This window comes from Flavihumibacter solisilvae, from assembly GCF_000814475.1.
Classification (GTDB): domain Bacteria; phylum Bacteroidota; class Bacteroidia; order Chitinophagales; family Chitinophagaceae; genus Flavihumibacter; species Flavihumibacter solisilvae.
On sequence record NZ_JSVC01000023.1, the window covers coordinates 1 to 56,787 of the forward strand.

The following is a 56,787-nucleotide window of genomic DNA, read 5'->3' on the forward strand; positions in this document are numbered from 1 at the left end:
AATATTTCAATTGACCTAAATATAAATTTAGGCAAATCTAAAAAATTTAATCGGTTCAAAAAAGGCAACAAAATGTAAAAGATTTATTTTAGCGATTCACGGAAAACACCGGATATGTCCCGACTGAGTTGGATCACTGCTTTTATATTGACTATCTTTTTATTTGCCTGCAAGGAAAAGAAAAAACAATTGCTCGATAATGAACCGGTTGAAGTGTCTGATTTCATCGAATTTTTCCCGGAAATAAAGCTTCCTCTCCAGTTGGCAGACACCAGCCTTATGAAGCGTTCGCCCGACTCACTGCGAATCGGTAATAAGATTTTTTCACAGTTTATTCCGGACAGTGTATTGCGGCCTTTCTTTGGCAAGACAGGCAAGCCGCTGTTATATCCCATCGGCCGTAATGAAGTGGAAAAAAATGAAACTTACCTCTTCATTAAGGCAGTACAGGGTAATAAGCGCGCTGCTTATATCGCGGTGTTCGATGATGAGAAATTTGTTACAGCCATGCCTTTGCTCTCTGTCACAGGCACACCCAAACAAAGTGATCAGACTGTCGCGAATATGGATAGCCGCTATACCATAACAATCCTGCGGCAACAAACTACCAGTGATGGAATGGTCGTTTACAATAAAAAAGTGTTTGTATACAATACGGAAGGCGTATTTACGCTAATACTTACCGAGTCGAATGACCAGACTGCCGCCTCGGCCAGCATTATCAACCCGATAGACACGCTGGCTGCGACACACAAACTGTCAGGCGACTACCGGCAAAACAATAAGAATTTTATCTCGGTACGTGATGGGAGAAGTCCCGCCCACCTGCTCTTCTTCATACATTTTGAAAAGAATAACGGCGAATGTAAAGGAGAATTGAAAGGAGAGGCGAAGATGACCGGTACCAGTACCGCAAGGTTTAATGATAATAATGGTTCCTGCGCGATCGATTTCAGCTTCTCCGGGAATACGGTGCGTATTAAAGAAGTGGAAGGTTGCGGGTCATACCGTGACATCAAATGCTTCTTTGAAGGCGCATATACCAGGAAGAAAAAAACGCCGCCTGCAAAGAAGAAAAAGACAGGAAAGAGCTAATCCAAATTATCAACTATATTGCGTACCCGATACACGTTTGAAATATTATAACAACTATGAGTTTCAGAAATTACAAGGTGCCATACAGTAGCGAAGACAGGTATTCCCGGAAGGTGGCTTATTTCTCCATGGAGTTTGCTGTACACCAGCCATTGAAAATCTATAGCGGTGGTTTGGGTTTTTTATCCGGATCACATCTTCGCAGTGCATACGAGTTGCGGCAGAACCTTGTTGGTATCGGCCTCTTATGGAAGTACGGGTACTACGACCAGGCAAGGAACCAGGACCAGACCCTGCAGGTGAACTGGATGGAAAAGCAATATAGCTTCCTCGAAGACACCGGTATTAAATTCCAGATCTCAATTCATGATCACCCGGTGTGGGTCAAAGCATTTTATCTTAACCCGGAGACCTTCCATTCTGCCCCGTTGTTCCTGCTTAGTACAGATTTACCGGAAAATGATTACGTTTCGCAAACAATTACCCACCGCCTGTATGATGCAAACGTTGCTACCAAAGTGGCACAGTTCATTTTGCTGGGAGTTGGCGGAGCGAAGCTGCTCGACGAACTCGGGTTTTCACCGGAAGTGTATCACCTGAACGAGGCACACGGCATCAGTGCAGGCTTTTACCTGTACCGCAAGTTTGGTAACAACCTGGCCGAGGTGAAAAAGCGACTGGTATTCACAACGCATACTCCCGAGGAGGCCGGCAATGAAAAACATGATATTTACCTCTGCCATAAAATGAGTTATTTCTGCGGACTGACTCTCGACGAAGTGCGCAACCTGACCGGGATCCAGGACGATCAGTTCAATCATTCACTGGTAGCGCTGCGGTTCGCACGTATTGCTAATGGTGTTTCCCAGCTGCATGGCCATGTCTCAAGGTCGATGTGGGAAAAGTACAGCGGCATTTGCCCCATACTATCGATCACGAATGCCCAGAACTGGAGGTATTGGGCTGATAAGCAGTTGTATCGTTATATGGAAGAAGGAAATGACGTAATGTGGGATGACCGCAAGCAATACCTGAAACGCAGGGCCTTTGAGCTGGTTGCGGACCAGACAGGCAAGTTATATGATCCCAAAGTGTTCACTATAGTATGGGCAAGGAGGTTTGCTGGTTACAAACGTGCTGACCTGATCACCCGTGACAACGCCAGGTTTTCCGCGTTAATGGCAAGTAAAAAATACCCCGTGCAGATCATTTGGGCAGGAAAGCCTTACCCGATGGACTACCCGGCGATCAATGACTTTAATCACCTTGTACATATGAGCAAGGGATATAAAAATATGGCAGTACTTATCGGGTACGAACTCGGCCTCTCAAAACGCCTTAAGCAGTCAGCCGACCTTTGGCTGAACAACCCCCGGGTACCCCGGGAGGCATCAGGCACCAGCGGTATGACCGCTGCCATGAACGGCGCAGCCAATTTCAGCACGGATGATGGCTGGGTACCCGAGTTTGTCAATCACGGTAACAATGGTTTTGTGATTGAGAAGGCAGATTACGCCCGGATGAATACACAGGAGCAGGATGAATATGACCTGAACATGCTGTATAAACTCCTTGAAGAACAGGTATTGCCATTGTACTACGACAATCATGATACATGGCGCCAGGTAGTTAAAAACGGGATGCGTGACGTACGGTACCAGTTCGAAAGTAACCGGATGGCACACGAGTATTACGACCTCTTGTATAACGCTTCGTGATAGCATATCTTTAGTAAAAATCTGCCGTTGCAAACCAGGGCCTGGGAATTGCTTCAACCTTTCTTACTGCTGTTGGCGGTTGCAACTGTCGGCGTTACCGGTTATATGCTGGTGGAGAATTTCCGCTTTGTCGAGGCGCTGTATATGACGGTGATCACCATCACGACAGCCGGCTTCACAGAAGTGCGGCCCTTAACTGACAATGGCAGAATTTTCACGATCTGTATGCTGGTGCTGAGCTGGATTTCCCTTGCCTGGGCGATCACCCGCATCATACAGTACATTATCAACGGAGAAATAAACAAGTACTTTAAAGCCCGACGAATCATGACAGGCATTGACCAGTTGGATAAGCACGTGATCATCTGTGGTTTCGGAAGAAATGGACAGCAGGCTGCCCAGACCCTCAGGTATCACAATAAGTCTTATGTCGTTATTGAAAACCGGCCGGAAGTCCTGGAGAAAGTGATACGCGAACAGCCGGGGCTGTTGTACCTGGAAGGAAATGCAACTGATGATGATATACTCAGGAAGGCAGGCATCCAACGTGCCCATGCGCTCATCAGCAGCCTGCCGGCAGATGCGGACAATGTCTTTATCGTATTATCCGCCCGGTCGTTGAACAGTAGTATCCGGATCATCAGCAGGGCTTCCGAAAGCAGTGCTGCACCGAAGCTCAAGAAAGCCGGCGCCGACCATGTGATCATGCCCGACAGGATCGGTGGAACCCATATGGCTACATTAGTATCCAAACCGGATGTAATTGAATTCATCGATTTCCTGAGTGGCGAGGAAGGGGAGGCGATCCATATGGAATCCGTTGACTATCTCCAGATCCCGGAGCAGATCCGCGATCACAGCCTTAAAGAGATCATGGAGTGGAAAAAAACGGGAGTTAACTGTATTGGCGTCCGTAACAAGGAGGGAAAATTCCTGATTAATCCTCCCGAAGATACATTCATCCGGCTGGGAATGAAGGTGTTTGTCCTGGGTACCCGGGCACAGATTGAAGCCATGAAAGGGAATATTGGGAAATAATTTATTTATTCTGGCATAATAATAGTGAAGAGGTGGGCGTTGTGTTAATGAATAAAAATCCATCTATGAAAGCAATCCTTTTGGTAGCGTATGTGATGACCTCGTTTGCATTTGCCCAGCAACAGGATCCGGTGAAGGGAGTAAAGAATCTGCCACCCCAGGCAAATGCCGGAACCGATTTAGTTTTTTCTTCCACTGATATAGTACAATTGGATGGTACCGCTTCACGTGAACCGGATGGAATTATTTCCCGGTATCATTGGCTGCAGCTTTCCGGTACTCCCGTTAGCATCGCAAACCAGAATGCGGCGATATCAGGTGTTAGTAATATCAAGCCGGGAGAATATAAATTTTTGTTAACCGTTACTGATGAAAAAGGCAGCATTGCCACAGACGAGTTGAAAGTAACTATCCGGGAATAATGTTGATCGTACCCCCGTATCGGGAAAAACAAAATGCAACCTGTGAAGGTTGCATTTTTATTTTCAGTAATCGGTTCTTTATTGCGAAACGATTTCCAGTAACTCTACATCAAACACAAGCGTTGAGCCCGGAGTGATATGTGCGCCGGCCTGCTGATCACCGTACGCGAGATCTGCCGGAATAAATAACTTCCATTTGCTTCCCACGGGCATAAGCTGCAGTGCTTCTATCCATCCTTTGATCACTCCGTTTACGGGGAAGTCAATAGGCTGGCCCCTGTCGACCGAGCTGTCGAAAATTGTACCATCGATCAGGGTTCCATGGTAATGGCATTTTACCTTATCGGTAAGTTTAGGTGTCGGACCTGAACCTTCTTTAACGATTAGGTACTGCAAACCGCTGGGCAGTGTTACCACCCCTGGTTTTGTTTTATTGGCTGCCAGAAATGCTTCGCCCGCCTGGCGTGCTGCGGCAGCTTTTTCTTTCTTCAATTGCTGGAGGTAATTTGTAATACTCATATTCATCTGTTCTTCGGTGAGCAATGTTTTCTTTCCCTTCATGGCATCGTTCAATGCCCGTGATACGAGAGCCGTATTGATATTTGTTATGCCTTGTTCGCGGTAAAATGTGGCAAGGCTCATGCCAACTGCATAACTAACCGAGTCAATAGTGTTTTTAAGGGCTGGAGCCGTGCCGGTTTGTTTCGCAGCAGGTTTCGCAGCAGGTTTTACGGCAGGCTTTGCAGCCGCTTTAACCTGCGCATTTCCGGTTGTGGCCGCCAGGAATAGTACGGAAGTTATCAGGGGTTTGTACATAGAGTAGTTTTGTTCGGCCGAAATTAATACAATCCGCCAATTAAACCATTTAAAGCTTTGGTAGTCAAACTGCAAACGATTTTAACACAAAAACTCATTTTATAACTATCGGGCAATGAATGGAATACTATTATTTTGCCTTTGATCGTTTCACCTTTAAACAAATATTCCCTATGCTAAAACTATTGATCACTGCGGGTTCGATCTTCATGATAACCGGGTGTACTGCTCAATCAGAAAATTCCGGTTCGCTGATCAAAAAAGCCGGAAGTATACTTGGCCAGGCTAAAAGTGGCTCCCAGGGTTCCCTCAGTAACGAAGATATCATTGCCGGTCTTAAAGAAGCGCTCGTTGTAGGAACCAATAAGAGTGCAGAAAAATTATCCGCCGCTGATGGATTTTTTAAAGATGCAGCAGTGAAAGTGCTGATGCCGGAGGAAGCAAAGAAAGTGGAGCAAAAGCTTCGTCAGCTCGGTATGGGGAAACTCGTTGATGATGCCATCCTGAGTATGAACCGTGCAGCAGAAGACGCTTCCAAATCAGCTGCACCGATCTTTGTCAATGCCGTAAAGCAAATGTCAGTTCAGGACGCGCTGGGTATCCTGAAAGGCGCAGATACTGCTGCCACTGGTTACCTGAGAAAATCAACATCACCGCAACTGGTGGCTTCGTTTCGCCCTGTAATTGAAGAAGCATTACAAAAAACAGGTGCGACCCGTTACTGGAAAGAAATTTTCGACACCTACAATAAGTTTACACTGAAACCCGTAAACCCTGATCTTTCAGGATTTGTAACCGGCAAAGCGATCGATGGGATCTTCTATTATGTAGCTGATGAAGAAAAGAAGATCAGGTCCAATCCCGCAGCCAGGGTAACAGACATACTTAAGAAAGTATTTGGTGGTTCATAAACCGTTAAATTTTTTGAACGGTTCTTAACACGATGCGGCACAGATTAGATTTGTGCCGCATTATGTTTACAAAGACTTTATCTGCTTACCGGGATGCCTATTCGGGCTTATCAAGAGAGACGTGGTTACTGTCATTGATCATGCTGATCAACAGGAGTGGTACCATGGTCGTTCCTTTTCTTACGCTGTATATGACAAGTCCCGGTATGGGATATTCGATCGGCCAGGCTGGCTTTGTATTTGGCTGCTTTGGAGCTGGTGCGTTTACCGGAGCATATTTCGGTGGAAAACTAACAGACAGGATCGGATTCTTCAAGGTACAGATGATCACATTGCTTGGCGGGGCAATCTTATTCTGGATCCTTGGACAAATGAAAAGCCTTCCGCTCATTTGTATATTCACATTCCTTCTCAGTTTTGTGAACGAAGCATTCCGTCCCGCCAATTCAACTGCGATTGCCTATTATGGTACACCGGAGAACCGGACGAGATCCTATTCATTGAACAGGCTTGCTGTAAACCTGGGCTGGGCTGTCGGTAGCGGATTGGGTGGACTCATCGCACGCGTTAGCTACGAATGGTTATTCTGGATCGACGGATTCTCGAACCTGTTCGCTGCAATACTCATGTGGAAGTTTTTGCGGGATGCCGGGGCGAAAGCAAATGGACACTCAAAAGAAAAACAAGTTGCCGGCAAAGAACATTCGGCTTACCGCGACGGCACATATCTTTTTTTCATTTTGTTGGTTACCCTTTTTGCCGCCTGTTTCTTTCAGTTGTTTACTAACGTCTCTGTTTATATGAGACAGGTACTTAATTTTTCCGAGCCGCTGATTGGAATGCTGATGGCCCTGAACGGACTTTTGATTGTAATGATTGAGATGGTCGTCATCTACAGGATTGAAAGCAAGGGGAACCAGATGGCCTACATAGCAGCCGGGGTTGCACTGGTTGCATTATTTTACCTGTTCCTTGGACTGGGGCCCGTGGGGCCGGGCATAGCTGTGCTGTTAATCACGCTCATTACCTTCGGTGAAATTCTTGCGATGCCATTCATGAATAGTTTCTGGATCGCAAGAAGCCGTGAACACAACAGGGGCCAGTACGCGGCATTGTATACCATGGCCTGGTCAGCGGCTCAAACCCTGGGTCCAATGTTATCTGCCCAACTTGCACAAAGCGAAGGCTTTCGATTCACCTGGTTCGTAGTTGGAAGTGCATGTATGCTTGCAGCATTTGTTTTCTGGCAAATGAAAATAAGAACAGAATCATCAGCAGGGCGATCAGCCGGCGAGTTCACTTAATTCGAGCCAGCGCATTTCCTTTAATTCGAGCTCTTCGGATACCCTGCCGATTCTTTCAGAAACCAATTGGAGCCGTGCATAGTCGAGTTGTCCTGCAGCCAGTTCATTATTCAGTTCAGTCTTTTCTTTTTCAAGCGCAGCAATATCTGTTTCCAGTCCTTCGAACTCCCGCTTTTCCTTGAAAGACATTTTCTTTTTAGGCGCATTGTCCGTAGTCCTTATCTCAGATTCCCTTACCTGCACTTCAACTGCCGGTTTTATTTCGTCGATTGCTTCCTGGTCTTTTTGCCAGGTCCGGTACTGGCTGTAATTCCCTGGGAAATCACGAACGAACCCATTGCCTTCAAAGACAAATAAGTGATCCACCAGCCTGTCCATAAAATACCGGTCATGTGATACGATCAAAAGGCATCCCTGGTATTCACTGAGAAAATTTTCGAGTACGGAAAGCGTAGGCAGATCGAGGTCATTGGTAGGTTCATCCAATATGAGAAAATTGGGATTACGGAATAACATCGTAAGCAACAGCAACCTTTTCTTTTCACCTCCACTTAGCTTGCTGATGTAACTGTACTGCTGGTCCGGACTGAAAAGAAACAATTGGAGAAATTGCGCCGCGCTCAGGCTTCCACCGCCCGCAAGGGGAAAACTTTCCGCAAATTGTTTCACATATTCGATCACCCGCATGTCTTCCTTCCACTGCAGACCCTGTTGCGAGTAATAACCAAATACTATCGTCTCCCCAATATTTACTTTGCCACTGTCAGGCATTTCAATACCCTGCAACATGTTCAGGAAGGTCGATTTACCCACGCCGTTTTTGCCGATCACTCCAATCCTTTCTCCCTTCTTGAAAGTGTAATCGAATCCCCTGAGAATGATCTTTTCTTCATATTGTTTATTCAGCTTTTTCAGCTCGATGACTTTTCCCCCGAGACGGCTCATTTTCATCTGTAACTGAAGCTGCTGTTCTTCAAGCCGCTGTTTGGCCTTGGCTTCTACTTCATAAAAGTTATCAATCCGGCTTTTCGATTTTGTAGTGCGTGCTTTAGGTTGTTTGCGCATCCATTCCAGCTCCTTGCGATACAGGTTCCTGGCTTTGTCAATTGTTGAGGATTGCTGTTCAGCCCTTGCTGCTTTTCTTTCCATAAAGGATTCGTAATCTCCCTTATAAGCAAAAAGATCATTGCCATCGAGTTCCCAGATCTCTTCGCAAACTGCGTCCAGGAAATAACGATCGTGTGTAACCAGTAACAGGGTTACCTTTTCCTGGTTCAGGTAATGCTCAAGCCATTCAACAGTCTGGACATCCAGGTGGTTAGTTGGCTCATCCATAATTAAAAGGGTATGCTTATGTTCAAACCCGATATCGATCAGGGTCCGGGCAAGCGCTACTCTTTTTCGCTGGCCGCCAGATAAAGTGCCGACAGGCTGCGAAAGCTGGTGAATATTCAGTTTACCAAGGATCTGCTTCACCTTTGCATCGAAATCCCAACCGCCGGTCTCATCCATTCTCACAATGGCATTACTCAGCTCGGTTTCGTCTTCCGACTCGCTGGCAGCCTCAAACGCCTTGATCGCATTCAATATGGGATGATCATGATGAAAGATGTTATTGAGAACCGAAAGTTCGTCTACAAATCGGGGTTCCTGGTCAAACAAAGCAACTGTGACTTCCTTATTGATCCATACTTTGCCTTCGTCAGGCGTTTCCTGTCCGGAGAGAATTTTCAACAGTGTGGATTTACCTGAACCATTTCTTGCCACAAGTGCGATCTTGTCGCCTTCCTCAATATGAAATGAGATTCCGGAAAATAGTGGTTTAACGCCATAGCTCTTGGCCAGTCCTTCAACAGAAACGTAATGCATTCCGCAAAGATAGGTACGGTATTTACATATAATTCCTGCAAATTTGTGCCTCTGCATGACATTTATCCGCCATATATCTCTTCATTGTTACCTGGCATTACTGGGAACAATGTTCTCATACGTACTGGCAGCCCAGGAAGGTAACCTCGCAAAAGCGTTAACTGAAGTTGATTCCAACTACATTCATACAGCTGATGATTTTATTACGGGCCGATTTTATTTTTCGCAGAAGTACACTTCAATAGTTCTTGAAGGCAGGAAAGAAATCCAGGACCTGAGATACCGTCCGAACACAACCCTGAACATGGGCATCGGTATTACTTACCGGGCATTCAGTCTTAACCTGGCATATGGATTCCAGTTTCTCAACCGTGACAAGGAAAAAGGTAAGACGCGTTATCTCGACCTTCAAACCCATTTGTATCCGCGCAACTGGACAATTGATTTTTTCGGCCAGTTGTATAAAGGATATTTTCTTTTTCCCAAAGGCCTGGGGAATAACGATCCTAAAAATTATTACCTGCGACCGGACGTCGGAGTGTCATTATTTGGAATAGCACTTTATAATCTTATCAACGGCTCCAGGTTTTCGTACCGCGCCGCGATGCTGCAGAGTGAGTGGCAAAAAAAATCTGCCGGTACCTGGCTTGTCGGCGGGGAAATCTATGCCGGCTCTTTTTCCGGCGACAGCGTCCTCGTTCCGTCATTGCTGAAAGAAAAATATGAACAGGTTGATGTACAAAAGGTCAGGTTCCTGGAAGTGGGACCTGGTGGCGGTTACGCATATACACTGGTATTTAAGGAGAATTTTTTTATTATGGGTTCCGCAACCCTGAATCTCGATATCGGCTTGTCACGCGAGTTTATTCATGGTGAAACCCACGACAAGATCAGCGTCAGCCCAAATCTTATTTACCGTGCAGTGATCGGTTATAACAGCAAGGTCTGGAACCTGAATGTGTCGCTGGTCGGGAACAGGATTGCGGTCAGGGGTGCCAGCACAAACCAGGACTATCTTTTCAATACCGGCAACTACAGGCTTACGTTTGCACGGAAATTCCTTGTCGGACCGGCACTGAAGAAGAAATTAAGATGGATAGAAAAATTCTGATCATATGAGCCCCGTGAATTTCAGGCTGATCAAAAGGATCACTTATCTTTTACTTCTTGCCCTGCTCGCTTTTGGAGTCCGCTATGCGTGGCTATCCCTCCCCATAATCACAGGATACAGTGCAAAGATGGCCTGCTCCTGTATGTACCTCAGTGGTCGCCCGATTGATGCCGTCGAAAAGCAGGAGCTGGGCAGCTTTCCACTAAGGCTCGCGTCCCTAACTGCAGATCCGGGCGACAGTTCAGTAACGGCAACGGTCGCAGGACTCGCCCGGAAAAAGGCCATTTACCGCCAGGGCCTGGGTTGCACTTTGATAAATGGGACAAGTGAAGCCGAGGTCAGGAAACAGAAGGGCGCACCCGGTCAAATGTTGTTACAGGATCCGGACACAATTCCCTGGCCCAATGGTGATCTCCTGCCACTGGAACCTGTGAAAGGCATCAACCAGGCCTTGCTGCATCATGCCATGCAGGTGGCCTTCCGTGAAACAGATCCTGACAGGCCATTGCGGACAAGGGCAGTAGTGGTGCTCTATGAAGGACAGCTCATCGCAGAACAATATGCACCCGGGTTTGACCGCCATACCCCAATGCTGAGCTGGTCAATGGCAAAAAGTGTAACATCTGCCCTTACAGGCATACTCGTGGGGAAACACAAACTTGACCCGAAAGCTTCACCGCCGGTGCAAGCCTGGATTTCTGCTACTGATGGTCATCAGCACATCCACCTTGAACACCTTCTGCAGCAAACAACAGGTCTCGACTTTGAAGAAAATTATTCCAGGTCCACAGATGCCACCAATATGCTTTTCAAACAGGGAGATATGGGAAATTTTGCAGCAGCCAGGCCAATGAAAGACGAACCTGGAAGGGTGTTTTACTATACCAGCGGTAATACTAATATCCTTTCAAGGGTTATCCGCACAGCTGTGGGTGATTCTGCTTACCTGGCATTTCCTGCAAAGGAGCTGTTCCAGCCACTGGGAATGCACAGTGCCGTGCTGGAAGCCGATGCTTCAGGGACTTTTGTCGGATCATCTTACATGTTTGCAGATGCACGGGACTGGGCCCGTTTTGGTTTGTTGTACGCAAATGACGGAGTTTGGAACGGCCAGCGGATCCTTCCTGAAGGATGGGTGAACGCCACCATAAAACCCGCACCAGCGGCGCCATTGGGAGAATATGGTTACCAGTTCTGGCTGAATGCGGGACAGGCTGGCAATCCGGCAAACCGGAAATTTCCGGCACTGCCTCCCGACATGTATTATGCTGATGGTTATGAAGGACAATATGTGTTTATCATTCCCTCAAAAAAACTTGTGGTGGTCAGACTGGGACAGACTCCCGGACCCTGGTTCGACGTAACTGCGTTTCTGCAGGGGATCATTGAATCACTGCCGGCAGATTAACTATTAACGAACAGGATACAATTGCAGGCAGACCGGGTTGCCAACATGAATTATGTTCTCTGTGTTGGCAAGCTTACCTGTCTCGGGGTTCTTGCGGAAGATCCTGATGTCATCAGTTTCCTGGTTTGCCACCAGAAGATATTTCCCTTCAGGGCTCAGGGTAAAGTTTCTCGGCTTTTTGCCAATTACATCCTGGGAACCTTCATATTTAAGATTTCCATTTTTCTGATCTATTGAGAAAATGGCTATGTCATTTGCCGCGTAACGGTTTGAAGCATAAAGGAACCTGCCATCAGCTGATACGTGAATGTCTGCGCTTCCCCTGTCGCCCTTATAACCGGGAGCATGTGCGTCTATACTGTTAGTACGTTTCAGGGTTCCGTTCTTATATTGCCAGCTGCTGACATTGCCGGACATTTCTTCAATAAGATACAACCACCTGCCATTGGGATGAAAGGAGAGGTGCCGTGGACCGCTACCGGGTACAGCCTCTGCAAACGACTGCTTCGCAGCTTTCAACGGCTTTTCCTTCGCTGATTCATCGAATGAATAAATCATAATACGGTCTAATCCCAGGTCGGATACGAGCAGGAATTTATTATCCGGGGTGAAAACAGTTGAATGCACATGCGGACCTTCCTGGCGGGAACGATCTTTTCCTGAGCCGGCATGCCTGATCTCCTGGTAATTGTCACTGAGACTTCCATCACTGTTAATGGCGTACGCTACAAAGTTTCCGGAACCATAATTTCCTGCTATTACCCATTTGCGGTTTGGAGATACTGTGATATAACAGGGATAATCACCAAAAGAAGTGCGGGTGTTGAGCAGCGTCAGTTTTCCAGATTGTTTATCAAATGAAAATGCGCTGATTGAGCCGGGAGTGTTGCCGCCGGTTTCGGAAACAGCATACACAAAATTTCCATCGTGTGAAACAGCGAGATAGGAGGGTTGGCTGATACGCGCTGAATCCAGCGGAGTGGCTGAACCATCTGCTGCATTAAATCGGAAGACATAAATTCCTTCACTACTGCCTGTGGTATAGGTGCCGGTGAAAAGGAAATATTCCTGTGCTGAAGCTGTCATTGTGATGACGATTAGCGTGAATAAACAGAATAGTCGCTGCATTCTCCAGGTATTAAGCGGATGTATAAATAAAATAACAGATCAATAAAGCTATCAAAAGCATCACTATTCCTTTGTATTTATCCCATAAATATTGCTGCTTTTTTTTCCGGATGGCATTGTGGATGGACAGAATGAGCTGGTTATCGGTGCCGGCTATGCGAACAAGCTTGGCTGCCAAAGCAGAAAGAAAATTGTAAGGCAGGGGCTGGATGCTTGTCAACACAGATGTCACAATCTCCCGGTTAACCTCAAATTGCCCTTTGTCTGAAAGCATGTTTACATGGTGTTCATTCAGCAACTGGTGTATTTGCCTTTCCAGTGCATCATGATTCATTCTGAATACATCAAGTGAGGCTACATATTTTTCAACATGGCGGGCTTGTTGCAACAACAGCTCCGGGGTCGCTTCCCGGAATGCGCCTACGGGCGCGGAGGAAAAGCCGTGTTGCCAGCGTTTGTGGTTGTATTCGCTGCGCCTTACGGGGTTGCTCAGCACTTCGTATGCCTCCTTTATCTCGCGGAAATGATGGATCGCAAATGGATTTCCGGTATTACGATCGGGGTGGTATCGCATGGCAAGTTTTCTGAATGCCTTCTTGATGGCAGCGTCTGTTGCTCCAGGTGTGATCTCAAGAATTTCATAGTAGTCTTTCAATGCCATACTGCCACGCGAAGGTAAACAGGGAAGAGTAATTTCTTAAACCGGATAACAAAACCGAGATTGCGTCGTTGTTATAAAGTAAAACATCCAGTATCTGTCTGACTATGAAAAACTGCTTAAATTTCAGTATCCGTACCGCGGCCTTCGGGCTGTTAATAGGTTCCCTGGTATCCTGTGAATGGAAAGAGCCTGCCGCCCAGGCCAGTGTATTAAAACCAGGACCTGCACCTGCAAAAACAGAAGCGTCCGCAAACACTGCTGCAAACCATGCATCCCCGGCAGAAGCTGCACCTCCCGCAGGCACAGTAAAAATCGAACCAGCATCAACGCCCGCAGCGGAAATTATGGCCAGGAAACAAGTGCCCATCCTGTGTTATCACCAGGTACGGGATTACCGGCCCACGGATTCAAAGTCAGCCCGCGACTATATTGTTCCAACTGCAGATTTTAAAGCGCAGATGAAGGGCCTGGCAGACAGCGGTTATACCACGATCCTGCCTGAACAATTATACCAGTACCTCAGCTCCGGCACGCAATTGCCTGAAAAGTCCGTAATGATCACGTTCGACGACGGCTGTGATGAGCAGTTCGATATTACCCGCGACATTTTGAAACCCCTTGATTTCAAGGCTGCCTTTTTCATTATGACAGTATCGGTAAACCGGCCAAACTTCATGCGTGCAGAACAGTTGAAGCAACTTTCTGATGAAGGTCATTCTATCGGTTTACATACGTGGGACCACCATAACGTGAAACAATACCAGGGCGATGATTGGGTAAAGCAGATCGAAAAGCCTAAAGCACAACTGGAAAAAATCACCGGCCGTCCTGTTCAGTTCTTCGCATATCCATTCGGGCTATGGAACCAGGCTGCCATTCCTGAGTTGAAGTCACGCGGTATGGTTGCTGCCTTTCAACTTTCAACCCCTAGGCTGGCCGAATCTCCGCTCTATACAATCAGGAGAATTATTGTGCCTGGTGGCTGGACTGGAGCGCAGTTAGTCAACAGGATGAAATCCGGATTTAAAGGCTGACCATGATACTCCTTCAAATTCAGCATTAGTTACGCCCATAAAAGACAAAAGGTCAATGAATTATTTCATTGACCTTTTTCTATTCACTTATTCACCTATTCACTTACCGATAAACCGTAGTTCAACTAACGGCTTCTTCGTAAGCGCTTACAGGTTCACAGGTACAGATCAGGTTTCTGTCACCCACAGTATTATTCACCCTTCCAACTGATGGCCAGAATTTGTTTTCCTTTACATAGTCGAGCGGGAAAGCAGCCTGCTGACGGCTATATGGACGTTGCCACTCATCGGCAGTGATCACAAACTGTGTATGTGGGGCGTTTTTCAAAACGTTGTTTGTTTTGTCCGCCGTACCATTTTCAACCGCCGCAATTTCCTCACGGATAGCCAGCAGCGCATCACAGAACCTGTCGAGCTCCGCTTTGTCCTCGCTTTCTGTCGGTTCGATCATGATGGTTCCGGGAACAGGGAAACTCATTGTCGGAGCGTGAAAGCCATAGTCCATCAGTCGTTTTGCAATGTCTTCCGCTTCAATGCCGGCACTGGTCTTGAACGGTCTCAGGTCCACAATAAATTCGTGTGCACAGGTTCCGTTATGGCTGGTATAAAGGATCGGGTAAGCCGATTCCAGCCTCGCCTTCATATAGTTTGCATTCAGAATTGCATATTCAGTTGAAGCTTTCAGTCCACTTGCTCCCAACATCCTGCAGTATGCGTAGCTGATCAGTAAAATGGAAGCAGATCCATAGGGCGCTGCTGATACAGCAGATTTTCCGTCACCGAGTGACCAGTGACCGGGAAGGTGAGGAGCGAGGTGAGACTTCACGCAGATGGGCCCCATTCCAGGTCCACCACCACCGTGAGGAATCGCAAATGTCTTGTGCAGGTTCAGGTGGCACACATCTGCCCCGATCAGTCCGGGTGAAGTGAGTCCTACCTGTGCATTCATATTGGCGCCATCAAGGTATACCTGTCCGCCGTGCTGGTGCACCACATCACAGATATCTTTAACACCTTCTTCGAAAATGCCATACGTGCTCGGGTAAGTGATCATCGTACCCGCGAGGTTTGCACTATGTTGTTCAGCTTTCGCTTTAAAGTCGTCAACATCTATATAACCATTTTCCAGTGCCTTTACCACCACTACTTTCATTCCGGCCATTACGGCTGACGCCGGGTTGGTACCATGTGCCGAAATCGGGATGAGGATCACGTTGCGGTGACCATGGCCAGTAGCAATATGGTAATTCCTGATGGCAAGCAGTCCGGCATATTCACCCTGTGCGCCACTGTTTGGCTGCATGCTGCAGGCATCGAGGCCGGTGATATTGCAAAGGAATGCCGACAGTTCGGAGATCACCTGCTGGTATCCTGCTGCCTGGTCAACCGGGGCAAAGGGATGGATGCGGCTGAAGTGGCTCCAGCTCAATGGAATCATTTCAGTTGCTGCATTCAGCTTCATAGTACAGCTTCCCAGGGAGATCATGGAAGTATTCAGCGAAAGATCCTTGTTTTCCAGCGATTTGATATACCGCATCATCTGGCTTTCACTGCGGTGCGAGTTGAACACCGGGTGGGTCAGGTAGAGTGAAGTACGGGTAAGAGAGGATGGGATGTTATCCAGTGACGCCTCGTTATCAAATATAACGCTGCTGGTATCTTCACCAATTGAAGCCGCAAAAACGGAAACAATATCCAGTACATCAGACTGTGTGGTTGTTTCATCCAGGGAGATTCCAATTGTATTTTCTGAATAATAAAAGTTGATCTGCTGGTTGAGGGCATTTTCCCTTACTGCATCAACATTGTTAGTGCTTACGTGGATGGTGTCAAAGAAATTCTGATTAATAACTTCGAAACCGAGGTTGCCGAGTTCAATGGCCAGGGTCCGCGTAAGTAATGCTGTGCGCTTCGCTATGTTACGCAGGCCGGCGGGGCCGTGATAAACAGCGTACATCGCCGCCATGTTGGCAAGCAGTGCCTGGGCAGTGCAGATGTTTGAAGTTGCTTTCTCGCGTTTAATGTGCTGCTCGCGGGTTTGAAGGGCCATGCGGAGTGCACGGTTGCCGGCAGCATCAACGCTAACACCAATTATCCTTCCCGGTATGGATCGCTTGAAATCATCTTTCGCACTAAAGAAAGCGGCATGCGGTCCACCATATCCAAGTGGAACACCGAAACGCTGCGCAGAACCAAAGGCCACGTCGGCACCCAGTTCACCCGGCGGGGTAAGCAGTGTGAGCGCGAGCAGGTCGGTTGCCATAGCAACATAGCCGCCCACAGAATGAATTGTATTAATGAATGAACGGAAGTCTTCAATGCTGCCGTCTTCACCAGGGTACTGGATGAGTGCACCGAAATAACTGTTATCAATAGCCGCATTCCGGTAGTCGCCAAATACCACTTCTATTCCAATTGGATTAGCCCGGGTGATCAGCAGGTCCTTGGTCTGGCGGAAAACATTGTTGTCAACGAAAAACCGGGGCTGGTTGATCTGCTCCGTCCTGTTTACATGGTGAAAGAACATGTTCATAGCCTCAGCAGCTGCCGTAGCTTCGTCAAGAAGGGAAGCGTTGGCCAGCGGCAAACCGGTAAGATCACTGATCATGGTCTGGTAGTTAAGCAGACTTTCCAGCCTTCCCTGGGAGATCTCCGCCTGGTACGGTGTGTATTGGGTATACCATCCCGGGTTCTCAAAAATATTCCGGAGAATCACACTAGGGGTGATGGTATCATAATATCCCTGGCCAATGTAGTTCCTGAAAACCTTGTTTTTAAGTGAAATTTCTTTCAGCTCTTTCAACAGCTGTGCTTCACTGACAGCATCAGGTACGGAAAGCTCATCTTTTTTACGGATCGAAGCCGGGATGGTGCGGTCGATCAATTCTTCCAGGCGTTTGTATCCTGTAACAGCAAGCAGTTCCTTAGTCGAGGACAAAGTGCCTATGTGACGGGCAGGAAATTCATTCGATTGTGATTGGAATAAATTCATATTAGTAACGGGTTGACCTTTTTTCGATGCGCAAAGGTACAATTGTAGTTGGATCTTTAAGAAGTGGTTGAGAATTCAATCAGATATGTGAATTTAACAGTATATTAAAAGCTGGGTAAAATCGGTTCATTGTGCAGCTTCGGGATTCCGTTCCGGCCGTTTACGTGTAAATTGCAGGCTTAAATGTCGAAAAACATGTCACATCCGCTCCTGCAGAACTGGCAAAAAAAGAGCAAAGAGCGGCAAAAACACTATAAACAGCTGCTCCAGACCGTAAACAGGCAGAAAACATATGAGCAGTTGCCCGAACTTCATGAAGAGGCATTCAGTCACATTAACTGCCTCGATTGCGCTGCCTGTTGTAAGAATTATTCGCCCCGTTTTAAAACAACGGATATCAAAAGGATCAGCCGCCACCTGAAAATGAAGGAAAGTGTTTTTATTGATACTTATCTTCGGTTGGACGAGGATGGCGATTACGTTACAAAATCAAAACCCTGTCCCTTTTTAGGTGCTGATAATGCGTGCAGTATATATGATGAACGTCCTTCCGATTGCGCCAGGTTTCCATACACCGATGAAGATGTGCTGCTGAAAAGGCCAGCCATCACCCTGATGAACAGTAGTTTTTGTCCGGCCGTTTATTATGTGCTGGAAAAGATTTCACAGATTAAATAATATTAACCAATCGTCTGCCTATGGCCCACCTGCCCAAACTCATTGAAGACCTGGCATTGATTCTCGGAGCTGCCGCTGTAACAACCTTAATATTCAAACGGCTCAGGCAGCCGCTCGTACTCGGATATATAATCGCTGGCCTGCTGGTAGGGCCGAACATCTCAATAGTTCCCACTGTCGTTGATACAAAAAATATTAATATCCTGGCTGAAATCGGGGTGGTGTTCCTGTTGTTCAGCCTTGGACTTGAGTTCAGCTTCAAAAAGCTTGCACGTGTCGGTGGCACCGCCTCAATTACTGCGATCGTGGAGATTGTCGGCATGTTGCTTATCGGTTACCTCACTGGCCAGGTAATGGGCTGGTCGGTGATGGACTCAGTCTTTTTAGGCGGCATCCTTTCCATTTCATCCACAACCATCATTATACGCGCATTTGAAGAACTTGGTGTCAAGAACAAGCAATTTGCACGGATTGTGTTCGGGGTGCTGATAGTTGAAGACCTTGTTGCAATTCTATTACTGGTTTTACTTTCGACACTTGCTGTAAGCATACAGTTCGCTGGCTCTGAAATGCTCTTTTCCGTCTTGAAACTGCTGTTCTTTCTTTCCCTGTGGTTCCTGGCAGGAATCTTTTTGCTGCCGACACTGTTGAGGCTGGCAAAGCCACTGCTTAGTGATGAAACTCTCCTGATACTATCACTGGGCTTGTGTCTCGGTATGGTTGTACTGGCAACCCAGGTTGGCTTTTCTCCGGCACTTGGTGCCTTTGTGATGGGTTCCATTCTTGCAGAAACAACAATGGCTGAAAAGATTGAGCACCTGGTGATGCCGGTGAAAGACCTGTTCGCTGCCGTTTTCTTTGTATCCGTCGGTATTCTCATAGATCCCAATACCATTATTGAATATGGTGTACCCGTGTTGATCATTACCCTGCTCACGATCTTTGGTAAGTTCTTTACTTCCACACTGGGTGCGGTATTAAGCGGACAACCACTCAAACAGTCTGTCCAGACCGGGATGAGCCTTGCACAGATCGGTGAATTTTCTTTCATTATCGCAACACTGGGCGTTTCGCTTAAAGTGACAAGTGATTTCCTGTACCCAATTGCCGTTGCGGTGTCAGCAATAACTACATTCACTACTCCGTACCTGATTCGCTTCTCCGGACCGTTTTATGATTTTCTGAACCGTATTGTGCCGGCACGCACCATGACCGCAATTAATAAGTATGCATCAGGCACCCGGCAGATCCAGGCTGAAAGTGACTGGAAGATCGTGCTGAAGTCGTACCTGACCATCATACTTAGCAATGGGGTAATTATTATTGCCATCATTCTCCTGTCCACAACTTTCCTGGCGCCTTTTCTCGCATCGCGTTTCCAGAATGCCTGGGTGGCACATATCTCCGCGGTTGTCCTGACACTTGTTGCCACAGCACCTTTCCTGTGGGCACTGATGGTACGTAAACCGAATTCGCTGGCCTTTGCAAATCTGTGGCTGGATAAAAAGTATAACCGGGGTCCGCTGCTGATCATTGAGATCTCAAGAAATATCCTGGCGGTTCTGCTTTTCGGGTTCCTGGTAGACAGGCTGTTTTCAGGTTTGATAGCTTTTGTAGTAGCCATCTTAGTTTTTGCAATCGTGATGTTCATCTTCTCAAAAAGGCTGCAGTCCTTTTATGCCCGCATAGAGCACCGCTTCCTGAAGAACCTGAATGCCCGGGAACTGGCCGCCTCTGACAAGGATTCTCCTCTTTCTCCATGGGACGCACACCTGGCAACGCTGACCGTGAGCCCCGATGTTTCCGGTCTCGGTAAAACTTTGGAAGAATTGGGCTGGCGCGAAAAGTACGGTATCAATATCGCGAATATTGAACGGGGACAAAGAAACATCGAGATTCCCTCGAGGTATGAACGCATCTTTCCCCATGATCGGTTATCCGTGATCGGTACCGACCAGCAATTGCAGCTGTTCAGGGAAGAAGTGGAAACCGACAGGGAGTTGACTGAGACACCAACCGATAGCGCCGATATTGCACTGGTAAGTATTATCGTGGATGAACATAACCACCTGCGTGGACAAACCATCCGCGATTCCGGGATCCGCGAAAAAACAAATGGCCTTGTAGTGGGTATCGAAAGAGGTGAACACCGGATGCTGAATCCTGCGTCCAATACCATTTTTGAATGGGATGACGTGGTGTGGATCGTAGGTGACCGGAAGAAGATCGCGAGACTGTCGCAGGATGAAGAAACGATCCGCAAAGCCATTCGTTGAGACTTTGGCCTTAATATTCCATTTTGCGCAGCGCCGGTGATTTGAACCAGGTGGTGGTCACTATCAAAATTGTCATACAGCCCCCGAACACCACGGAAGGTACAAGTCCCATCAGTCTTGCTGCAACGCCGCTTTCAAACTGGCCGATCTCATTACTGCTGTTGATGAACATGCTGTTGACACTCATTACGCGTCCACGCATATCATCGGGTGTTTTCAGCTGGAGGATAGTACCGCGCACGACCACGCTTACTCCATCGAGCATGCCGCTCAGTAACAATGCAATGAAGGAAAGATAGAATGTGCGTGAAAGCGCGAACACAACAATGCATGCGCCAAATCCGCCAACGGCATAGAATAATTTTTTACCCTGCGCTTTCTTCATGGGAAAAAATGTCAGCAGTAACACAATGCAGATGGCGCCAATATCGGCTGCCGCATTCAGCCACCCGAACCCGATAGGACCTACCTTCAGCACTTCTTTCGCAAATACCGGTACCATAGCAACAGCACCACCGAATAGTACGGCGAAAAGATCGAGGGTAAGCGCACCGAGGACTTCTTTAGTTTTAAATACGAAATTCAACCCTTCCTGCACGCTTTCCCAGGTCTTTTGCTTTCCTGCAATTGTGGCTGGCGGCTTGGGCAGAAGCCGGGTCAGCAGGATCAGTCCTATGAATATCAGGCTGCAGATGACGATCAGCGTGCCTGTTGTCTGAAAGCCCGCAATCAGGAAACCGGCTGTCGCATGCCCGGTAACAGAAGCGGTAAGCCATGTTCCCTGGTTCCAGGTTGTGGCATTCGCCAGCATTTCTCGGGGTACAATCTGTGCAAGGATCGCAGAAAAGGAGGGACCGGTGAAGGAACGGACTATGCCTGTAATAAAAATAACTGAGTAGATTCCGGATACGATGATCACTTTCGCTGATCCGTGTGTAAATGAATAGGAGAGTACAAGCAGAATAAAGGCACAGGACAAATAAGAAAATACCCCGCGCAGCAATAGCTTTCGCTTGTCGGAGAGGTCAATGACGTGGCCTGCATATAAAGCGAGCCCTATAGCTGGTATTGCTTCGGCAAGTCCTACAAGTCCCATTGCCAACGGATCACTGGTCAGTTCGTAAAGCCACCACCCTACAAGTGTTCCCATCATGCGAAGGGCCATAATGAAAACAAATCTTCCCATCAACAGGAACCTGAATTCAGGAAGCCGCATACTCGCAAAAGGATCAGACTGAAGTTGCCGGGTGGTTTTTATTTCGCTCATTGGTCACAGTTAGGGCAGCGCAATAAAGTGCTGGCCGTATTCATAATCTTTTTCCAGCGCATCCAATATCACTTTAAGATGATTCTCGTTGCCAAGGAAATCAGCATTCCCCGCATCCACAAACAGGGTCTTGATGTTATGCTGTTTGATGTAATGGGTATAAGTCTCCTGGATACTGAACAGGTAGTCATCCGGAATTGCCTGTTCATAAGGCCTGTTTCGTTTGCGGATATTTTCCTGCAACTTCTGCACCGGGGCATGCAGGTAGATCAGGATCTCCGGCTGTACAAGTTGCTGGTGAATTATGTCGAACAGCCGCTGGTATAACCTGAATTCTTCTTCAGGAAGATTCACTTTCGCAAACAGGAGACATTTGGTAAAAAGGTAATCGGAAACTGTCACACTTTGGAACAGGTCTTTGGTATGGATGAGTTCTTTAAGCTGTTTATAACGTTCCGCCATAAAGAACAGTTCCAGCGGAAAGGCGAACTGGGAAGGGTTCTCATAAAATTTAGGCAGAAAAGGATTGTCTGCAAACGCTTCCAGTACCAGCCTGGCGTTATAATGCCGCGATAACAGGTGAGCAAGAGTCGTTTTGCCTGCACCAATATTTCCCTCAATCGTGATAAAGTGATAGTTCATCTGGAATGCACAAAGAAAATGGAAACATTTTGATGAGCAGTCAGATTTTTTTCACCGGCAGTGTATCGTTGCATTCTTCCAGCAGCCGGGTAATTGTTTTGCCTGTCACAGGATGAACCAGGTCTGGTGCGATCTCTGCCAGTGGCACAAGGGCAAACCGCCGGTTCTGCATCTCCGGATGCGGGATATGGATGTGACCGCTATTGTGAATCTCCTGGTCAAAGAGCAGGATATCTATATCTATGATCCTCGGGCCATATTTTTCGGCCCTTTTCCTGCCGATCTTTTCTTCCACGAGAAGCAATGTTGTCATCAGGTCCGCTGCTGAAAGCGGTGTATTAACCTGCAATACCTGGTTAAGGAAGCTGGCCTGGTCGGTAACACCCCATGCTGCGGTTTCATAAATACCGGAGACCGCTGTAATTCTACCTGCCAGGATCCGGATAAGGTCTGCTGCCTGGGTGAGGTAACCAATACGGTTTCCCATGTTCCCGCCAATAAGCAGGTAAGCAATATGCATAGTTTGTGTACTTTACAGTTCCAAATATCCGGTAATCCGGACTTTAATCGAGTTATCATATGGCACAATTCTTTAAATACTTTTTCGCTGCATTGCTTGCCCTGGTCGTTTTTTGCGTGCTTGCTGTTTTCCTGTTAGTCGGTATCGCGAGTTCAATTGCTTCAAAGGAACAGGTTGTTCTGAATGATCACTCCGTACTTTTCGTTGATCTTGGAAGGCCGATTGCCGAACAGGGAGAAGAGAACCCGTTGGCACCACTCACCGGCGACGACGAAGTTGAGCAACCGGGAGTATTCGATATTGTCCGCATGATAAATTTCGCAAAATCGGATGACCAGGTTGATGGACTTTATCTCAAGTGCGGATCAAATGCAAATGGTTTCGGAACCAATGAAGAAATCAGGAACGCCCTTAAGGATTTCCGATCATCAGGAAAATTCGTGATCGCTTTTGGTGAGGTGTTGACACAACAAGCCTATCATGTGGCAAATGTGGCTGATAAAGTGTATGCACATCCTAAAGGTGGGGTTGACTGGAAAGGCTTTGGACTGCAATACGTCTTTTTTAAGAAGGCTCTTGACCGGCTGGAAATTGAACCACAGATTTTCTATGCGGGTAAATTCAAAAGTGCGACTGAGCCATTCCGTGAGGAGGAAATGACAGCCGCGAACGAGCTGCAGTCGAAGGTTTTGCTGGAAGATCTTTACAGCCATTTCCTCTCGCAGGCGGCTTCAGCCAGGAAACTCGATACCGCAAGACTCCGGTCCCTGGCCGACAGTAATCTCCTGCGGTCAACACAAGATGCGGTCCATGCCGGACTCTTGGATGGTGCAAAATATGAAGACGAAGTAAAGGAGGAAATAAGAAGGAAGACAAGCGACAAAACCATTGACCAGATCAACTTTGTTTCCCTCGCCAAATATTCCCAGGCTGTCAATTATAAGGCCGGTAAAGGAACTGAACGTATTGCTATCATTTATGCGCAGGGAAATATTGTTGATGGCAACGGTGATGATAATGAAATTGGTGGTGACAGGTTCCGTCGGTATATCAGGAAAGCAAGGTTGGATGAAAAGATAAAAGCTATCGTAGTGCGGATCAACTCCGGCGGCGGAAGTGCCATGGCAAGTGAAAATATGTGGCGGGAAATCAGTCTTGCCAGGAAAGACAAGCCGGTCGTGGTTAGTTATGGAGATGTCGCAGCTTCCGGTGGCTATTATATGGCCTGTAATGCAGACAGTATTTTTGCATTACCTAATACGATCACCGGCTCCATCGGGGTGTTTGCTATCATTCCAAACATGCAGGGTTTTTTCCGTGATAAGATCGGTGTCACATTCGACGGGGTGGAAACAAGTCCGCATGCCAATGCACCATCAGTATCTGAGCCACTTACAGAAACGGAAAGAAGGTTTTTCCAGGCTGATGTGGACAGCATTTACCAGACATTTCTTTCCAGGGTTGCCGAGGGTCGGAATATGAAGGTTGCTGATGTTGACAGTGTTGGCCAGGGCCGGGTATGGACAGGTAACAGAGCTATTACCATTGGGTTGGTGGACCGTATCGGCGGAATGTCGGATGCTATGGCAGCCGCCGCAAAACTGGCAAAACTGAAAGAATACCGGATCCGGGAATATCCTGAAAAGGTCAACCTGCTGGAAAGGCTGACAGGTTCTCAAAAGCACACGGTTGAATCCCGTTTGATCCGCAGGGAACTGGGGGAGGAACTGACTAAAATCTTCGAAGAATGGAAGCAGATAAAATCATCTATCGGTAAAGTGCAGGCCAGGATGCCCTTCAATATTATTTTTAAGTGATCCTGCACACCCTAATCCATTCATATGTCCCAGCCGTATAGCCAGTTCAGGGCCTTACTTGCCATTACCCGGGCAAGCCTGAAGGCTGTTCTGAGAAGTCCGTCTGCCGTTATTTTCAGCATTTTCTTTCCGCTGATCTTTATCCTCGTATTCGGGTTCATCGGCGGCAGCAGTGGTCCCACCTACAGGATAGCGCTTGCGCATGGCAGTGATACTTCCAATATAATACTCGATAGCCTTAAGAAATTCAGCAATATCAGGTTCGTTAACGCAGACGATAGTGTGGCACTGGATGCTGATCTCCGGAAAGGCAGGATCACGGGCGTGCTCGATATTACCCGGATAATCGAAACATCGGATCAAGCGCGCTACCAGGTTCATTTTTATGCTACAACAGCCAGCGCAGATAAATTCTCTACTTTTCTTCCGTTGCTGGAAAACACGATAACCCGGATCGACAGGGCCCGGATGCAGGGCGCATCCACCACCGGCAACGTGATCCCGGTTATCCGGCAGGTAAGGAAATACCGGACAATTGATTTCATCCTGCCGGGCCAATTGGGTTTCTCGTTATTAAGTGCCGGCGTTTTTGGCGTGGCATTTCTTTTTTTCAATCTAAGGCAACAGCTTGTCATCAAACGATTTTTTGCCACACCGGTAAGTAAAACGGCGATCGTTCTTGGTGAAGGATTAAGCCGGGTCATTTTCCAGTTGCTGACAGCTATAATAATTATTGGGATCGGGCATTTTGCCTTCCAGTTTACTCTGGTTCATGGCTGGATGACTTTCCTGGAAATTATGGTGCTCAGTTTTATTGCATTACTGGTTTTCATGGGATTCGGGTTTATTGTAAGCGGTCTCGCCAAAACGGAAGGCAGTATTCCGCCGTTCGCAAACATCATTACGTTGCCGCAGTTCCTGCTGGCCGGCACGTTCTTCTCCGTAGATGCATTCCCGGCATGGCTGCAACCGCTTTGCCGGATGCTGCCCCTGACTTACTTCAATGATGCAATGCGAAAGATTGCATTTGAAGGTGCCCATTTAACAGACTGCTGGCCGCAGATAGGAGTGCTGCTGCTTTGGGGGGCAATCGTGTATATTGCAGCCATTAAAATTTTCAAGTGGGAATAAAACTATCGTCATGCGGGTAATTAAACTAATGCTGATCAGTGCAGTGATTTTGTTTGGACTGATGACGCTGATCTCCCTCATGATCCCTTCACATGTCCGGATCTCGAGGGCTATTGATATCAATGCGGCAAAGCCTCAGCTGATGCCGCTAATACAACAGCGCGATGAATGGCCGCGTTGGAATGCATACGCGAAGGAACCCGGCAGGTTCGATATCAGTATAGTTGAAAGCAACGATTCTCTGGTAGTCAGCCGTTGGAAGGCAGGTGGCAAAGATTTTACCAGCGGGATGGCGGTATATGAACCACGCCAGGGAATTCTTACGGTCCAATGGTATTTTGACTTCCGCTTAAAATGGTACCCCTGGGAAAAATTTGGCAGTATAATGTTTGACAGGCAACTTGGTTCCCCCATGGAAGAAAGCCTGGTAAACCTGAAACAACTTGCAGAAGCAGATCGTTAAAATGAAATATAAACACAGAAATATGAAACACCTGTCGGTTGCAGTGCTGGCTCTTCTCTTTTTGCTGCTCTCCTGCATGCAGGAAAGGAAAAGTCCTCACGAAACCATTACCAATGGCAATGTGAGTGTCACCTATGGCAGGCCGTCAATGAAAGGCCGGAATATCTTCGGTACACTCGTACCTTATGGTGAGGTCTGGCGCGCAGGTGCAGACGAAGCAACGGAGATCAAATTCAGTAGCGATGGAACATTCGGTGGAAAGCCGGTGAGCGCGGGTACCTATACGTTGTTCGTGATCCCGTCGGAGAAAGAATGGAACGTAATCCTAAACAGCGAGCTGAAACAGTGGGGTGCATATGAATATGACAAGTTTAAAGACAAGAACGTTGTGGAAGTGTCTGCACCAGTAGAAACAATGCAAGCCCCGGTGGAGATGTTTACCGTCCGCTTTACCGATAAACAAATGATAATGGAGTGGGAGAGGTCAAGGGTTTCTCTACCCGTCACCCCCTGATATAACCGTCCAGATAAAAAAGCTGCTGCCAAGCAGCTTTTTTTTGTTCACGATTGCCAGTTATTGCGGGGAATCTAAAAATTAGATGCAGCTTTATGCGGTTTTAACCGGATTTTCCATATATTCAGTTGACGATTGCATCTAATGCGTTTATACCTGACCGTTCCCAGGTATTCGTAACCCGTAAGTGTTTCCTTCATCATTGAATAATTCAAAACTAGCTGTATGAAAAATGGATCCCTTCATTTATTTTTTCTCAGGCGATTGTGGTTACCGGTTTTATGCTGCTGCCTGGGCTTTGCTGCTTCGGCGCAGGTCCGGATAAGTGGCAAGGTGACTACTGCAAAAGGGCAACCGGCCACGGGGATAACGGTGGTGGTTAAGAATACAACAAGTGGCACGTCAACCGGTGCAGATGGCAATTATGAAATAAGTGCGCCATTGAAGCCGGGAAGTTACCAGCTCGAATTTTCCGGCATTGGTTTCAAGACGCAGCTGTCGCAGGTCACAGTGGGTGATGCAACGACTTATGATGTAAATGTTCAGCTGGTCGAAGATGCCATGGGGCTCGATGAAGTAATTGTAACCGGTACTTCAGCAGGTACAACCAAGAAACAGCTTGGAAGTTATATCAGCACAGTAAAAGCAGAAGATCTGAATAAAGGAGCTTCATCGAATGTGCTGGCTTCATTGCAGGGTAAGACAGCGGGAGCGCAGATAACCCAGAACTCAGGTGATCCTGCCGGTGGCATGTCTGTTCGCCTGAGGGGCATTAGCTCCATCAACAGTTCATCAGAACCCCTCTACATTGTAGACGGTATTATCATTAACAATTCAACTAACCGGGTAACCAATACGCAGGGTAACTACGATGGTCAGAACTTTGTCGGTTCGATCGGAACCAATCGCCTTGCGGACATAAACCCCGCTGATATTGAAAGGGTAGAAGTTTTGAATGGCGCCGCGGCTGCCGCAATTTATGGAAGCCGGGCAAATGCCGGTGTGGTACAGATCTTTACTAAAAGGGGATCTACAGGAGCGCCGGTTGTAAGTTTCAGTACCAGCGTAATGGTAAGTGAACTGAGGAATAAAGTTCCGGTTAGTAATGCGCCTACGAAATTTGGCGGCACTCCCGATGAATTCACGCAGGATATTATTACCTCCGTTGGAACTCCGCCGGCACTGTTGACCAATACTACTGCCGTGCAGCGTTATGACTATAACGATTATATTTTCAGGACTGGCGTCGGAACCGACAATAACGTTTCGGTTACTGGTGGCCGTGATAAAACGAAATATTACCTCTCGGGTTCTTATTTCTACAACCAGGGAATTATTAAAAACACGGATTTCCAGCGTTACAGTTTCCGGTCAAATATTGACCAGGCAATAGGTGAAAAACTGAATGTCTCACTTAACCTTAATTATATCAACAGTAAAGGAGATGAGAAGCCGGATGGAAACTCCTTTTATTCGCCAATGAACTCCATCAACATCATTGGAAACTTTCATGATATCTGGACGCGCGACGCACTTGGAAACATTAAAGCAGTTGGTGAAAGGGGCCGTGTGAACCCGGTTTCCATCATAGAGGATATTAAACAGAAGCAGGAAACCAGCAGGATCCTTGCAGGCGTAAGCCTGAAGTACAGGCCGATTAAGAACCTGACTTTCGACTATACTTTAGGTATTGATAATTATGCACAAAACGGAACTACTTATATTCCTCCTTTTGCATACAACGTTAACCCGGCATTCTTTGGCGGCGGTATCGGCCTGGATCCTGCACAGAATGGTTATGCGAGCCATGCTACCTACAACTTCTTCCAGATAAACCATGAAGTAAACGGTACATATAATATTGACATAACCAGCAATTTGCAGTCCACCACCCAGGTCGGCTACTCACTGCAGTATGAGAAAAGTGATTATGTGCTTGCGCAGGGAAGGGGATTGCCACCTTATGTGCAAACGGTAACAGGAGCAAGTACACAATTGCCGGGAAACGATTTCAGGGGTGAACTGGCGGTGCAGGGTGCTTATCTCCAGCAGAACTTTAAATTCAATAACCAGCTCTTTGTAACAGGAGCGGTAAGGATGGATGGTTCATCTGTGTTCGGGAAGGACCAGCGTAACCAGGTTTACCTGAAAGCGAGCGGAAGCTATGTACTTTCTTCTGCAGAGTTCTGGGAAAATCTTGGCGTGTCAGGCTGGTGGGATCTGTTCAAGATCCGCGCTGCTTATGGGGAATCAGGTAACCTTACAGGTATAGGTCCATACGACCGGTTTAATGGTTATACCGGTGTGGGTTTTATCGGGCGTAGTTCCTTCACATCATCTGCAACGCTCGCCAATGAAAACATGAAACCGGAGAGGCAGACAGAATTCGAAATAGGTACTGACCTGTCGTTTATGAATAACAGGATCGGACTTCAGTTTAACTGGTACACCAAGAAAGTAAAAGATCTGCTTATCAACAGGGTTATTGCACCCACCACGGGGTATTCCAGCAGGCTCGACAATTTCGGTTCGCTCGAAAATAAAGGAATTGAGCTTGTCCTGAACGCTGCTCCGGTAAGGGGCAAGGACTGGAGATGGGATATAACAGCCATTTACAACCGAAACAGGAATAAAGCGGTGGAAATCGGCCAGGCACTCACACTGCTGAGTACCAACTCCGGTGCTCCTGTTGCCATACTTGAAGGACAACCGGTTGGCGTGTTTTATGGTACTTTCTTTGCCCGTGACGGAAACGGTGCAGAGATCAAAAACACGAACGGAATTCCACTTACCGAAAGGGGAGTGCAGAATGCACCACTGGATTATGACGTGCAGCGCGATCCTACCAGCGGACTTCCTTCGGGCGCAGTATTGCGCAGGATAATCGGAGATCCGAATCCTGACTGGACAGGTTCTCTGGTTAACGAGGTCGGCTATAAAAAATTCGGGCTGAGGGTTCAGATCGATGCAGTGCAGGGCGTAGACGTATTTAATGCCGACTGGCGTACACGGCAGGGCGTAGGGAATGGAAAGGTTGCTGAGCAGGAACATAAAGGTGAAATTCCCCGCGGTTATATCATCGGCGTTTACAACATTGAAGAATGGCGTATTGATGATGGTTCCTTTGTAAAACTTCGTGAAGTTGCCCTCACTTACAATCTGGGCAAAGTTGGAAAAACATTCAGCAATGTAACCTTCCAGCTCGCAGGCAGGAACCTTCATTCATGGGATGATTACAAAGGTTACGATCCTGAAGTAAATGCCGGTGGTCAGAGCACTATTCTCAGAGGTATCGATTTTGGCGCTGTGCCTATTCCCAGGACTTACAGTTTCGGCATCCAGGCTAAATTCTAACCGCAAAAAAATCAAGTATGAAAAATATTATTCTCAAGTATAGCACAGTTGCCCTGCTCGCTCTGGCATTATTATCAATGCCATCATGCAAAATGGAATATACCGACCCGGCACGGCCCCCATTGGAACAGGTTTTCAACACGCCAGCCGGGTTAACGGGTGTATGTGTGGGTTTGCAAAGAACCTATTCTTACAGCCGGGCAAGTAATCTTTATAACATAGTTACGACTACAGGATTAGTGACCCGGGAACTGAGGCTCCTTAACGCAGGTAACCTTCCCGAGGATCAACTGTCTAAAGGAGGCATCTCGGTTGATGGTACCAATACAATGCTTTTGGGCTTATGGACTACAAGCAACAAGATCATTTTTGATGCGGATAATGTGATAGCCAATGCCCCGAAAATTTCAGACCAGGGTTATGCCGCGGGGCTGATTGCCTATGCAAGCCTGTTCAAGGCATTATCGCTCGGTGCAATGTCGATGTATTGGCAGTATATCCCGGATGGTATCGGCGTGAATGTCAACTTTGTTACAAGGGAAGACGGCTTCAGGAAAGCGATCCAGGTTGTGGATAATGCACTGGCAGCACTGGCAGCCAATCCTCCGCCATCTAACTTTTTTTCCAGTATTCCGCCGGGACTAGATATACTGAACGCCCTGCAGGCCGTGAAAGCACGCTATTCTCTTTTTATAGGCGACTATGCCAATGCAATTTCAGCTGCAAATGCGGTGGACCTTACAAAAAAATCCACCTTCAATTTTGCCGCAGCAACGCCTAATCCGATTTTTGAAATCCACGGATCCGGGTTTAACGTGTGTCAGCCTATTGACTCAACTATGGGACTACCACCTTCCCTGGCGCCATCACTATCAGACAAGCGTGTTCCCTTTTATATGAAGCTCAGTACGTCTCCCGCTTCCAGGTGGCAGATGACAGGTTTCGCTACTGCAAGTGAAACGCCGTTTCCCATTTATTTACCGGGAGAAGTAGTGCTGATCAGGGCAGAAGCCCTTGCACGGCAATCAGACCCGGACGGAGCCCTGGCAGAGCTGAATAAAGTGGTAACGAAAACCAATGACATCTATGGGGTAAATGCTGCACTTCCAGCTATTGCAGGACCGCTTACACCGGAGGAGCTCTTAAATGAGATCTATCGCAATCGCTGTATTGAACTGTATATGAGCGGGCTGAAGATGGAAGACATGCGAAGGTTTAACCGGCCGGATGCGGAAATGAGTCGGAAATTTATGCCATACCCATTCAGGGAAAGGGATAATAATTCCAACACTCCTGACGATCCGTTATTCTGATCAGGCTAATTGTTCAGTTTGGTTTATAGTTAGAGGCCGCCCCAGGGGCGGCCTTATTTTATTTCCGTAACCTCTTTTGCCTCTTGCGCCTTTTTATAGAAGTCGCGGACAAGTGCCCTGTATAACCTGTTCCGGGTAACATTCAGCCTAACCTGTTCCGCATCCCTGAGCGCCGGATCCGCAATAATCTCCCTTGCCGCATAGTTGGCCTCGGCCATAAGCAGGTTGTTTTCCTGCTGTTTTGGGCTGAGTGTGCGATTACTCATGTCCGGGTACTTACTGATTACGGTCTTATCTCCGTATTGCTTAATCACGATCTCTTTGCCAATGCCGCCGGAAAAATTTTTCAGAATGGTTGAAGAACTTCTTGCCATAAAAGGAAATATTATTCTTTTCTGAAAGATAACTAATCATATTTAATTATACCATATATCTCAGGTAATTTTTCCGGTAAACTTAGGGTCATCTTAGGCTTTTAACCCAAAGATTACCCTAGGATAACCCTAGGATGACCCCAGGATGCTTGGCACCTTTATGAAGATTCAGGCTCCTGGAAGACATATGGCAGAAATTACCTGCTTTTCAGAATGTCAAGGGTTACCGACGAAAGTTTGTCGTATTCGTCATCACTGATACAATAGGGGGGCATGAAATAAACGGTGTTCCCGAGCGGGCGCAGGTATACATTCCTGTCCATCGATTTTGTCATTACTTCCAACCCGACCTGGTTCAGGTACACGTTCTCGCCCTGGCTGATCTCAAAAGCGAGTATAGTACCAAGTGAGCGGGCGGCAGCGATCTGGTTTCCGGGAAAACTGTTTTGCAGTGTCCGGGCGAACTCCTGGTTGGCAGCTGAAATTTCCCTTACGCGCTGCATCGTGTTTTCCATTTCCATCAGGTCAAGGCTTGCCAAAGCAGCGGTACAGGCAAGCGGGTTTGCCGTAAAGGAGTGACCATGGAAAAAGGTTTTCCTTTTATCTTCTGTTACATAAGCCTGGTAGATCCTGTCGGTACAGGCTGTAACCCCAAGAGGCATTGTACCACCGGTAAGACCTTTTGAAAGGCAGATAATGTCAGGCTTCAACGAAATGTATTCACTGGCAAACAACCTGCCTGTTCTGCCGAATCCCGTCATCACTTCGTCGGCGATACAAATGATCTCCTGCTGTTGAGCTGCCTGCAGAAGCTCGTTCATGAGAACAGCGTCATACATTTTCATTCCACCGGCTCCCTGTACAAGGGGTTCATAAATGAAAGCAGCCAACTGGTCTCCATTATCCCGGATCGTGCGGATGAGTGAATCTATATTTTCTGCGGTTGGTGTGTCAATAAAAATGACCTCAAACAACAGGTCATGGAATGCCATGGTGAAAACGCTCCGGTCGCTTACAGACATTGCGCCAAAAGTGTCACCATGATAGGAATTGTTGAAGGCAAGGATCTTATTGCGTACGGCCTTGCCGTTGCCCCTGTTATCTGCCGGAGAAAGATTCCACCAGTATTGCAATGCCATTTTCAATGCCACTTCAGTTGATGTAGATCCATTATCCGAATAAAAGATCTTTGAAAATTTACCAGGCAACAGCGGCAGCAGCCGTTCTGCCAGTTCAATCGCCGGCCGGTGGGTAAACCCGGCAAAAATGATGTGTTCAAGCGTTAGCGCCTGCTGATATATTTTTTCTGCAATATATGGATGGGAGTGACCGTGGATGTTCACCCACCAGCTGCTGATGGCATCGAGGTACCTGTTGCCTCGGTCGTCGTAGAGCCAGGAACCCCGTGCTTTCTCAATAAATACGGGCCAGGGCGACTCCTTCTGGGGTGTAAAGGGATGCCAGATGTATTGCTTGTCCTTTGATAACCAGTTCATCCGCGCAAAACTATATCATGTTTATCCACCATTGGCCTTTTTTTAACTTATATGCAACGGTTAGTCATCCTACCTTGTCAGCTTATTCTGATATATGATCAATGAACACCAACTGGTGAAGGACTGCCTGAAAGGGAAGCCATCGGCACAAAAGGCGCTCTATGAGCATTTTGCTGCGCCGATGCTGGGTGTTTGTTACCGGTATACGAAGTCGATGACAGACGCGGAAGATGTACTACAGGAAGGATTTGTAAAAGTGTTTCATTACCTGGGACAGTTTCGCGGCGACGGCGACCTGGGGGCGTGGATAAGGCGGATAATGGTTACCACCGCCATCAACTACCTCAAAAAGAACAGCCGGTACCAATACGACCTGTCTTTCAGCGCCGAACAGCAGGGTTACCTGCATCCAGTATCTCCTGAAAATCCCGAAGTTAACCTCGACGCTAAACAGCTCGCAGACCTGGTTCGCCAACTACCGCCTGGTTACCAGGCCATCTTCAACCTGCATGCGATCGAAGGTTATACTCATGTAGAAATAAGTGCCATGCTTGGAATCCATGAAGGAACTTCCCGGTCACAGTACGCACGCGCCCGCAACCTGCTGATAACATGGTTGCAAAAAGAATCCGAATCAATAAAAATGTCCCACTATGCCCGGTCGTGATTTTGAAAAAGCCATGCAGGAAAAGGCGCAGCAATTGCGCCTTGACCCTTCCCCAGCCGTCTGGCAGGGAGTGGCTGAACAATTGAAGCAGCGCCGCAGAAAAAGAGGTGTCGCATGGCTGTTACTTGCAGCAGCCATTATTTCCGGTATTGCCGTTGTCTGGCTCGCACCGGAAAACATGATCCATTCCCGTGATCAGCAGAATACAATTGCCGCCGGGAAAGAAAAACAAAACCAGACCAGTCCAAACAAATTGCCTATTGAAGCCAATTCTACTCTTACCGATAAAAAAGATTCTCAAACAGAACAACCAGCTACGCCGGAAAACAATTTGAATAATGACGCAGTCACGTCCGCACCGGCACCAGCTTCTTCATTACCCAAACAGGGCTTCGCTGATAATAAATCAGCCGATAATAAATCGTCAGTAAACAAAGCTTCAGCTAACAAACCTGCCGCAACCAAACCCGTTGTGACCAGGGCGGCTGGAAAGAAAGTTACGGTAGATGAACTCACTGCGGTTACCGCTGAAGTCGCTTCCCTAAAAGCAGCCGGTAAACAGGCAGCTGGCAAAAATGTACCGGTAATAGCGAGTGACAGTTATTCTGACGCTGCAGTTGCCGTGGCACCTGGTGCTGCACAACGGGGTATCGACCCGGCTGATATCAACGGCATTGATCCATTTCACCGGCAGATTGCAGTATTACGGCCTGAAGCGAATACTGGTGACCGTCAAATCAAGGCCGGTATCGTTAAGCTTGATCCCGCCCGTAAAAAGGGCTGGTATCCATCACTTCACCTGGTACTGGGTGCAAGTTCCCTGCAGGAAGATGTGCTGAAACAATACAACACGTTTGCCAACGAATATCAGAATACCACCATGATCCCAACCGGACTGGCAGCGCCTCAGCGTCGTCCTTCCGACGTAAAGACAGGTCCGGCATTCGCGGTGGGAATGAATATCAACCGGTATTTCGGGAGTAAAATAAGCGTAGGGGCCGGCTTCCATTATGTATACATGTCGAACAGGATCGAGATCGGTTCACCGGTAGACAGTGCGTATTACGACAACCGTCAGCAACAGATGGTGACGCGTACTGCATACAATGGTTCCGGTAACAATGGAGAATCATTCCATAACCGCTATCATCTTTTGCAGGTGCCAGTAGAGTTTAACTGGAATATCGACAGGAAGGAAAAAATCAGCTGGAATGCAGGTGTTGCCATAGGTTACCTCGTAGGCAGTGATGCAATGCAGTACAACAAACAGGCAGGTGTTTATTACCGGGATAATGACGCACTCAGAAAATGGCAGGCAGGAATCTTCTCCGGTGTTCAATACAACTTCCGGGAAGTAAAAGGCATCCGTTATTCTGCAGGTCCTTTTATCCAGTATCAGCTTACTTCTCTTGAAGTGGAACATACCAATAAACACCAGTTATTGGTAGGTATTGGCGGCAGGATGCACCTGAAGAAGATCAGGTAGATTCCGGTCTCAGGAATCGCAGGTTGCGAAGGATTCCCTGGTATTTAGCCCGCTTTAAAGGGGAGTGACGGAAAATTTCCCTGAACCTGTCTTCACCCATGGCTTCCCAGTCTTCAGGGTTAAGTTCAAGGATCTCCGGAATAGGAGTAAAGGCCGGTTCATTATGTGGACGTGAGAACCGGTTCCAGGGACAAACATCCTGGCAGATATCGCATCCAAACATCCAGTCATTGAACCTTCCCTTCATTTCCCCGGGAATCAGCATCTCCTTCAGTTCGATCGTGAAGTAAGAAATACACTTGCTGCCATTGATCGTTTTATTATCCATGATTGCATCGGTAGGACAGGCATCAATGCACCTGGTACAGGTGCCGCAATAATCGCCGGCAAAAGCATCATCATATTGCAGTTCCAGGTCAGTGATCAGTGTTGCAATAAAGAAAAATGATCCTGCCTGTTTGTTGATGAGGTTGCCATTCTTGCCGATCCAGCCCAGGCCGCTTTCCCTGGCCCAGGCACGTTCAAGAACAGGCGCCGAATCCACAAAACCACGGCCATTCACGTCACCGGCAATTTCCCTGATCCGGAACAACAACTGCCTGAGTTTTTCGCGGATCACTTCATGATAATCATTCCCATACGCATATTTAGAAATATGAGGTGCTTTTTGAGACTGTTCTGTATCCGGATAGTAGTTGATCAGAAGGGTAATGACAGACTTTGCACCCGGTACAAGTCTGGACGGGTCCACCCGCAGGTCAAAGTGGTTCGCCATATACGCCATTGAACCGTGATAGTTTTTGTTCAGCCATTGTTCAAGCCGGCGCGCATCCTCATCAAGCCGCTTACTTTGCGAAATTCCGCAATGCATAAACCCCAGTTCAGCAGCCATCTGGCGGATTCGGTTAGATATATGCGTAAGTTCTTTCAATATCAGTTAGGTATTTAACAGAATATTATTATTTTGGCGGCCAATAACCTTAAACCTATGATTCGTATTGTCCAATTGCCGGCAGTACCTGTATCTTTTTCAACCGGCAGCCCTTTATGGGCGCAAGATACCACCTCTTTTACTTTTCATAAGACAAGCATTGCTGATTCTGGCCGACAGGCTCCGTCACCTGGTGCCGGCGCGGTTGCGATAGATCAACAGCAATAATTCCTCTGTAGAATAATACAATCAACCTTAAACTGGAAACAAAATGCGGTTAGGCATCAGACTGTTCTTGTTTTTTCTGGCTTGTTGCGGAGCAGTACCCTCAATGGCACAGGAAAAAGCATCATTTAAATTTGGTAAGGTCAGCGAAGCTGACTTTAATATGAAAGCGCCGGCCTTTGATACCGGGGCACATGCGGTAATAGTTGGCGATATCGGGTATTCGGCAGTTGTTCCCAATAGCGACGGTGGTTTCGGTTACGAATACACGCGTAAAATGCGGATCAAGATCCTCGATAAGACGGGCGTTGAGGCGGGCAAATTGGATATCCCATTGTACAATGCCGATGGATCAGATGGCAAGGAGGAACTGAACTCATTGAAGGCTGTTACCTATAATCTCGAAGGAGGGAAAATAGTTGGCACCGAACTTGAAAAAAAGGATGTGTTCACTGAAAAGCTCACCAAGAACTGGCAATTGAAAAAGTTTTCAATGCCGGCCATGAAAGAGGGTTCCATTGTTGAGATAAGTTTCAGTATCAAATCCGACTTTCTCTTTGAATTCCGTTCATGGGCATTCCAGGGAGGATACCCGGTATTGTGGAGCGAGTATGAAATTGAAGTCCCGGACTTTTATGATTATGTGTACCTCATGCAGGGGTATTTGCCTTTCCACATTTCAACCACTAAGGAAGTCTCCCGTACCTATCACATAAGGGGGGCAAGCCGGAGCGATGTATTGGCCGGCCAGTCGCAGGGTTTTACAGTTTCAGGAATGGCCCTTCAAAAGAGGTGGGTGGTAAAGGAGTCTCCTTCACTGAAAATGGAAAGCTTTACTACAACCCTCAATAACCATATCTCCAAAATTGAATTCCAGCTTTCTTCTTTCCGGCCACCAAACAGTGCCCCGCAAATGATCATGGAGAACTGGGCAAAAGTTTACGAGAAGCTTATGGAAAATGAGGATTTCGGTCTTCAGATACAAAAGGTTTCCGGCTCATTGGATGATCTTGTGAAACCCGTGGTAGCAAAGGCAGGCACGCCTTTGGATCGGGCAAAGCAGATCTTTGCGTATGTGCGTGATAATTACAGCTGTGTTGCCAGGCAGGGCCGGTACACCATGACGGGACTTCGTCAACTGTTGAAGACAAAAAGCGGAAACGTTGTAGATATCAACCTGTTGCTGACTGCGATGTTGAAGGCACAAAATATCGAAGTGTATCCTGTACTTCTGAGCACCCGTGACCATGGGGTAACACACCAGATCTATCCTTTGATGGGACGATTCAACTACGTGATCTGCCTGGCGGTTGTAGACGGTATGGAATTCCTGCTGGATGCAAGCTTACCGGAACTTGGATTCGGCAAACTCGATGTAAGCTGTTATAACGGTCATGCACGGGTGCTTACAAAGGATCCGGAACCAATTAACCTTGCCACCGACTCACTTTTGGAAAGAAGAGTTTCTATGGCAATACTTTCCGGAAGTGAAAAAGCTATTACAGGAACAGTGCAATCCAATTATGGCTATTTCCAGTCCATTGATGAGCGTGCACGCATCCGCAACAAAGGTGAAAAGGCAATTTTCGATGAACTCAAAACGAATTTCGGATCCGATTACGCCATTTCAAACACGCGCATAGATTCTTTAAAGTTGCTTGATGAGCCCATCAAAATAACTTATGACCTTTCTTTTAACATGGGTGAAGAAGACATTATCTACTTTAATCCCGTGCTCCAGAGATTCTATAATGAGAACCCGTTCAAATCTGCCGTGCGTCGCTACCCGGTTGAAATGCCTTACCGTCGGGATGAAACCTATATCCTGAATTTTGATCTGCCCAAGGGTTACGAGGTCGAAGAGCTTCCGAAATCAGCCAAAGTAGCGTTCAATGAAAATGAGGGCTTTTTTGAATATCTCATTACTGTACAGGAAGGAAAGTTGCAACTCCGGACGAGAGTTGTACTTAACCAGGCCAATTTCCCGGCCGAAGATTATGATTCGCTGAGGGAGTTTTTCGGTTTTGTTATCAAGAAACAGGAAGAACAGGTTGTACTCAGGAAAAAATCCGGAAAATGAAAAAGCTGATATTTTATATCCTCGCGGTAATTGCCGCAGCCGATATGGAAGCCAACGCCGCAGAATATCCTGTTGCTTCTATTTCGAAACCACTCCTGGCAAACGCAAATGTTGTTGTGCGCCTGGAAGAACAGACTGTGGAACTATACAACATAAATAAGGTAGTGGTCAGGAACCACATTGTAATGACAATCCTGAATGAAGGAGGCGACAGGCATGCTCGCTGGAGTGATTACTACTCCCGCCTGCGATCTGTTGATCACATCGACGGAACGCTCTACGATGAATATGGAAAGAAGATCAGGAGTCTTAAAAAAAGTGAGATCGTTGATCAGTCAGCAACATCGGATATCAGCCTTGCTGACGATTACCGTACCAAGTCCCACAACTTCTTTCACCGGGAGTATCCTTATACTGTGGAATATGAATGGAACACCACGAGCATCCAGACAATGTTCCTTCCCGAATGGTGGCCGGTGCCGGACCGGTCTGTGGCGGTAGAAAGCAGCATCTTTACTGTGATAGCTGACAAGGATGTTGATTACAGGGCGAAGTCCGGGAACCTATCCACGGCGGCGCAGGTGGAAGAGAACAGCAAAAAAAAGATCACCAGGTGGCAGGTCAAAAATGTTCCCGCATTAGTGCCGGAATACGCGAGTCCTAAACTGCACGACATTGCACCTTACGTGATCCTGGCACCAAATAAATTCAGGCTGGGTGAATTTGAAGGTTCCATGAATACCTGGGATGATTTCGGGAAATTCATGGTTAAGGTAAACGCAGGCAGGGATGTGCTTCCCGATGCGATTAAGCAGAAGGTGAGAAGTATTGTGCAGGGCGCTGCTGACGATCGCGAAAAGGTTGTGCGTTTATACAGGTACCTGCAAAAGAACTCACATTATATCAGTATTCAGCTGGGAATCGGTGGCTGGCAGCCTTTACCGGCCAGCTTCGTGGCGGAAAAAGGTTATGGTGATTGTAAGGCCCTTTCAAATTATATGATCGCCATGCTGAAAGAAGTTGGCATTAAAGCGAATTATGTGATCATCAGGGCGGGTGAAAATGAAATGGACCTGTCAATTGATTTTCCATATAAGAATTCAAATCATGCTATATGTGCCGTGCCGCTGGCGAAGGATACGATGTGGCTGGAATGTACCAGCCAGATCACTGACCCTGGCTATATGGGAAGTTTTACCGGCAACCGGCACGCATTAATGGTTACAGACCAGGGTGGCAGGGTAGTACGCACGCCTTACTATTCTAAATGGGAAAATACCATCGGCAGCAATGTGAATGCCGTTATGGACGTGAATGGAAGTCTTGCAATAAGCGCAGTAAACCGATACCAGGCTTGTGCATCTGATGACAAGAAGTACTTCATGCACAGTTATTCCCGCGAAGAGCAATTGAAAGTGCTGAAAAAATACATAGATATTCCCCATTACGACGTCACTGATTTCAGCTATGAAGACTCTTACGGAAAACTACCTGTTATAACTGAGAAAATTTCAATCTCCGCACCCGGATATGCACAACTCACAGGCAAGCGTTTATTTGTAGTTCCCAATATCATGAACAAATGGGACACTAAACTACATGTTGATACTGCCAGGGTTTATGATATTGACCTGAGCGAAGAAAAGGTAGAATCTGATTCTGTGATTATTGAGATACCAGCAGGATACAGGCCGGAAAGCTTGCCGAAGCCTGCCGATTTTAAAACGCCATATGGATCGTATCAATCCATAGCCACCTGTGCCGGAAACAAGATCACCTACGTCCGTAAATTAGAAATCAATAAAGGACGTTTTCCTGCAAAGGACTATCAGTCACTCGTAAAGTTCTACGAAGACATTTATAAGGCAGACCGCGCGAAAGTGGTATTGGTAAAGTCAGAATAAGTTATGGAATGTTTTGCTCGATCAGGGTGCGGATTTCTTCAAACATCACGCGCTTCTGATCGGGCATTTCTCCTTTTGTAAACACAATGGCTGAATAACCTTTTGCCAGGTTAATCCATGGCCAGGTGCCGCTGATACCGGGACAGTTTACCAATGCTGCATTTCCGGCATTGTCCTTCTCCTGGATCCAGCAACCGAGTCCATACGAATTGCCCTGCGACAACGGAGAGGTATAGGTGATCTTTGCGGTGCCGGTCTGCATTTTCATCATTTCAGCAACGGCCTGCTCACTTAATATTTGCTTACCGTTGTACATTCCCTTGTTCTGCAGCATCACCAGGAACTTGATATAATCTTCGGACGTTGATAAGGCACCGGATGATGGATTTTCACCGGTAAGCCCATCGCCGGCAAAGGAAGTGCGGCGTAAACCAAGCGGCCTGGCAATTCTTTCCCTCATGAGCCGGTCGAAATTTCTTTTACTTACCACTTCCGCAACTCTGCCGGCAATATTAGGCCCCATGTTGCCATAATAAAACTGCGTACCCTGTTTGCCCATCATATTCCTGTCTTTCGCGAAGCTGTTCACTTCCTCTTCCAGTGTCCCGAATTTCTTCTTTTTGAGTACAGTGCGGAAAGTGGGCGGGTCGGCTTCAATAGATGTGGTATGGGCAAGACATTGCCGCAGCGTAATATATCCTTTGCTGTAACTTTGGTAAATGGGAAGGTAATCGCCCAGCTTATCGTCCAGTGCAAGTTTACCTTCATCGACAAACGTCATGAGCAGGGCAGCTGTGAGCCACTGGCTGGCGGCACCGATAGGTTCCTGGCTCATTACTTTCATTTCCCCGAACTCCTGCCGGTAAACTTCTTTACCGTCCTTATGAACAATTACGACAAAATCATTACCCAGGTCTTTTTTGTATCGCTGTAAGCCATCGGTGATGGCGGGGATATCGATCCCCTTTTGTTTTTTAACCTGGGAAAAGGCGGGAATAAACAGGATGACAAGTAACAGGGTACTAACGGTGTTCATCAGGTTACGCATAAGCTTGGCTTTACTGCCTAAATTTAATGTCCTCATGTTGTATGTACTGCAAATATTTCATAAAAACTGTTGGCGCACTGCATTTGAGTCATGAATTCTAATTAAAAGATGACATTATTGCCGGAAAACCGGGGCTGGTTTATGGTTTGATGTCTATTAGAAACCTTTTTATATCCAATTATGAACCTGAATAATTTTACAGTTAAGGCTGCAGAGGTCGTTCAGCAATCACAACAGATTGCTTTCAACCAGCAGCACCAGAATATAGAGACCGAGCACCTCCTGAAAGCATTGCTCGATCAGCAGGATTCTCCAGTAGAATACCTGCTTAAAAAGAATGCAGTAAACGTATCCCAGCTGGAATCCCAGCTGGAGCCTTTGTTGCAGAAATTGCCCAAAGCCCAGGGCGGGGAGCCTGCCCAATCCATCAGCCGCGACGCCAACAATACGGTTCTGCGGGCAGGTGCTGTACTCAAGACTTTCGGGGATGAATTTGTGACCCCCGAACACCTGCTGCTTGCCCTGGAGCAGGGTAACGACAGCACCGCAAAATTGCTGAAGGACGCCGGCCTTACCGAAAAGGGCCTGGTCACTGCGATCAAGGACCTGCGAAAGGGTAGCTCAATAACCTCGCAGACCCAGGAAACCCAGTTCAATGTATTGAGTAAATATGCACGCAACCTCAACGAAGCAGCCCGCGACGGAAAACTGGATCCGGTAATCGGGCGGGATGAGGAGATCAGGCGCACCTTGCATATCCTTTCCCGGCGCAGTAAGAACAACCCGATACTCGTGGGTGAACCGGGCGTAGGTAAAACTGCGATTGCAGAAGGCCTGGCCATGAGAATCGTGAACGGGGATGTTCCTGAAAACCTGAAGAGTAAGATCATCTTCGCGCTCGATATGGGGCAATTGATTGCAGGTGCCAAGTATAAGGGTGAGTTTGAAGAGAGGTTGAAGGGCGTGGTTACTGAAGTAAGTAAAAGCGAAGGCGAAATCATTCTCTTTATCGATGAGATACACACACTTATTGGTGCCGGTGGCGGTGAAGGAGCGATGGATGCGGCCAACATCCTTAAGCCTGCACTCGCCCGCGGTGAACTGCGCGCAATCGGCGCAACCACACTGAATGAATACCAGAAGTACTTTGAAAAAGATAAGGCACTCGAACGCCGTTTCCAGAAAGTAATGATTGACGAACCCTCGGTTGAAGATGCGATTTCTATCCTCCGGGGAATAAAAGACCGGTATGAAACCCACCACCATGTCCGGATCAAGGATGAAGCCATCATTGCAGCCGTTGAGTTATCGCACCGGTATATTACCGACAGGTTCCTTCCGGATAAAGCGATTGACCTGATCGATGAGAGTGCGGCAAAACTCCGGCTGGAAATGAACTCGATGCCTGAAGAACTTGACAGGCTGGAAAGGCAGATCCGCCAGCTGGAAATTGAACGCGAAGCGATCAAGCGCGAAAACGATGAACAACGGCTTCGCGACCTGAACATCGACATCAGTAACCTTAGTGTTGAACGCGACACTTTGAAAGCAAAATGGCAGCAGGAAAAAGATCTTGTTGAAAGATTGCAATCAGCCAAGGCAAACATTGAAGAACTGAAACTCGAGGCTGAAAGAGCGGAAAGAAACGGTGACTACGGACGCGTGGCGGAGATCAGGTACGGAAAAGTACAGGAGCAGGAAAAACTGCTTGCTGAATACACTGCCGAGCTGCAGGCATTCAGTGCACAGGGAAGCAGGTTGATGAAGGAGGAAGTGGATGCGGAAGACATTGCCGAAGCCATTGCGAAGGCAACCGGTATTCCCGTATCGAGGATGCTGCAGAGTGAGAAAGAAAAATTGCTTCACCTGGAACAACACCTGCATGAAAGGGTAATCGGGCAGGATGAAGCCATAACCGCTGTTGCCGATGCCATCCGCCGGAGCAGGGCTGGATTGAGCGATCCGCGCCGGCCTATCGGTTCATTTATTTTCCTGGGCACTACCGGAGTAGGTAAAACCGAACTTGCCAAAGCATTGGCAGAATACCTGTTCGATGATGACCATATGATGACAAGGATCGACATGAGCGAATACCAGGAAAAACATACCGTTTCACGCCTGGTTGGTGCGCCTCCCGGCTATGTCGGCTATGATGAAGGCGGCCAGCTTACTGAAGCAGTGAGGAGAAAGCCTTATAGTGTTGTGCTCCTCGACGAGATCGAAAAAGCACACCCTGATGTGTGGAATATCATGCTGCAGGTGCTTGATGACGGTAGACTTACCGATAACAAAGGGAGGGTAGTGGATTTTAAGAATACGATCATCATAATGACCAGCAACATCGGAAGCCATATAATCCAGGCAAACTTTGAAGATGTTACGGAAAAGAACAAGGAAGAAGTTGTTGATAAAACGAGGGTCGAAGTAATGGAGCTGCTGAAGCAGACCATCAGGCCGGAATTCCTCAACCGTGTGGATGAGATCATCATGTTCCAGCCATTGTTGCGGAACGATATCAAGAGCATTGTTACGATCCAGCTGAAGCACCTCGAAGACCTTGTTGAAAAGAACGGGATCAATCTCGATTTTACGGATTATGCCATCGATTACCTTGCGGAGAACGGTTTTGATCCTGTGTTCGGTGCGCGGCCATTGAAACGCCTGATCCAGAAAGAGATTGTAAATACATTGAGTAAGCGCATACTCATGGGCGATGTGGATAAGAACAAACCAGTATTGGTAGATGTGTTTGATGGCGTGGTAGTATTCAGAAATGAATAATTACATTTAGGCATGTGTTATTTTAACCGGCTTATTGTTCCAGTCAGCCATGCTTTCGACATTGGCGACTACCGCCTTCACCTCCCGGACCAGCTTGCGTGGGAGAACCCGATGAGAAGTGGTTTTGAATATGGCGACTGGCCGATCATTGTCTGGTCGGCCATGGACCGCCGGCCTGTGATGCAGATAGCACATTGGGAGTTCCTGTCACCCTGGTCGAGAACAAGGCAGGCGCTGGAAGCATCGCGCGAAAAGTACAACACCCTGAACGCCGTAGGTGAGAACATGCTTGAATCGAGGTTGTACAAGGATGCAGCCTTGAAAAGAAGGTGCCTCGTGCCCTCATCCGGGTTTTTTGAATGGAGGCATTGGAAGCCGAAGGGCGCAAAAAAAGACCTGGCCTTTCCTTACTTCATTTACCTTCCGGACCGACCGGTTTTTTATATCGCTGGCATCTGGCAGTCGTGGACCGACCAGGAGACCGGCGAAATGCTGACCGGTTTTGCCATCGTTACAACAGCCGCCAATGAATTGATGGAACAGGTGCATAATAAAAAAAAGCGGATGCCACTGATCCTCGATGAAAGACTGGCCCTGGAATGGATCAGTCCCGGTGCGTCACCCGATCGGATAAACGAAATGGTAAGAACAGGATACGAAGCGCAGAAAATGAAAGCATATACTATTCAGAAAGATTTCCGCACGGCCCTGGATCCTGTACTTGCACAGGAATACCCGGACCTCCCGGAACTGGTCAATTTATGTTCATGATCAGGTATACTACCATTATAAAGAAGTTTGACGAGCAGGGGGAGAAAACAGGATGGACCTATATCGAAGTACCGGAAGCCATCGCAGGAGAACTGAACCCCGGTGTCAGGAAATCGTACCGGGTAAAGGGCAGGCTGGATGAAACCCCGATTGAGGGAATGGCACTGATACCAATGGGAGAGGGCAATTTTATTCTTCCCCTTAAGGCTGACATCCGCAGAAAGTTGCATAAAAAGAAGGGTGATCAGTTGAAAATCAGCCTGTTATTGGATAAAAAAGAATATGAAATCAATGCTGACCTGGTTGCATGCCTCGAAGACGACCCCGACGCTTATACGACTTTTCATAAACTCGCACCGTCGCACCAGCGCTATTTCAGCAAGTGGATAGAATCAGCCAAAACGCAGCCGACCCGGGAAAAGAGAATTGCGCTCGCTGTTGCAGCCCTCGCAAAAGGCTGGGGTTTCGGGGAAATGATCAGGGCCCAGGCCGGGTGAACAATCAAATGGGCATTTTGTTATTAATTGCCACGACCAGAACAACTATACAAAAAAAAGGAGTAAAGTATGGCCAACCCCAACAAACTGGAAATCATTGAACCACGAACCGTTTGGATTGGTGAGGAAAAAGCGCCGGTGACCATTGTCATGTACGGCGACTATGAAAGTGAGGCCTGTGCCAGGGCGCAGGAAGTTATTGATCAGGTGTTAAAACAGCAGGGAACGGCCGTGAGGTTCCAGTTCCGGCATTTTCCACTGACCAGGATCCACCAGTTTGCCCATAAGGCAGCAGAGGCAGCCGTAGCAGCTGTTCAGGAAGGTAAGTTCTGGGAGATGCACCACCTGTTGTTCGCAAACCGGAAAAGACTGGGATCCATAAGCCTGAAAAGTTATGCGATCGAAGCCGGGGTGAAAGACAAGAATTTCATTCCGAAACTTGTGGATTCGGTATATGGCTGGACCGTAAGGGCAGATTTGCTCGAAGGGGTTGATAAAGGGGTACGGGACGTGCCTGCGATCTTTATCAATGACCAGTTGTACAGCGGTAAAATAACGCTGCCTTCGCTGACAAAGGCGATCCAGGAATTAATTCCTGTAAAGCGGAAAAGGGCCTGAAAATTCCCTTAAATTAAGGGTATGAAAACCCCAGCGCTTCTCATACTATTTTGCATATCCTGCCTGCACTCCCGCGGGCAGGTAGTTGTCCAGAATAATTTAAACAGCAGTTCGGTAATAGAGGCCTATGACCTTAAGGGAAGGCCTATAGCAAACAGGGCTGCTGAAATTGAAGGAACGCCCTACTGCACCGAAAACTGGGGAAGGGGAACAGTAATATTTGCCACTGGTGAGCGGGCAGATGCGATCGAACTGAATTTCAACCAGCTTGACAATACCCCCTTGTTTAAAAAAGGCGGCGAAATCTTCAGTTTTGTTCACCCGGTAAAGGAGATTCGTTTCCGGGTCGAGGAAAACGGCAGGCAAAAAGATTTTATGTTTCGCAACAGTTATCCAGAAGCGGGTTCCAAATCTACACCCGCCACTTATTACCAGGTTTTGACCGAAGGGAATAAATACCATTTGCTTTCACTGGTATCAAAGCGCGTGGGAGAGGTGTTTGTTCATCCGGGTAAATCGGATAAGGTATACCAGCAGGAAAAAAGCTGGTTTATTTACGATGTAGCCCGGAACCAGATGCTGCATGTGCCGGCTGGAAAAAGGGGTATGGAGGAGTTCCTTGCTGTTTCGCCAAATGAAATTAAATCCTATCTTAATGGCCACAAAGGGTTCAATGTAAAAGAGGAAAATGACCTTGTGAGTATGGTGTCTGCCTTGAATCTTTGATTAACAGTTTCACCAACCAACAAATTTTACTCCTTGAAAAAAGTCTTTGTTTTCCTCGCATTCTCAGCCATTACCAGTGCTCTTCATTCCCAGGTGTATCATACCAACATCAACGGCAGCAAACTAGTGGAAGCCTACGACCGCGAAGGCAGGGGCCTGATCTGGAAGGGGAATGACATAATTGGATCTCCTTTCGTCAGTGAATCCTGGGGTAACGGTACAATCACGTTTGCTGATGGCCAGGTAGCCGAGATCTCTGAACTGAATTTTGATATGTATATCAATAAGCCACTGTTCAGGAAGCTGAATGAAGAACAGGTATTTATGGATCCGGTAAAAGAGATCAGGTTTGCCGGCAAATTGAATGGTCATGACAGGGCTTTTCATCTGCGCAACGGTTATGGACCTGCCGGAAATTCGTCGGAAAAAACATACTACGAAGTATTAATGGAAGGCCCGAACTTTCACCTGCTTAAATATTCACGTAAGTCCGTGTTTGAAGAAATGGTGAATATTGGCAAGACCGCAAAATCATTTAAGGTGGAAGAGGATCTGATGCTGTATCATGTTACGGCCAATACGATCATTAAAGTACCAAAGTCAAAAAAGGATTTCCAGGCGGAAACGGTTAATTTTTCATCCAGGATCACAACTTACCTGGAATCCCACAAGAACTTCAGCCCCAAGAAAGAATCTGATATGATGGAACTGGTGGCGGCCCTCAACAAGTAACCTTACTGGCAGGCCCAATCTTCAGCAGACAATCGTACCTTTGCAATCTTATTTTTCAGAAGTATGTTGTTGTTTAAGGAGTTTACGTTTGATTCGGCTCATTTCCTGCCTAATGTTCCGGAGGGGCACAAATGCAAGGAAATGCATGGTCATACATACCGGCTTAGGGTATGGCTGGAAGGACCATTACACCCCGAATTGGGCTGGGTAATGGATTTCGCCGACCTGAAACGCGTGGTGAAACCGGTAGTTGCAAGTCTCGATCATAAATGCCTGAATAATTTAGTGGGACTGGAAAACCCAACCTGTGAACGAATTGCAGTGTATATCTGGGACCAGATTAAACCACACCTTTCCCTGCTGACCAAAGTGGAGCTGCATGAAACACCGACTTCCGGCGTCATATATGACGGTAAGTGATTATGCGTAACTTTAGGTATAGCCTAAAACTTACGTCATGAACAACGATCAATCCGGAAAATCAGGCAACAAGTCTGCAGAAGAAAAATTTTCCGCCACCTGGGACAAGGTCGGGGATAAAGCTGAGGAATTATGGAAACAGTTTCAGGCTAAGACTGGTTTCAGTGATGAGAAAATTGAAGAGCTGAAGCAAAAGGCAAGTGAAAAAATCGACGAACTAAAAGGGGAAATGGATACCTGGGATGATGAAGCAAAAACAACCTGGGAGGAATTGAAAACCAAGGCTGGCGGGTGGTGGACTAAACTCCGCGATTCGCTTGAGCCGGAAAAGAAAGGGGCGGCAGGAAAAGCAGGGCAGGGAACAGACGATGCCGAAACCGGGCATGCATGACCGAAGAAAAAAGTGTTAAAATAAAATCCAGGCATTTACGTTTTGGAAGGGTAATTGCATATGTAAAATAATTCCAGAATATCCTGTGACTAAATAGTAGTTTATGAAAATCAAGTACCTGATGAACTGGGTAATGACCGTACCCGTTATGTTCACAATTGTATCCTGCGGAAATGCCTATTCGGAAAAGAATGCCGCAGCAACTGTAGTTGCAAAGGCCGACACATCCTCAGATGGGCTCGCGGCCGCCGCTGAAGCCGCAACTGCATCAACACCGGCAAGTCCTGTACTCCCGGCACCTGATACAGCTGCTTTCAACAAAGTTCTGACACATATTACGAATGGAGACAGTTCAGGCCGCTGGCCCGTTAAAACGGATATTCCTGCAGCCGGAGCTATTCTTCCATATAAAAGAATCATCGCATATTACGGAAACCTGTACAGCACACGTATGGGAATCCTGGGAGAGCTTCCGCCGGCACAAATGCTTGGCCGGTTAAAAGAGGAAGTAAAAAAATGGGAAACAGCTGATCCCCAGATGCCCGTTCAGCCTGCATTGCATTATATCGCAGTAACTGCCCAGGGAAGTCCGGGTAAAGGTGGCAAGTACCGCCTCCGCATGCCATTCCACCAGATCGATTCGGTTTTAAATATGGCGAAGAAGATTGACGCGATCGTGTTCCTCGATATCCAGGTTGGACTCAGTAACCTGCAGGAAGAAATTCCGCAGCTGGAAAAATACCTGGCAATGCCCAATGTTCACCTCGGAATTGATCCCGAGTTCTCCATGAAGGGTGGCCAGGCGCCAGGCAAGGTTATCGGAACATTTGATGCAGCCGATATCAACTATGCTTCCGACTACCTTACAAACCTTGTTAAAAAGAATAACCTGCCTGCAAAAGTGCTGGTAGTACACCGCTTCACAAGGCCAATGGTTACCAATACCCCACAAATCAAAACGCGTCCTGAAGTGCAGGTGGTGATGCATATGGATGGTTGGGGAGCACCTGCAAGGAAACTGAATACATACAGGCAATTTGTTTCAAAGGACCCTGTTGAATATACCGGCTTCAAGGTGTTTTACAAGAACGACCTCAAGGAAACTCCAGGCAGGTTGATGACCGCTGATGAACTTGTAAAGCTGAAGCCGATGCCAATCTATATTCAGTACCAGTAATCGCCGCAGCCTTTGTAACTTTCCTGTTGTGAAGTAAACTGAGCAATTATGAACAGTCAACAACAGGCATTTCTACGCCTGGCCATTGAAGAGGCCAGGAAAGGTATGAATGAGGGACAGGGCGGACCTTTTGGTTGTGTAATCGTCAAGGATGGGAAGGTGTTGGTGGCAACGCACAATAAGGTGTTATCCACCAACGACCCCACGGCTCATGCCGAGGTGGTAGCCATTCGTGAGGCTTGCTCTCTTCTTAAAGATTTTCAGCTTACCGGGTGTGAAATATATGCTTCCTGCGAACCATGTCCCATGTGCATGGGCGCAATTTACTGGGCAAGGCCAGCAGTGGTGTATTATGCAGCATCCCGCCAGGACGCTGCAGCAGCAGGATTTGACGATTCCATGATCTATGAGGAGTTGAATGTATCCTTCCTGGACAGGGTAATCCCTTTTCATTTTCATCCTGCAAGTGAAGCGACGTCGGTGTTTACGGAATGGATTGACAGGGAAACCAGGACTCCATATTAGGGTACTAATTTCCCGATCCGCCGGCGAGTATTCTTATCATCACAAATGCAATGATGATAAAGAGCAGGATAAATACAATCGCGGTATAAGTCCAATGTTTGTCCTTCCAGTAACGGTTATCCCTGCGTTGCTTTTTCTGTTGCAGGTACTGTTTTAATTCGCGGTTCAATTGTACTACATAGTCCTGGAGCTGATCCTGGTTGCCGAATTGCTGTAAGCCTTCGATTGCGTCGGCCGCGAACTGGTTTTCCTCAAGCCATTCTTCAACTGCATGCTGGTCGGCATTGGATAACCTGCCGCTGATATAATCCATCAGCAACTGGTTGTCGATATCCTTATTGCTGTTGGCCAATATGTTTAACAGGTTGTTCATTTGATCTTATCATTTTGTTGCTGCCGCCGCAGGATCAAAAGTTTCAGGTTCCGCTTTCCATTCTGAATGAAACTCTTTACCTGCAGCAGGCTGTATCCCGTCTCCTCTGCGATCTGCTGGTAGCTTTTCTTTTCCAGGTAGAATAAAGTTACACATTGCTGCTGTTCCGGGCTAAGTGATTTAAGTGAGTCATGCATCCAGTCGAGCAGCTGGTCTTTCTCCCTGATTGATTGCAAAACATCATCAGCTTCCTGTATCAGCACCTGTTCATTCAATTCAACGGGAACTTTGTTCTTGTCGCGGAATTGCATCAGGCAATGATTTTTGGCAATCATGTACAGCCAGCTTTTGAAGTAGTCTACACGGTATTTCTCCAGTTCAGTGATCGCTTTTAAAAATATCTGTTGAACTGCATCACGGGCAGCCTCTTCGTTCTTCAGGTACTTCATGCAAACACCAAGTAACAACAAGGTGTAGCGTTGGAGCAGTATTCCCAGCCATTCTTTATTCCTGTCGGCATAGAACCTGTTAAGTAATTCCTGTTCCGTGATATGGGATTGCCTGTCTGTATTCACCGGGACAATTTATCATTTATTTATAAGATGCATATACCCTGTTTATTCCATAATTTGGCAGCTATGTCTGATAAGATATTTATTCCCGTGGTTGCCGTTTGTCCTGTCCGCGAGTTGGCTGATCACCGTAGTGAAATGACAAGCCAGCTGTTGCTGGGTGAACAGGTACATGTGCTGGATACGTCAAACGAACAATGGCTCCAGGTAAGAAGCCTTCATGATGGTTACGAAGGATGGTGTCAGCGGATCCAGCTTGAAGAAGTAAAAGGCGAAGTGCCGGAAATAAAAGGTTACTTCAGTGGTGCAAATGGCATGGCTAACGTAAACGGACAGCCGATGCAGGTGTTTACGGGTACGCCGGTGTACAACGCACCAGTGATGGCAGGTGTTTTCAAGATTTCATTTACCGGGCTGCTTCACAGGTCAGCCAGTGACCTGGCGGATCGGCAGGAAGTACTGAGAGCGGCTGCTTTCCAATACCTCAATGCTTCGTATGTCTGGGGTGGAAGAACATCTGCAGGCATCGATTGCAGCGGGTTCGCACAGATGGTTTACCGCCAGCTGGATGTTCACCTGCAGCGTGATGCCTGGCTCCAGGCCAGGGAAGGGGAATCGATAGGTTTTTTGCAGGAAGCGCGTTGCGGTGACCTGGCGTTCTTTGATGAGCCGGATGGCAGGATTTCACACGTGGGGATCTTGTTCAATGACCGGGAGATCATTCATGCAAGCGGGAAGGTGAGGGTGGATGACATTGATCATGCCGGGATCTTAAGTCGTGACCAGGGCAAAAGAACCCACCGCCTTCGTCTTATCCGCCGCTATTTTTAACGAACAGGCTTTTGATCCAGCCTGCGAGCATTGAGTCCCACCCAAGTAATTTGAACGCTGTATAAAAGAGAATCAGGGCAAAGATCTTCTTCATCAGCACTGTATCAATGCGTGCCGCGATCTTGCCACCAAATAAACCGCCGAAGACGAATCCCAGTGCCAGGAATCCAATCACCCGGAAGTCGATCGGGTGACCTGAGTCGCGGCAGAATTTGTAATACTGGAGAAACGCGAGTATTACAACAGGCAGCGCGAGTACGCCTAACGACGTACCCTGCGCCTGGTGCTGGTCATATTTGAAAAAGTAGATAAGTGCAGGTACGAGGATAATACCACCGCCAACACCCACAAGTCCGCTGAGCACACCTGCCGCGATACCAATGATGATGATGGTGATTACCTCGGAAGTGCCCATGTTATTTCTGGAAGTTTTCCTTGTAGAAGTTGATGCCGTCCTGGATGATCTTAAGGGCAGTTGCCTTATCCTGGAATTCGTTTACGATAACAGTCTTGTTTTCCAGTTTTTTGTATTCTTCGAAGAAGTGCCTCAGTTCATCAAAGAAGTGTTTGGGAAGTTCTTCAATGTTATTGTAGTAGTTCACACTCGGATCGTTTGCAGCAACTGCGATGATCTTGTCATCTGCATCACCGCTGTCGATCATCCGCATAACTCCGATGACCTTAGCTTCCATGAGACACAATGCCTGAACCGACTGCGAAGTAATTACCAGGATATCCAGGGGGTCTTTATCATCACCGTAAGTTTTCGGAATGAAGCCATAGTTGCAAGGGTAGTAGAAGGAGGAGTAAATGATCCGGTCCAGTTTCAATAACCCGCTCTCCTTATCAATTTCATATTTAGCCCTGGAGCCTTGAGGAATTTCAATAACTGCATTAACAATACGGGGCGACTGATCGCCTGTTGGCACTGCATGCCAGGGATGTGATACCGTTAACATATCAATCAATTAATTTTTTGTGAGAATAAATCCAAATGCTGTTGCGCCAATACCCAACAGCAAAGTGGCTGCAATATACAACAGGGCGGTGGAGTAGTTGCCATTTTGAATCAATTGCCAGTTTTCCGCGCTGAAAGCCGAAAAGGTGGTAAAGCCACCGCATAGACCTGTAGCCAGGAGGAGACGCAGCGATTCATCCTGGCTGCTGTTGGTAGAATAACAACCAAGGATGATCCCGATTGCAAACGATCCGGCAAGGTTCACCAAAAGAGTTGCAGAAGGGAATGATGCAGATCTGACCAGCTGGCTCATGCCATACCGCAACAGGGAACCCGTCATTCCGCCAATTGCGACCAGCAGGTAGTTTTTAAGCATGTCAATGAATTTCTTTCAGGTCAACCAGCCACTCACCATCTTTTCGTACGATCTTAACCGTGGTGGTATCTTTTGATTTATAGGTGTTTGAATAAGTGAAATTTACTGTAGAATCATCCAGCTTGTCAACCTTAACGGTAAGTATGTTGGCCTGGCGGTAGTTCGTTCTTTCTTCCGGACTCAGTTTGTTGTACACATCATATTTCCATTTATCGAAGATCATCTGGTTGGTGGAATCCTGCAACAGGTAAAAATTCGCTTTTTTCATGTTGCCGTCAAGGGATGCCCGGATGAATTCCCGGCCGGCGTCCATAGCATCTTCTGCTTTGGTATAGTTCTCATTTCCGGAGCAAGCAGCAAAGGAGAGGGACAAACTTAAGAGGCAGATGCCGGCTGTATATTTCATGATTGCAAACTTAAATAAAAAAGGCGTCGGGCATACCCGGCGCCTAATTCTTAACGGCTACGAATTAGTTAAGGAGCATGTTGTTCTTTCTCCTTCTCGCGGTCATAAGCCCTGATAATAGCCTTAACCAGGCGGTGTCTGACCACGTCTTCCTCATCAAGAACTATATGGGCAATGCCATCTATGTTCCTGAGGATGCGCGTAGCTTTTTCAAGCCCGCTTTTTTGGTTTTTCGGCAAATCAACCTGGGTGAGATCGCCTGTAATGATTGCCTTTGCATTGGCACCAATACGGGTCAGGAACATTTTCAACTGCAGGTCAGTCGCGTTCTGTGCTTCATCAAGAATGATGAAGGCATTGTCCAATGTCCGGCCTCGCATGTATGCCAGCGGGGCGATCTCAATGGTACGATTACTCATGTAGTACCCGAGCTTGTCGGCTGGTATCATGTCATCCAGCGCATCGTATAATGGGCGTAAGTAAGGGTCAATCTTTTCCTTCAGATCACCAGGGAGAAAGCCCAGGCTTTCGCCTGCTTCAACAGCCGGGCGGGTAAGGATGATCTTTTTAACGAGTTTATTTTTAAGAGCCCTGACTGCAAGTGCAACTGCAGTGTACGTTTTACCGGTACCAGCTGGTCCGATCGCAAAAAGGATGTCGTTTTTATCGATACCTCCAACCATCCTTTTCTGGTTGGCAGTCCTTGCCCGAACAGTTTTGCCGTTGGGTCCGAATACCAGGATGTCGTTCGGATTCCGTTCAACAAAGTTGTCGATGGTTTCTGCATCATCACCACCCAGGATCTGTTCAAAATAATTTTCACTCATATGTCCGTTCCGCTCCAGGTATTGCACGATCAGGTCAATCTTTTCCTTCGCACTGTCAACCTGTTCAGGCGCACCACTTAACTTGATCTGTGTTCCGCGGGAGAGGATTTTTAAAAGGGGAAACTTTTTCTTCAGTATATCCAGTTTGCCGTTGTTTACTCCAAAAAATTCAATGGGGTTAACGGTTTCGAGGTTGATTATTTTTTCTGTCAATTCGCTTCAGTTTAATGTTCACAAATGTTACCAACTTCAATCGGCGAATCAGTTACGCCTGTCTTCAATAGGTACTTACCAAATATAATTCTCCACATGAATTATAACAAAGTTACTTATGCACAAGTTGTGGATATTGTTAATATTCTGGACCTGGTTTTAGTTCTATAAAGAACCCCTGCAACATGACTCTCCGCAATTGCATAACAACTTTCCATCGTGATGTGTTTCACCATAATTACAGGTAAGCTCTTCACCTTTCCGGATTCGCCGCAGTGTATAGAATTCTACCTTGCCATAACAGCATCGCATAAAAATATTGGGCCTGCAGGAGTGATTGACATAACGCAGTTCATTCGAATGTACAGACGCATCGAGAGCACGTCCATCGCCAAACTCCACCATGGCTAACCGCTTTTGAAGTTTGACACGTTTTCTTGCCTCACGCACACTGATAGTTTCACCTTCCAGCTCACCTATTTTTCGATGCGTGGGAATTGTTTGTGCTGCAAAGCAACCTTTGCCGTCGATCCTGCTTTTTTTTATGGAGAGTGTGAAGAGAAGCAAAAGAAAGTGAATGAGTGGATGAGTGAATGAGTGATTAAGTCAACAGGAAGATTGGTACATCAATGGAACCTGGGTTTAGCCAAAAAGGTCAGAGCTGAGGTAACGATCGCCGCGATCACAGATGATGCAGACTATTGTTCCACCCGACAGCTCACGTGACAGCTGAACAGCTGCATGCACCGCACCACCGCTGCTCATTCCGCAAAAGATGGCTTCTTCGCGTGCGAGCCGGTTCGACATAATCCGCGCGTCATTTTCTGAAACTTCCATCACCCTGTCAACACGACTGCGTTCAAAGATTTTGGGGAGATAGGCAACAGGCCATTTCCTGATGCCAGGGATCTTTGATCCGTCGGTCGGCTGGCAACCAATGATCTGGATCTCTGTATTCTTTTCTTTCATGAACCTGGAAACGCCCATGATCGTACCCGTTGTACCCATTGCGGATACGAAGTGAGTGATTTTTCCTTCCGTGTCGCGCCAGATCTCCGGTCCTGTAGTCCGGTAATGCATGAGGTAATTGTCGGGGTTGGCAAATTGATTCAACATCAGGAAGCCGCCCTGCTGCACCTTTTCAGTGGCATAATCGATCGCACCTTCCATTGATTTTTCCCGTGGGGTGAGTACAACCTTTGCGCCAAACGCCTCCATGCTTCGAACGCGTTCCCGGGTGGCATCTTCGGGCATGACCAACTCAATTTCTACCCCGAACAGGCTGGCGATCATTGCCAGCGCAATGCCGGTGTTGCCACTTGTGGCTTCGATCAGTTTCATGCCCGGACGTAATTCTCCCCGGTCCAGTGCGCCTTTGATCATTCCATAGGCCGCCCGGTCCTTGACACTTCCACCCGGATTGTTTCCTTCTAGTTTTGCGAAAATGGTTACTGAGGGATTGACTGTAACATTCTTCAGTTCTACGATTGGGGTATTTCCAACGAGGTCAAGAATTCCGGCCATAAAGTCGTATTAGCATTTTCTTATGGCCGAAAGTTATTACAGTTCCGATTAATAAACATTAAAACTTTGACCGTTCAGCTCCTCATTGATCATATCACTCATCAACTTCTCCTGCTGCTGAACCCATGCCGGTAATGGTTGCGGAATGATCTGCCAGTCGCTGTCATGTCTTCTCATCCGGAACATAATACGGTTGCCCCTGTCATCTACCACATCAACCGAAAAAAGAGTCTCCTGGAGTAAAATCATTTTTCTGAAATTAAACTCACGGAGCCGTCCTTCTGCCTTGATCAGGCGTGTAAACTGAATGTTTTTCACGAATTGTATCTGCTGCATATTAATTTCAATAAACATGTAATAAGTAGCAATTCCCGTG

General features: G+C 47.2%; 54 protein-coding genes. 32 read left to right on the forward strand and 22 right to left on the reverse strand.

The genetic code is table 11. The features are described from left to right. Positions 1-114 precede the first annotated feature (114 nt). The 4 genes from OI18_RS19145 to OI18_RS19160 all read left to right on the forward strand — a co-directional run bounded on the left by OI18_RS19145 (position 115) and on the right by OI18_RS19160 (position 4,273). On the forward strand, positions 115-1,095 hold the full coding sequence (locus tag OI18_RS19145; protein ID WP_039142765.1) for a hypothetical protein: 981 nt from the start codon (positions 115-117) through the stop codon (positions 1,093-1,095). Between the two features lie 56 nt (positions 1,096-1,151). Continuing rightward, positions 1,152-2,813, forward strand: coding sequence for an alpha-glucan family phosphorylase (glgP, locus tag OI18_RS19150; RefSeq protein WP_039142766.1), 1,662 nt, complete (start codon positions 1,152-1,154; stop codon positions 2,811-2,813). A gap of 27 nt (positions 2,814-2,840) precedes the next feature. After that, entirely contained in the window at positions 2,841-3,851 is a 1,011-nt protein-coding gene (locus OI18_RS19155; protein WP_052273400.1) for a potassium channel family protein, read from the forward strand. A 65-nt stretch (positions 3,852-3,916) separates the two neighbouring features. Beyond that, positions 3,917-4,273: a PKD domain-containing protein gene (locus OI18_RS19160; protein WP_152616890.1), complete on the forward strand. Its 357-nt coding sequence runs from the start codon at positions 3,917-3,919 to the stop codon at positions 4,271-4,273. A gap of 78 nt (positions 4,274-4,351) precedes the next feature. Here the strand turns inward: OI18_RS19160 and OI18_RS19165 are convergent, their stop codons facing one another. Then, positions 4,352-5,089, reverse strand: coding sequence for a BamJ family beta-barrel-assembly machinery protein (locus OI18_RS19165; RefSeq protein WP_039142769.1), 738 nt, complete (start codon positions 5,087-5,089; stop codon positions 4,352-4,354). A gap of 173 nt (positions 5,090-5,262) precedes the next feature. Here OI18_RS19165 and OI18_RS19170 point away from each other — a divergent pair, with 173 nt between their 5' ends. Together OI18_RS19170 and OI18_RS19175 are read left to right on the forward strand one after the other, a co-directional pair. Continuing rightward, entirely contained in the window at positions 5,263-6,000 is a 738-nt protein-coding gene (locus OI18_RS19170) for a DUF4197 domain-containing protein (RefSeq protein WP_072039052.1), read from the forward strand. A 62-nt stretch (positions 6,001-6,062) separates the two neighbouring features. Continuing rightward, entirely contained in the window at positions 6,063-7,304 is a 1,242-nt protein-coding gene (locus OI18_RS19175) for an MFS transporter (RefSeq protein WP_039142772.1), read from the forward strand. Here the strand turns inward: OI18_RS19175 and OI18_RS19180 are convergent. After that, complete coding sequence (locus tag OI18_RS19180; protein ID WP_039142774.1) at positions 7,284-9,173, reverse strand: ABC-F family ATP-binding cassette domain-containing protein; 1,890 nt, start codon at positions 9,171-9,173, stop codon at positions 7,284-7,286. The two genes, OI18_RS19175 and OI18_RS19180, sit on opposite strands and share 21 nt — an antisense overlap. 55 nt (positions 9,174-9,228) lie before the next feature. Between OI18_RS19180 and OI18_RS19185 the strand changes: the two genes are divergently transcribed. Further along, positions 9,229-10,284, forward strand: coding sequence for a DUF4421 domain-containing protein (locus OI18_RS19185; protein WP_082038053.1), 1,056 nt, complete (start codon positions 9,229-9,231; stop codon positions 10,282-10,284). A gap of 4 nt (positions 10,285-10,288) precedes the next feature. Then, positions 10,289-11,692, forward strand: a complete 1,404-nt coding sequence (locus OI18_RS19190) for a serine hydrolase domain-containing protein (RefSeq protein WP_039142776.1) — start codon at positions 10,289-10,291, stop codon at positions 11,690-11,692. Positions 11,693-11,695: 3 nt separating this feature from the next. On the opposite strand, the gene OI18_RS19195 is transcribed toward OI18_RS19190, so the two are convergent. Next, the gene (locus OI18_RS19195) at positions 11,696-12,778 is read right to left on the reverse strand and encodes a lactonase family protein (protein ID WP_240312802.1); all 1,083 of its coding nucleotides are present in this window, start codon (positions 12,776-12,778) and stop codon (positions 11,696-11,698) included. A 52-nt stretch (positions 12,779-12,830) separates the two neighbouring features. Beyond that, the gene (locus OI18_RS23985; RefSeq protein ID WP_052273402.1) at positions 12,831-13,481 is read right to left on the reverse strand and encodes a DnaJ domain-containing protein; all 651 of its coding nucleotides are present in this window, start codon (positions 13,479-13,481) and stop codon (positions 12,831-12,833) included. A gap of 104 nt (positions 13,482-13,585) precedes the next feature. Between OI18_RS23985 and OI18_RS19205 the strand changes: the two genes are divergently transcribed. Beyond that, entirely contained in the window at positions 13,586-14,515 is a 930-nt protein-coding gene (locus OI18_RS19205; RefSeq protein WP_052273403.1) for a polysaccharide deacetylase family protein, read from the forward strand. 121 nt (positions 14,516-14,636) lie between these two features. Here the strand turns inward: OI18_RS19205 and gcvP are convergent, their stop codons facing one another. Next, a complete protein-coding gene (gene gcvP / locus OI18_RS19210) occupies positions 14,637-17,507 on the reverse strand; it encodes an aminomethyl-transferring glycine dehydrogenase (RefSeq protein ID WP_039142781.1) in 2,871 nt (956 codons plus the stop codon). Between the two features lie 195 nt (positions 17,508-17,702). Between gcvP and OI18_RS19215 the strand changes: the two genes are divergently transcribed. Both OI18_RS19215 and OI18_RS19220 read left to right on the forward strand, forming a co-directional pair. Next, complete coding sequence (locus OI18_RS19215) at positions 17,703-18,185, forward strand: YkgJ family cysteine cluster protein (protein WP_039142783.1); 483 nt, start codon at positions 17,703-17,705, stop codon at positions 18,183-18,185. Between the two features lie 20 nt (positions 18,186-18,205). Then, a complete protein-coding gene (locus tag OI18_RS19220; protein WP_039142785.1) occupies positions 18,206-20,461 on the forward strand; it encodes a monovalent cation:proton antiporter family protein in 2,256 nt (751 codons plus the stop codon). Between the two features lie 10 nt (positions 20,462-20,471). On the opposite strand, the gene OI18_RS19225 is transcribed toward OI18_RS19220, so the two are convergent. From OI18_RS19225 to folK, 3 genes are read right to left on the reverse strand one after another with little or no spacing between them, the layout of a single operon-like run. Continuing rightward, positions 20,472-21,728, reverse strand: a complete 1,257-nt coding sequence (locus tag OI18_RS19225; RefSeq protein ID WP_052273404.1) for an MFS transporter — start codon at positions 21,726-21,728, stop codon at positions 20,472-20,474. Between the two features lie 9 nt (positions 21,729-21,737). Further along, a complete protein-coding gene (locus OI18_RS19230; protein ID WP_039142793.1) occupies positions 21,738-22,370 on the reverse strand; it encodes a deoxynucleoside kinase in 633 nt (210 codons plus the stop codon). A gap of 40 nt (positions 22,371-22,410) precedes the next feature. Further along, positions 22,411-22,890, reverse strand: coding sequence for a 2-amino-4-hydroxy-6-hydroxymethyldihydropteridine diphosphokinase (gene folK, locus OI18_RS19235; protein WP_039142794.1), 480 nt, complete (start codon positions 22,888-22,890; stop codon positions 22,411-22,413). A 59-nt stretch (positions 22,891-22,949) separates the two neighbouring features. Here folK and sppA point away from each other — a divergent pair, with 59 nt between their 5' ends. From sppA to OI18_RS19265, 6 genes are all read left to right on the forward strand, one after another. Next, positions 22,950-24,707 (forward strand): signal peptide peptidase SppA, encoded by a 1,758-nt coding sequence (gene sppA / locus OI18_RS19240; RefSeq protein WP_039142807.1) that lies wholly within the window; start codon positions 22,950-22,952, stop codon positions 24,705-24,707. Positions 24,708-24,731: 24 nt separating this feature from the next. Continuing rightward, a complete protein-coding gene (locus tag OI18_RS19245; protein ID WP_039142808.1) occupies positions 24,732-25,838 on the forward strand; it encodes an ABC transporter permease in 1,107 nt (368 codons plus the stop codon). A 10-nt stretch (positions 25,839-25,848) separates the two neighbouring features. Further along, positions 25,849-26,301 carry an SRPBCC family protein gene (locus tag OI18_RS19250; protein ID WP_039142809.1) on the forward strand — a complete coding sequence of 151 codons (453 nt, stop codon included), beginning with the start codon at positions 25,849-25,851 and terminating at the stop codon, positions 26,299-26,301. 22 nt (positions 26,302-26,323) lie between these two features. After that, positions 26,324-26,815: a DUF2911 domain-containing protein gene (locus OI18_RS19255; RefSeq protein ID WP_039142877.1), complete on the forward strand. Its 492-nt coding sequence runs from the start codon at positions 26,324-26,326 to the stop codon at positions 26,813-26,815. 225 nt (positions 26,816-27,040) lie between these two features. Beyond that, on the forward strand, positions 27,041-30,169 hold the full coding sequence (locus OI18_RS19260) for a SusC/RagA family TonB-linked outer membrane protein (protein WP_039142810.1): 3,129 nt from the start codon (positions 27,041-27,043) through the stop codon (positions 30,167-30,169). 17 nt (positions 30,170-30,186) lie between these two features. Then, on the forward strand, positions 30,187-31,482 hold the full coding sequence (locus OI18_RS19265) for a RagB/SusD family nutrient uptake outer membrane protein (RefSeq protein WP_052273405.1): 1,296 nt from the start codon (positions 30,187-30,189) through the stop codon (positions 31,480-31,482). A gap of 53 nt (positions 31,483-31,535) precedes the next feature. On the opposite strand, the gene OI18_RS19270 is transcribed toward OI18_RS19265, so the two are convergent. Both OI18_RS19270 and bioA read right to left on the reverse strand, forming a co-directional pair. Continuing rightward, the gene (locus OI18_RS19270; protein ID WP_039142812.1) at positions 31,536-31,856 is read right to left on the reverse strand and encodes a hypothetical protein; all 321 of its coding nucleotides are present in this window, start codon (positions 31,854-31,856) and stop codon (positions 31,536-31,538) included. A 197-nt stretch (positions 31,857-32,053) separates the two neighbouring features. After that, a complete protein-coding gene (gene bioA / locus OI18_RS19275) occupies positions 32,054-33,352 on the reverse strand; it encodes an adenosylmethionine--8-amino-7-oxononanoate transaminase (protein WP_039142814.1) in 1,299 nt (432 codons plus the stop codon). A 94-nt stretch (positions 33,353-33,446) separates the two neighbouring features. Here bioA and OI18_RS19280 point away from each other — a divergent pair, with 94 nt between their 5' ends. Then, positions 33,447-34,019: an RNA polymerase sigma factor gene (locus tag OI18_RS19280; RefSeq protein ID WP_072039049.1), complete on the forward strand. Its 573-nt coding sequence runs from the start codon at positions 33,447-33,449 to the stop codon at positions 34,017-34,019. Next, positions 34,006-35,505 (forward strand): outer membrane beta-barrel protein, encoded by a 1,500-nt coding sequence (locus tag OI18_RS19285; protein WP_039142815.1) that lies wholly within the window; start codon positions 34,006-34,008, stop codon positions 35,503-35,505. The genes OI18_RS19280 and OI18_RS19285 overlap by 14 nt, the downstream gene beginning before the upstream one ends. Here OI18_RS19285 and queG read toward each other — a convergent pair. Then, the gene (gene queG / locus OI18_RS19290; protein ID WP_052273406.1) at positions 35,498-36,397 is read right to left on the reverse strand and encodes a tRNA epoxyqueuosine(34) reductase QueG; all 900 of its coding nucleotides are present in this window, start codon (positions 36,395-36,397) and stop codon (positions 35,498-35,500) included. The genes OI18_RS19285 and queG overlap by 8 nt on opposite strands. Before the next feature lie 310 nt (positions 36,398-36,707). Here queG and OI18_RS19295 point away from each other — a divergent pair, with 310 nt between their 5' ends. Together OI18_RS19295 and OI18_RS19300 are read left to right on the forward strand one after the other, a co-directional pair. After that, on the forward strand, positions 36,708-38,741 hold the full coding sequence (locus OI18_RS19295) for a transglutaminase family protein (RefSeq protein ID WP_082038054.1): 2,034 nt from the start codon (positions 36,708-36,710) through the stop codon (positions 38,739-38,741). Then, a complete protein-coding gene (locus OI18_RS19300; protein WP_039142833.1) occupies positions 38,738-40,645 on the forward strand; it encodes a DUF3857 domain-containing transglutaminase family protein in 1,908 nt (635 codons plus the stop codon). The genes OI18_RS19295 and OI18_RS19300 overlap by 4 nt, the downstream gene beginning before the upstream one ends. Position 40,646: 1 nt before the next feature. Here OI18_RS19300 and OI18_RS19305 read toward each other — a convergent pair whose 3' ends face one another. After that, on the reverse strand, positions 40,647-41,693 hold the full coding sequence (locus OI18_RS19305) for a serine hydrolase domain-containing protein (RefSeq protein ID WP_160290264.1): 1,047 nt from the start codon (positions 41,691-41,693) through the stop codon (positions 40,647-40,649). 180 nt (positions 41,694-41,873) lie between these two features. Here OI18_RS19305 and clpB point away from each other — a divergent pair, with 180 nt between their 5' ends. From clpB to OI18_RS19355, 10 genes are all read left to right on the forward strand, one after another. Beyond that, positions 41,874-44,474, forward strand: coding sequence for an ATP-dependent chaperone ClpB (clpB, locus tag OI18_RS19310; RefSeq protein ID WP_039142838.1), 2,601 nt, complete (start codon positions 41,874-41,876; stop codon positions 44,472-44,474). Between the two features lie 12 nt (positions 44,475-44,486). Further along, positions 44,487-45,245: an SOS response-associated peptidase gene (locus tag OI18_RS19315; protein WP_039142840.1), complete on the forward strand. Its 759-nt coding sequence runs from the start codon at positions 44,487-44,489 to the stop codon at positions 45,243-45,245. After that, positions 45,242-45,742 (forward strand): YdeI/OmpD-associated family protein, encoded by a 501-nt coding sequence (locus tag OI18_RS19320; protein ID WP_039142842.1) that lies wholly within the window; start codon positions 45,242-45,244, stop codon positions 45,740-45,742. The genes OI18_RS19315 and OI18_RS19320 overlap by 4 nt, the downstream gene beginning before the upstream one ends. A gap of 69 nt (positions 45,743-45,811) precedes the next feature. Then, complete coding sequence (locus OI18_RS19325) at positions 45,812-46,360, forward strand: DsbA family protein (RefSeq protein ID WP_052273408.1); 549 nt, start codon at positions 45,812-45,814, stop codon at positions 46,358-46,360. A gap of 21 nt (positions 46,361-46,381) precedes the next feature. After that, a complete protein-coding gene (locus OI18_RS19330) occupies positions 46,382-47,086 on the forward strand; it encodes a hypothetical protein (RefSeq protein WP_039142844.1) in 705 nt (234 codons plus the stop codon). 33 nt (positions 47,087-47,119) lie between these two features. Further along, positions 47,120-47,818: a hypothetical protein gene (locus OI18_RS19335; protein WP_039142846.1), complete on the forward strand. Its 699-nt coding sequence runs from the start codon at positions 47,120-47,122 to the stop codon at positions 47,816-47,818. A 63-nt stretch (positions 47,819-47,881) separates the two neighbouring features. Next, positions 47,882-48,238: a 6-carboxytetrahydropterin synthase QueD gene (queD, locus tag OI18_RS19340; protein ID WP_039142847.1), complete on the forward strand. Its 357-nt coding sequence runs from the start codon at positions 47,882-47,884 to the stop codon at positions 48,236-48,238. A gap of 37 nt (positions 48,239-48,275) precedes the next feature. Further along, positions 48,276-48,629, forward strand: coding sequence for a hypothetical protein (locus OI18_RS19345; RefSeq protein ID WP_039142848.1), 354 nt, complete (start codon positions 48,276-48,278; stop codon positions 48,627-48,629). A 103-nt stretch (positions 48,630-48,732) separates the two neighbouring features. After that, positions 48,733-49,806: a hypothetical protein gene (locus OI18_RS19350; RefSeq protein WP_039142849.1), complete on the forward strand. Its 1,074-nt coding sequence runs from the start codon at positions 48,733-48,735 to the stop codon at positions 49,804-49,806. 48 nt (positions 49,807-49,854) lie between these two features. After that, positions 49,855-50,331 (forward strand): nucleoside deaminase, encoded by a 477-nt coding sequence (locus OI18_RS19355; protein ID WP_039142850.1) that lies wholly within the window; start codon positions 49,855-49,857, stop codon positions 50,329-50,331. Between the two features lie 4 nt (positions 50,332-50,335). Here the strand turns inward: OI18_RS19355 and OI18_RS19360 are convergent, their stop codons facing one another. Both OI18_RS19360 and OI18_RS19365 read right to left on the reverse strand, forming a co-directional pair. After that, positions 50,336-50,704, reverse strand: a complete 369-nt coding sequence (locus OI18_RS19360) for an anti-sigma factor (protein ID WP_039142851.1) — start codon at positions 50,702-50,704, stop codon at positions 50,336-50,338. Beyond that, the gene (locus OI18_RS19365; protein ID WP_052273409.1) at positions 50,701-51,279 is read right to left on the reverse strand and encodes an RNA polymerase sigma factor; all 579 of its coding nucleotides are present in this window, start codon (positions 51,277-51,279) and stop codon (positions 50,701-50,703) included. The genes OI18_RS19360 and OI18_RS19365 overlap by 4 nt, the downstream gene beginning before the upstream one ends. A gap of 63 nt (positions 51,280-51,342) precedes the next feature. On the opposite strand from OI18_RS19365, the gene OI18_RS19370 reads away from it, so the two are divergent. Continuing rightward, positions 51,343-52,107, forward strand: a complete 765-nt coding sequence (locus OI18_RS19370) for a C40 family peptidase (protein ID WP_039142852.1) — start codon at positions 51,343-51,345, stop codon at positions 52,105-52,107. On the opposite strand, the gene OI18_RS19375 is transcribed toward OI18_RS19370, so the two are convergent. From OI18_RS19375 to OI18_RS19405, 8 genes are all read right to left on the reverse strand, one after another. After that, entirely contained in the window at positions 52,088-52,522 is a 435-nt protein-coding gene (locus OI18_RS19375) for a TSUP family transporter (RefSeq protein ID WP_052273410.1), read from the reverse strand. The genes OI18_RS19370 and OI18_RS19375 overlap by 20 nt on opposite strands. A 1-nt stretch (position 52,523) precedes the next feature. Next, the gene (locus OI18_RS19380; protein ID WP_039142854.1) at positions 52,524-53,066 is read right to left on the reverse strand and encodes an inorganic diphosphatase; all 543 of its coding nucleotides are present in this window, start codon (positions 53,064-53,066) and stop codon (positions 52,524-52,526) included. 9 nt (positions 53,067-53,075) lie between these two features. After that, positions 53,076-53,441, reverse strand: coding sequence for a fluoride efflux transporter CrcB (gene crcB / locus OI18_RS19385; RefSeq protein WP_039142856.1), 366 nt, complete (start codon positions 53,439-53,441; stop codon positions 53,076-53,078). A gap of 1 nt (position 53,442) precedes the next feature. Continuing rightward, positions 53,443-53,847 carry a hypothetical protein gene (locus tag OI18_RS19390; RefSeq protein WP_039142857.1) on the reverse strand — a complete coding sequence of 135 codons (405 nt, stop codon included), beginning with the start codon at positions 53,845-53,847 and terminating at the stop codon, positions 53,443-53,445. Between the two features lie 68 nt (positions 53,848-53,915). Next, complete coding sequence (locus OI18_RS19395) at positions 53,916-54,887, reverse strand: PhoH family protein (protein WP_039142860.1); 972 nt, start codon at positions 54,885-54,887, stop codon at positions 53,916-53,918. A gap of 165 nt (positions 54,888-55,052) precedes the next feature. Continuing rightward, a complete protein-coding gene (locus OI18_RS24320) occupies positions 55,053-55,454 on the reverse strand; it encodes an SET domain-containing protein (RefSeq protein WP_205410076.1) in 402 nt (133 codons plus the stop codon). A 75-nt stretch (positions 55,455-55,529) separates the two neighbouring features. Continuing rightward, positions 55,530-56,411, reverse strand: coding sequence for a cysteine synthase CysM (cysM, locus tag OI18_RS19400; RefSeq protein ID WP_039142862.1), 882 nt, complete (start codon positions 56,409-56,411; stop codon positions 55,530-55,532). 48 nt (positions 56,412-56,459) lie between these two features. Next, positions 56,460-56,787: hypothetical protein (locus OI18_RS19405; protein ID WP_240312803.1), on the reverse strand; the 328-nt coding region annotated here is incomplete at its 5' end.

Excerpts from the sequence above, each read along its gene's own strand:
- OI18_RS19145 (WP_039142765.1), top strand. The coding sequence starts at position 115 with ATGTCCCGACTGAGTTGGATCACTGCTTTTATATTGACTATCTTTTTA.
- glgP (WP_039142766.1), top strand. The coding sequence starts at position 1,152 with ATGAGTTTCAGAAATTACAAGGTGCCATACAGTAGCGAAGACAGGTAT.
- OI18_RS19160 (WP_152616890.1), top strand. The coding sequence starts at position 3,917 with ATGAAAGCAATCCTTTTGGTAGCGTATGTGATGACCTCGTTTGCATTT.
- OI18_RS19165 (WP_039142769.1), bottom strand. The coding sequence starts at position 5,089 with ATGTACAAACCCCTGATAACTTCCGTACTATTCCTGGCGGCCACAACC.
- OI18_RS19170 (WP_072039052.1), top strand. The coding sequence starts at position 5,263 with ATGCTAAAACTATTGATCACTGCGGGTTCGATCTTCATGATAACCGGG.
- OI18_RS19175 (WP_039142772.1), top strand. The coding sequence starts at position 6,063 with ATGTTTACAAAGACTTTATCTGCTTACCGGGATGCCTATTCGGGCTTA.
- OI18_RS19180 (WP_039142774.1), bottom strand. The coding sequence starts at position 9,173 with ATGCATTACGTTTCTGTTGAAGGACTGGCCAAGAGCTATGGCGTTAAA.
- OI18_RS19185 (WP_082038053.1), top strand. The coding sequence starts at position 9,229 with ATGACATTTATCCGCCATATATCTCTTCATTGTTACCTGGCATTACTG.
- OI18_RS19190 (WP_039142776.1), top strand. The coding sequence starts at position 10,289 with ATGAGCCCCGTGAATTTCAGGCTGATCAAAAGGATCACTTATCTTTTA.
- OI18_RS19195 (WP_240312802.1), bottom strand. The coding sequence starts at position 12,778 with ATGACAGCTTCAGCACAGGAATATTTCCTTTTCACCGGCACCTATACC.
- OI18_RS23985 (WP_052273402.1), bottom strand. The coding sequence starts at position 13,481 with ATGGCATTGAAAGACTACTATGAAATTCTTGAGATCACACCTGGAGCA.
- OI18_RS19205 (WP_052273403.1), top strand. The coding sequence starts at position 13,586 with ATGAAAAACTGCTTAAATTTCAGTATCCGTACCGCGGCCTTCGGGCTG.
- gcvP (WP_039142781.1), bottom strand. The coding sequence starts at position 17,507 with ATGAATTTATTCCAATCACAATCGAATGAATTTCCTGCCCGTCACATA.
- OI18_RS19215 (WP_039142783.1), top strand. The coding sequence starts at position 17,703 with ATGTCACATCCGCTCCTGCAGAACTGGCAAAAAAAGAGCAAAGAGCGG.
- OI18_RS19220 (WP_039142785.1), top strand. The coding sequence starts at position 18,206 with ATGGCCCACCTGCCCAAACTCATTGAAGACCTGGCATTGATTCTCGGA.
- OI18_RS19225 (WP_052273404.1), bottom strand. The coding sequence starts at position 21,728 with ATGAGCGAAATAAAAACCACCCGGCAACTTCAGTCTGATCCTTTTGCG.
- OI18_RS19230 (WP_039142793.1), bottom strand. The coding sequence starts at position 22,370 with ATGAACTATCACTTTATCACGATTGAGGGAAATATTGGTGCAGGCAAA.
- folK (WP_039142794.1), bottom strand. The coding sequence starts at position 22,890 with ATGCATATTGCTTACCTGCTTATTGGCGGGAACATGGGAAACCGTATT.
- sppA (WP_039142807.1), top strand. The coding sequence starts at position 22,950 with ATGGCACAATTCTTTAAATACTTTTTCGCTGCATTGCTTGCCCTGGTC.
- OI18_RS19245 (WP_039142808.1), top strand. The coding sequence starts at position 24,732 with ATGTCCCAGCCGTATAGCCAGTTCAGGGCCTTACTTGCCATTACCCGG.
- OI18_RS19250 (WP_039142809.1), top strand. The coding sequence starts at position 25,849 with ATGCGGGTAATTAAACTAATGCTGATCAGTGCAGTGATTTTGTTTGGA.
- OI18_RS19255 (WP_039142877.1), top strand. The coding sequence starts at position 26,324 with ATGAAACACCTGTCGGTTGCAGTGCTGGCTCTTCTCTTTTTGCTGCTC.
- OI18_RS19260 (WP_039142810.1), top strand. The coding sequence starts at position 27,041 with ATGAAAAATGGATCCCTTCATTTATTTTTTCTCAGGCGATTGTGGTTA.
- OI18_RS19265 (WP_052273405.1), top strand. The coding sequence starts at position 30,187 with ATGAAAAATATTATTCTCAAGTATAGCACAGTTGCCCTGCTCGCTCTG.
- OI18_RS19270 (WP_039142812.1), bottom strand. The coding sequence starts at position 31,856 with ATGGCAAGAAGTTCTTCAACCATTCTGAAAAATTTTTCCGGCGGCATT.
- bioA (WP_039142814.1), bottom strand. The coding sequence starts at position 33,352 with ATGAACTGGTTATCAAAGGACAAGCAATACATCTGGCATCCCTTTACA.
- OI18_RS19280 (WP_072039049.1), top strand. The coding sequence starts at position 33,447 with ATGATCAATGAACACCAACTGGTGAAGGACTGCCTGAAAGGGAAGCCA.
- OI18_RS19285 (WP_039142815.1), top strand. The coding sequence starts at position 34,006 with ATGCCCGGTCGTGATTTTGAAAAAGCCATGCAGGAAAAGGCGCAGCAA.
- queG (WP_052273406.1), bottom strand. The coding sequence starts at position 36,397 with ATGGCTGCTGAACTGGGGTTTATGCATTGCGGAATTTCGCAAAGTAAG.
- OI18_RS19295 (WP_082038054.1), top strand. The coding sequence starts at position 36,708 with ATGCGGTTAGGCATCAGACTGTTCTTGTTTTTTCTGGCTTGTTGCGGA.
- OI18_RS19300 (WP_039142833.1), top strand. The coding sequence starts at position 38,738 with ATGAAAAAGCTGATATTTTATATCCTCGCGGTAATTGCCGCAGCCGAT.
- OI18_RS19305 (WP_160290264.1), bottom strand. The coding sequence starts at position 41,693 with ATGCGTAACCTGATGAACACCGTTAGTACCCTGTTACTTGTCATCCTG.
- clpB (WP_039142838.1), top strand. The coding sequence starts at position 41,874 with ATGAACCTGAATAATTTTACAGTTAAGGCTGCAGAGGTCGTTCAGCAA.
- OI18_RS19315 (WP_039142840.1), top strand. The coding sequence starts at position 44,487 with ATGTGTTATTTTAACCGGCTTATTGTTCCAGTCAGCCATGCTTTCGAC.
- OI18_RS19320 (WP_039142842.1), top strand. The coding sequence starts at position 45,242 with ATGATCAGGTATACTACCATTATAAAGAAGTTTGACGAGCAGGGGGAG.
- OI18_RS19325 (WP_052273408.1), top strand. The coding sequence starts at position 45,812 with ATGGCCAACCCCAACAAACTGGAAATCATTGAACCACGAACCGTTTGG.
- OI18_RS19330 (WP_039142844.1), top strand. The coding sequence starts at position 46,382 with ATGAAAACCCCAGCGCTTCTCATACTATTTTGCATATCCTGCCTGCAC.
- queD (WP_039142847.1), top strand. The coding sequence starts at position 47,882 with ATGTTGTTGTTTAAGGAGTTTACGTTTGATTCGGCTCATTTCCTGCCT.
- OI18_RS19345 (WP_039142848.1), top strand. The coding sequence starts at position 48,276 with ATGAACAACGATCAATCCGGAAAATCAGGCAACAAGTCTGCAGAAGAA.
- OI18_RS19350 (WP_039142849.1), top strand. The coding sequence starts at position 48,733 with ATGAAAATCAAGTACCTGATGAACTGGGTAATGACCGTACCCGTTATG.
- OI18_RS19355 (WP_039142850.1), top strand. The coding sequence starts at position 49,855 with ATGAACAGTCAACAACAGGCATTTCTACGCCTGGCCATTGAAGAGGCC.
- OI18_RS19360 (WP_039142851.1), bottom strand. The coding sequence starts at position 50,704 with ATGAACAACCTGTTAAACATATTGGCCAACAGCAATAAGGATATCGAC.
- OI18_RS19370 (WP_039142852.1), top strand. The coding sequence starts at position 51,343 with ATGTCTGATAAGATATTTATTCCCGTGGTTGCCGTTTGTCCTGTCCGC.
- OI18_RS19375 (WP_052273410.1), bottom strand. The coding sequence starts at position 52,522 with ATGGGCACTTCCGAGGTAATCACCATCATCATCATTGGTATCGCGGCA.
- OI18_RS19380 (WP_039142854.1), bottom strand. The coding sequence starts at position 53,066 with ATGTTAACGGTATCACATCCCTGGCATGCAGTGCCAACAGGCGATCAG.
- crcB (WP_039142856.1), bottom strand. The coding sequence starts at position 53,441 with ATGCTTAAAAACTACCTGCTGGTCGCAATTGGCGGAATGACGGGTTCC.
- OI18_RS19390 (WP_039142857.1), bottom strand. The coding sequence starts at position 53,847 with ATGAAATATACAGCCGGCATCTGCCTCTTAAGTTTGTCCCTCTCCTTT.
- cysM (WP_039142862.1), bottom strand. The coding sequence starts at position 56,411 with ATGGCCGGAATTCTTGACCTCGTTGGAAATACCCCAATCGTAGAACTG.